This window comes from Bradyrhizobium sp. SZCCHNRI2009 (assembly GCF_032485115.1).
In the GTDB taxonomy this organism is placed as follows: Bacteria; Pseudomonadota; Alphaproteobacteria; order Rhizobiales; family Xanthobacteraceae; genus Bradyrhizobium.
In genome coordinates this window covers 1-57,671 of the sequence record NZ_JAUEUH010000009.1, presented here as the reverse complement: position 1 = coordinate 57,671, position 57,671 = coordinate 1, and the positions used below count along the sequence as shown (strand labels likewise).

Annotated in this window: 48 protein-coding genes and 1 pseudogene (1 of these 49 running past the window's edge); 31 read left to right on the top strand and 18 right to left on the bottom strand. The window is 64.5% G+C overall.

The annotated features are described in order from the left end of the window. A protein-coding gene (locus tag QX041_RS27825; protein WP_316167264.1) for an acyltransferase family protein crosses the window boundary here: on the top strand, nt 1-776 show its 3' portion. 277 nt of this gene lie to the left of the window's left edge; only the last 776 of its 1,053 coding nucleotides appear in the window; its start codon lies beyond the left edge, outside the window; its stop codon occupies nt 774-776. An 8-nt stretch (nt 777-784) separates the two neighbouring features. Here QX041_RS27825 and QX041_RS27820 read toward each other — a convergent pair whose 3' ends face one another. Continuing rightward, on the bottom strand, nt 785-1,753 hold the full coding sequence (locus QX041_RS27820) for a quinone oxidoreductase (RefSeq protein WP_315825858.1): 969 nt from the start codon (nt 1,751-1,753) through the stop codon (nt 785-787). Nucleotides 1,754-1,852: 99 nt separating this feature from the next. Between QX041_RS27820 and QX041_RS27815 the strand changes: the two genes are divergently transcribed. The 4 genes from QX041_RS27815 (at nt 1,853) to QX041_RS27800 (ending at nt 8,724) form a co-directional block, all read left to right on the top strand. After that, nucleotides 1,853-2,704 (top strand): LysR family transcriptional regulator, encoded by an 852-nt coding sequence (locus QX041_RS27815; RefSeq protein ID WP_315753825.1) that lies wholly within the window; start codon nt 1,853-1,855, stop codon nt 2,702-2,704. A 72-nt stretch (nt 2,705-2,776) separates the two neighbouring features. Next, complete coding sequence (gene polA / locus QX041_RS27810; protein ID WP_315825857.1) at nt 2,777-5,797, top strand: DNA polymerase I; 3,021 nt, start codon at nt 2,777-2,779, stop codon at nt 5,795-5,797. A 1,007-nt stretch (nt 5,798-6,804) separates the two neighbouring features. After that, nucleotides 6,805-8,004 carry a glycosyltransferase family 87 protein gene (locus QX041_RS27805; RefSeq protein WP_315825856.1) on the top strand — a complete coding sequence of 400 codons (1,200 nt, stop codon included), beginning with the start codon at nt 6,805-6,807 and terminating at the stop codon, nt 8,002-8,004. A gap of 84 nt (nt 8,005-8,088) precedes the next feature. Then, the gene (locus QX041_RS27800) at nt 8,089-8,724 is read left to right on the top strand and encodes a LysE family translocator (RefSeq protein WP_315715333.1); all 636 of its coding nucleotides are present in this window, start codon (nt 8,089-8,091) and stop codon (nt 8,722-8,724) included. Between the two features lie 129 nt (nt 8,725-8,853). Here QX041_RS27800 and QX041_RS27795 read toward each other — a convergent pair whose 3' ends face one another. After that, nucleotides 8,854-9,480, bottom strand: coding sequence for a glutathione S-transferase family protein (locus tag QX041_RS27795; protein ID WP_315715332.1), 627 nt, complete (start codon nt 9,478-9,480; stop codon nt 8,854-8,856). A gap of 167 nt (nt 9,481-9,647) precedes the next feature. Here QX041_RS27795 and pyrE point away from each other — a divergent pair, with 167 nt between their 5' ends. Next, the gene (gene pyrE / locus QX041_RS27790) at nt 9,648-10,205 is read left to right on the top strand and encodes an orotate phosphoribosyltransferase (protein ID WP_315752224.1); all 558 of its coding nucleotides are present in this window, start codon (nt 9,648-9,650) and stop codon (nt 10,203-10,205) included. A gap of 188 nt (nt 10,206-10,393) precedes the next feature. Next, nucleotides 10,394-11,218 (top strand): DUF2865 domain-containing protein, encoded by an 825-nt coding sequence (locus QX041_RS27785; RefSeq protein ID WP_315826184.1) that lies wholly within the window; start codon nt 10,394-10,396, stop codon nt 11,216-11,218. 95 nt (nt 11,219-11,313) lie between these two features. Here the strand turns inward: QX041_RS27785 and QX041_RS27780 are convergent, their stop codons facing one another. Next, complete coding sequence (locus QX041_RS27780; RefSeq protein ID WP_315825855.1) at nt 11,314-11,745, bottom strand: hypothetical protein; 432 nt, start codon at nt 11,743-11,745, stop codon at nt 11,314-11,316. 139 nt (nt 11,746-11,884) lie between these two features. Between QX041_RS27780 and QX041_RS27775 the strand changes: the two genes are divergently transcribed. From QX041_RS27775 to QX041_RS27760, 4 genes are all read left to right on the top strand, one after another. Further along, complete coding sequence (locus QX041_RS27775) at nt 11,885-12,133, top strand: hypothetical protein (RefSeq protein ID WP_316167262.1); 249 nt, start codon at nt 11,885-11,887, stop codon at nt 12,131-12,133. Between the two features lie 218 nt (nt 12,134-12,351). Beyond that, nucleotides 12,352-14,859 carry a glycogen/starch/alpha-glucan phosphorylase gene (locus tag QX041_RS27770; protein WP_316167260.1) on the top strand — a complete coding sequence of 836 codons (2,508 nt, stop codon included), beginning with the start codon at nt 12,352-12,354 and terminating at the stop codon, nt 14,857-14,859. Nucleotides 14,860-14,985: 126 nt separating this feature from the next. Further along, nucleotides 14,986-15,345, top strand: coding sequence for a hypothetical protein (locus QX041_RS27765; RefSeq protein WP_316167258.1), 360 nt, complete (start codon nt 14,986-14,988; stop codon nt 15,343-15,345). After that, a complete protein-coding gene (locus QX041_RS27760) occupies nt 15,335-16,156 on the top strand; it encodes a thioesterase family protein (RefSeq protein ID WP_316167257.1) in 822 nt (273 codons plus the stop codon). Before QX041_RS27765 ends, QX041_RS27760 begins: the two co-directional genes overlap by 11 nt. Nucleotides 16,157-16,410: 254 nt before the next feature. Here the strand turns inward: QX041_RS27760 and QX041_RS27755 are convergent, their stop codons facing one another. Together QX041_RS27755 and QX041_RS27750 are read right to left on the bottom strand one after the other, a co-directional pair. Continuing rightward, nucleotides 16,411-18,024, bottom strand: a complete 1,614-nt coding sequence (locus tag QX041_RS27755; protein WP_316167255.1) for a phosphoenolpyruvate carboxykinase — start codon at nt 18,022-18,024, stop codon at nt 16,411-16,413. Nucleotides 18,025-18,703: 679 nt separating this feature from the next. Then, nucleotides 18,704-19,429 carry a HugZ family protein gene (locus QX041_RS27750; RefSeq protein ID WP_316167253.1) on the bottom strand — a complete coding sequence of 242 codons (726 nt, stop codon included), beginning with the start codon at nt 19,427-19,429 and terminating at the stop codon, nt 18,704-18,706. Nucleotides 19,430-19,647: 218 nt separating this feature from the next. On the opposite strand from QX041_RS27750, the gene QX041_RS27745 reads away from it, so the two are divergent. From QX041_RS27745 to QX041_RS34425, 6 genes are all read left to right on the top strand, one after another. Beyond that, nucleotides 19,648-20,349 (top strand): response regulator transcription factor, encoded by a 702-nt coding sequence (locus tag QX041_RS27745; protein ID WP_006611449.1) that lies wholly within the window; start codon nt 19,648-19,650, stop codon nt 20,347-20,349. Between the two features lie 222 nt (nt 20,350-20,571). Further along, on the top strand, nt 20,572-22,377 hold the full coding sequence (locus QX041_RS27740; RefSeq protein WP_315825852.1) for a sensor histidine kinase: 1,806 nt from the start codon (nt 20,572-20,574) through the stop codon (nt 22,375-22,377). Further along, nucleotides 22,374-22,835: an HPr kinase/phosphatase C-terminal domain-containing protein gene (locus QX041_RS27735; RefSeq protein ID WP_315752232.1), complete on the top strand. Its 462-nt coding sequence runs from the start codon at nt 22,374-22,376 to the stop codon at nt 22,833-22,835. The genes QX041_RS27740 and QX041_RS27735 overlap by 4 nt, the downstream gene beginning before the upstream one ends. Nucleotides 22,836-23,030: 195 nt before the next feature. Beyond that, complete coding sequence (locus QX041_RS27730; protein ID WP_006611446.1) at nt 23,031-23,432, top strand: PTS sugar transporter subunit IIA; 402 nt, start codon at nt 23,031-23,033, stop codon at nt 23,430-23,432. Next, complete coding sequence (locus QX041_RS27725) at nt 23,429-23,758, top strand: HPr family phosphocarrier protein (protein ID WP_315715321.1); 330 nt, start codon at nt 23,429-23,431, stop codon at nt 23,756-23,758. Before QX041_RS27730 ends, QX041_RS27725 begins: the two co-directional genes overlap by 4 nt. Nucleotides 23,759-23,847: 89 nt before the next feature. Continuing rightward, a complete protein-coding gene (locus QX041_RS34425; protein WP_409998353.1) occupies nt 23,848-24,381 on the top strand; it encodes a putative immunity protein in 534 nt (177 codons plus the stop codon). Between the two features lie 47 nt (nt 24,382-24,428). Here QX041_RS34425 and QX041_RS27720 read toward each other — a convergent pair whose 3' ends face one another. Continuing rightward, entirely contained in the window at nt 24,429-26,033 is a 1,605-nt protein-coding gene (locus QX041_RS27720) for a glycosyltransferase family 39 protein (protein ID WP_315752233.1), read from the bottom strand. Nucleotides 26,034-26,149: 116 nt separating this feature from the next. Here QX041_RS27720 and lepA point away from each other — a divergent pair, with 116 nt between their 5' ends. Both lepA and QX041_RS27710 read left to right on the top strand, forming a co-directional pair. Next, a complete protein-coding gene (gene lepA, locus QX041_RS27715; protein ID WP_315715319.1) occupies nt 26,150-27,961 on the top strand; it encodes a translation elongation factor 4 in 1,812 nt (603 codons plus the stop codon). Between the two features lie 151 nt (nt 27,962-28,112). Continuing rightward, on the top strand, nt 28,113-30,080 hold the full coding sequence (locus QX041_RS27710) for a methyl-accepting chemotaxis protein (RefSeq protein ID WP_316167251.1): 1,968 nt from the start codon (nt 28,113-28,115) through the stop codon (nt 30,078-30,080). A 125-nt stretch (nt 30,081-30,205) separates the two neighbouring features. Here QX041_RS27710 and QX041_RS27705 read toward each other — a convergent pair whose 3' ends face one another. Then, nucleotides 30,206-30,604: a rhodanese-like domain-containing protein gene (locus tag QX041_RS27705; RefSeq protein ID WP_316167250.1), complete on the bottom strand. Its 399-nt coding sequence runs from the start codon at nt 30,602-30,604 to the stop codon at nt 30,206-30,208. 99 nt (nt 30,605-30,703) lie between these two features. Here QX041_RS27705 and ftrA point away from each other — a divergent pair, with 99 nt between their 5' ends. Further along, entirely contained in the window at nt 30,704-31,735 is a 1,032-nt protein-coding gene (gene ftrA / locus QX041_RS27700; RefSeq protein ID WP_316167249.1) for a transcriptional regulator FtrA, read from the top strand. On the opposite strand, the gene QX041_RS27695 is transcribed toward ftrA, so the two are convergent. Further along, nucleotides 31,709-33,928 carry a putative bifunctional diguanylate cyclase/phosphodiesterase gene (locus QX041_RS27695; protein WP_315752237.1) on the bottom strand — a complete coding sequence of 740 codons (2,220 nt, stop codon included), beginning with the start codon at nt 33,926-33,928 and terminating at the stop codon, nt 31,709-31,711. The two genes, ftrA and QX041_RS27695, sit on opposite strands and share 27 nt — an antisense overlap. A 394-nt stretch (nt 33,929-34,322) precedes the next feature. Here QX041_RS27695 and mepA point away from each other — a divergent pair, with 394 nt between their 5' ends. Beyond that, on the top strand, nt 34,323-35,264 hold the full coding sequence (gene mepA, locus QX041_RS27690; protein ID WP_315715314.1) for a penicillin-insensitive murein endopeptidase: 942 nt from the start codon (nt 34,323-34,325) through the stop codon (nt 35,262-35,264). Nucleotides 35,265-35,437: 173 nt separating this feature from the next. Further along, nucleotides 35,438-35,956, top strand: a complete 519-nt coding sequence (locus QX041_RS27685) for a hypothetical protein (protein ID WP_316167247.1) — start codon at nt 35,438-35,440, stop codon at nt 35,954-35,956. Nucleotides 35,957-35,959: 3 nt separating this feature from the next. On the opposite strand, the gene QX041_RS27680 is transcribed toward QX041_RS27685, so the two are convergent. After that, nucleotides 35,960-37,753 (bottom strand): potassium/proton antiporter, encoded by a 1,794-nt coding sequence (locus QX041_RS27680; protein WP_315715312.1) that lies wholly within the window; start codon nt 37,751-37,753, stop codon nt 35,960-35,962. Between the two features lie 209 nt (nt 37,754-37,962). On the opposite strand from QX041_RS27680, the gene QX041_RS27675 reads away from it, so the two are divergent. The 3 genes from QX041_RS27675 to QX041_RS27665 all read left to right on the top strand — a co-directional run bounded on the left by QX041_RS27675 (nt 37,963) and on the right by QX041_RS27665 (nt 41,104). Further along, nucleotides 37,963-39,282 carry a mechanosensitive ion channel family protein gene (locus QX041_RS27675; RefSeq protein ID WP_315715311.1) on the top strand — a complete coding sequence of 440 codons (1,320 nt, stop codon included), beginning with the start codon at nt 37,963-37,965 and terminating at the stop codon, nt 39,280-39,282. A 97-nt stretch (nt 39,283-39,379) separates the two neighbouring features. Then, complete coding sequence (map, locus tag QX041_RS27670) at nt 39,380-40,204, top strand: type I methionyl aminopeptidase (protein WP_315715310.1); 825 nt, start codon at nt 39,380-39,382, stop codon at nt 40,202-40,204. A gap of 96 nt (nt 40,205-40,300) precedes the next feature. Next, the gene (locus QX041_RS27665) at nt 40,301-41,104 is read left to right on the top strand and encodes an intradiol ring-cleavage dioxygenase (RefSeq protein ID WP_316167391.1); all 804 of its coding nucleotides are present in this window, start codon (nt 40,301-40,303) and stop codon (nt 41,102-41,104) included. On the opposite strand, the gene QX041_RS27660 is transcribed toward QX041_RS27665, so the two are convergent. Next, a complete protein-coding gene (locus tag QX041_RS27660) occupies nt 41,105-42,295 on the bottom strand; it encodes an MFS transporter (protein WP_315825845.1) in 1,191 nt (396 codons plus the stop codon). Between the two features lie 209 nt (nt 42,296-42,504). Further along, nucleotides 42,505-43,290, bottom strand: a complete 786-nt coding sequence (gene mddA, locus QX041_RS27655) for a methanethiol S-methyltransferase (RefSeq protein ID WP_315825844.1) — start codon at nt 43,288-43,290, stop codon at nt 42,505-42,507. 148 nt (nt 43,291-43,438) lie between these two features. Here mddA and QX041_RS27650 point away from each other — a divergent pair, with 148 nt between their 5' ends. From QX041_RS27650 to QX041_RS27635, 4 genes are all read left to right on the top strand, one after another. Then, nucleotides 43,439-44,989 (top strand): alpha/beta fold hydrolase, encoded by a 1,551-nt coding sequence (locus QX041_RS27650; RefSeq protein WP_315825843.1) that lies wholly within the window; start codon nt 43,439-43,441, stop codon nt 44,987-44,989. A gap of 36 nt (nt 44,990-45,025) precedes the next feature. After that, the gene (locus tag QX041_RS27645; RefSeq protein ID WP_315715306.1) at nt 45,026-45,193 is read left to right on the top strand and encodes a hypothetical protein; all 168 of its coding nucleotides are present in this window, start codon (nt 45,026-45,028) and stop codon (nt 45,191-45,193) included. A gap of 70 nt (nt 45,194-45,263) precedes the next feature. Continuing rightward, nucleotides 45,264-45,866 (top strand): RadC family protein, encoded by a 603-nt coding sequence (locus QX041_RS27640; RefSeq protein WP_316167390.1) that lies wholly within the window; start codon nt 45,264-45,266, stop codon nt 45,864-45,866. 119 nt (nt 45,867-45,985) lie between these two features. After that, complete coding sequence (locus tag QX041_RS27635) at nt 45,986-47,227, top strand: site-specific integrase (RefSeq protein WP_315825842.1); 1,242 nt, start codon at nt 45,986-45,988, stop codon at nt 47,225-47,227. Nucleotides 47,228-47,385: 158 nt separating this feature from the next. Here QX041_RS27635 and QX041_RS27630 read toward each other — a convergent pair whose 3' ends face one another. Further along, the gene (locus tag QX041_RS27630; protein WP_315825841.1) at nt 47,386-47,616 is read right to left on the bottom strand and encodes a helix-turn-helix transcriptional regulator; all 231 of its coding nucleotides are present in this window, start codon (nt 47,614-47,616) and stop codon (nt 47,386-47,388) included. Nucleotides 47,617-47,758: 142 nt separating this feature from the next. Between QX041_RS27630 and QX041_RS27625 the strand changes: the two genes are divergently transcribed. Next, nucleotides 47,759-48,280 (top strand): hypothetical protein, encoded by a 522-nt coding sequence (locus tag QX041_RS27625; RefSeq protein ID WP_315825840.1) that lies wholly within the window; start codon nt 47,759-47,761, stop codon nt 48,278-48,280. A gap of 590 nt (nt 48,281-48,870) precedes the next feature. Here QX041_RS27625 and QX041_RS27620 read toward each other — a convergent pair. The 3 genes and pseudogenes from QX041_RS27620 to QX041_RS27610 form a co-directional block, all read right to left on the bottom strand. Further along, a complete protein-coding gene (locus QX041_RS27620) occupies nt 48,871-50,865 on the bottom strand; it encodes an ATP-binding protein (RefSeq protein WP_315825839.1) in 1,995 nt (664 codons plus the stop codon). A gap of 1 nt (nt 50,866) precedes the next feature. Beyond that, nucleotides 50,867-52,255: an SIR2 family protein gene (locus tag QX041_RS27615; protein ID WP_315825838.1), complete on the bottom strand. Its 1,389-nt coding sequence runs from the start codon at nt 52,253-52,255 to the stop codon at nt 50,867-50,869. Nucleotides 52,256-52,295: 40 nt separating this feature from the next. After that, a pseudogene (locus QX041_RS27610) lies at nt 52,296-52,537 on the bottom strand (VapC toxin family PIN domain ribonuclease); the annotation flags it as partial. A 303-nt stretch (nt 52,538-52,840) separates the two neighbouring features. Between QX041_RS27610 and QX041_RS27605 the strand changes: the two are divergent. Next, nucleotides 52,841-53,938 carry a hypothetical protein gene (locus tag QX041_RS27605; RefSeq protein WP_315825837.1) on the top strand — a complete coding sequence of 366 codons (1,098 nt, stop codon included), beginning with the start codon at nt 52,841-52,843 and terminating at the stop codon, nt 53,936-53,938. Nucleotides 53,939-54,133: 195 nt separating this feature from the next. Here QX041_RS27605 and QX041_RS27600 read toward each other — a convergent pair whose 3' ends face one another. The 3 genes from QX041_RS27600 to QX041_RS27590 form a co-directional block, all read right to left on the bottom strand. After that, the gene (locus QX041_RS27600; protein WP_315825836.1) at nt 54,134-54,469 is read right to left on the bottom strand and encodes a hypothetical protein; all 336 of its coding nucleotides are present in this window, start codon (nt 54,467-54,469) and stop codon (nt 54,134-54,136) included. 7 nt (nt 54,470-54,476) lie between these two features. Next, a complete protein-coding gene (locus tag QX041_RS27595) occupies nt 54,477-54,899 on the bottom strand; it encodes a hypothetical protein (RefSeq protein WP_315825835.1) in 423 nt (140 codons plus the stop codon). 482 nt (nt 54,900-55,381) lie between these two features. Further along, nucleotides 55,382-56,428 carry a hypothetical protein gene (locus QX041_RS27590; RefSeq protein ID WP_315825834.1) on the bottom strand — a complete coding sequence of 349 codons (1,047 nt, stop codon included), beginning with the start codon at nt 56,426-56,428 and terminating at the stop codon, nt 55,382-55,384. Nucleotides 56,429-57,671: the final 1,243 nt, after the last annotated feature.

The following is a 57,671-nucleotide window of genomic DNA, read 5'->3' as shown; positions in this document are numbered from 1 at the left end:
ACTTCTACGTGCTGTGGGTGACCATCCAGTTCGGCTTCAAGGCGCCCGGCTTCGCCGCCGCGTCCGGCTGGCCGCACGCCGGTTACCTGTACCTGGAATCCTTCATCGAGCCGTTCGGCACGCTGTGGTTCATCTATCTGCTGCCGATCTTCTTCGTCGTCATCAAACTGACACGAAAGCTGCCGGCGCCGGTGATCTGGGGCATCGCGGCCGGCCTGGAAATGGCGCACATCGTCACCGGCTGGACCGTGGTCGACGAATTCTGCGCCCGCTTCGTCTACATCTATTCGGGCTACCTGTTCGCGCCCACCATCTTCGCGCTGTCGGATCGCGCGCGGGCGCAGCCGATGCTCGCCATCGTCGGCCTGCTCGCCTGGGCGGTGATCAACCAATCGCTGGTGAACCTCGGTGTCAGCGAATGGCCGGCTGTCTCCCTCATGCTCGGCTATGCCGGCGCCGTCGCCATCATCATCGCCGGCACGCTGCTGGCGCGCGCGCAGCTCCTCAACGCATTGCGGTTCTGCGGCGAGCATTCGATCGTGATCTATCTCGCCTTCTTCCTGCCGATGGCGGCGACCCGCACCTTGTTGCTGAAGACGGGCGCCATCGCCGACATCGGCACGATCTCCCTGCTCGTGACCGTCGCCGGCGTGCTCGGCGCGCTCGTGATCTGGCGCCTCGCGTTGCGCCTCGGCGCACGCTTCCTGTTCGAGCGCCCGATCGCGTTCTGGATCGCGCCGCCGAAGCCGAAAGCCGTGTTGCAGCCGGCGGAGTAGCGTCACCGTCAGGGCACCAGAAGCAGCGCGCCACGGCTGCGGCCGCTCTCCAGATCGATATGGGCCTCGACGGCCCGCGCCAGCGGATACGCGGTGCCGTGGCCGACGAGATCGCCATCGGCGAGCGCGGCGAGAACCGTCGCTGCATCCCTGCGATAGTCGGCGACATCGTTGATATGGGCCATCACGCTCGGGCGTGCCAGCGACAGGCTGCGGCGCGGCCCCAGCTCCTCGACGGTAAGGCTTGGAATTGGACCGCCGGACTGACCGATGCTGGCGACCGTCCCGAACGGCCTGACGCAGGCGAGCGTCCGCGCAAGCGTCTTGCCGCCGACGCCATCATAGGCGACATCGACGCCGCGCCCGTCGGTCAATCGCTTCACGGCATCGACAAAGTCAGCATCCCGGCCGACGATCAGATGGCGCGCGCCGGCGGCACGCGCGAGCTCCGCCTTGGCCTCCGAGCTCACCGTGCCGATGACGGTCGCGCCGCGCAGCCGAGCCAGTCGCGTCAGCACCTGGCCGAGCCCGCCGGCGGCACTGTGCACCAACAGCGTCGTTCCGGCTCCGACGGCATAGGTACGATTGAGCAGCATCGCCGCCGTGATGCCTTTCAGCAGGGTCGACGCAGCGCTCGCTTCAGACACGGCGTCGGGCAGCGGCATCGCGCGCCAGGCGGGCAGATTTCGCTCCGAGGCATAGGCGCCGACCGGGGCGCCGGCATAGGCGACGCGGTCGCCGACGGACAACTCTGTCACGTCCGCGCCTTTCGCCGTCACGACCCCCGCCCCTTCGACGCCAGGAATTCCGTCGGGCAGCGGATAGAGGCCGCTGCGCTGATAGATATCGATGAAGTTCACGCCGATCGCGGTGTGGCGCAACCGGATCTCGTTGGCGCCCGGCGCCGGCAGCTCAACATTCTCGAGCACCAGATTCTCCGCGCCGCCGGGTGACTTCAGTCGAACGATAGCAACCATGCCCGTCTCCACACATCTTGCCTTGATCCGGACAGTGTGGTCAGCGTTGGCATTCTGCGGAATTGCCCAATTTGGCTCCCCTGTTGTGAATATTCGAACATGCGGATCGACTGGACCGACCTTCACCACTTCGTGACGCTGGCCCGCGAGGGCACGCTGTCGGCCGCCGCACGTGGTCTCGGCGTCGATCATGTCACGGTGGCCCGCCGGGTCGCGGCCCTGGAACGGGCCACCGGGCTGAAGCTGGTCGACCGCCGAGCGCGGGCCTATGAGCTGACCGAGGACGGCCGCCGCCTCGCCGCGGCCGCCGGCCCGATGGAGCAGGCCGCGTTCGCGATCGAGCGCGCCGTGGTCGCATCGCGTCCCGGTCTGGCCGGTGAGGTCTCGGTCAGCGCGCCGCCGACGCTCGCCAACAGGCTGATCGCGCCACGGCTGGTCGAGCTGCGCCGACGGCATCCCGCCATCATCATCAAGCTGATCGGCGAGAAGCGCAGCGCCTCGCTCAACCGACGGGAAGCCGACATCGCTCTGCGACTGTCCCGTCCCGACGAGCCCGGCCTGATCGCACGCAAGATCGGCCGCTTCGGCTTCAACCTCTACGGCGCGCCGCACTATCTCAAGGAGACGCCGCAGCATGCGCTCGGATTCATCGCCTATGATGCCAGCATGGATTCGGCACCCCAGCAGCAATGGCTGAAGGCGGTCGCCGGGCAGCGCCCGATCGTGTTTCGGAGCAGCGATCTCGAGAGCCAGGCCGCAGCGGCGCGCGCAGGGCTGGGGCTCGCCGCCCTGCCGCATTTTCTCGGCGATCATGATCCCGACCTCACCCGCTTCGAAGCCGGCGCGGCCATCAGCAGGGACATCTGGCTCATCGTTCATCGCGACCTCAGGCGCACGCCCCTCATTCGCGCCGTCATGGAGTTCCTGACCCGCTGCGTCCGACCGGACTGAGGGGCGGAAAAATCCGGTGCGCATGGCGTCGTCACGGCTGTCAATGCGAGCGAAAATCCCTACATTGCGGCCATGCCCAAAGCTCCCCAGAAAGCCGCCGCCACGCCCGCCGCCCCTGTGCCTGCCGCCGCCAAGGGCGCGGCCAACGGCGACCATGTGTTCCTGGTCGACGGCTCGTCCTACATCTTCCGCGCCTATCACGCGCTGCCGCCGCTCAACCGCAAGTCCGACGGGCTGCAGGTCAATGCCGTGCTCGGCTTCTGCAACATGCTGTGGAAGCTGCTGCGCGACATGCCCGAGACCGACCGACCGACGCATCTGGCCATCGTGTTCGACAAGTCCGAGGTCACGTTCCGCAACAAGATCTACGCCGACTACAAGGCGCACCGGCCGCCGGCGCCCGACGACCTGATCCCGCAATTCGCGCTGATCCGCGAGGCCGTCCGCGCCTTCGACCTGCCGTGCCTGGAGCAATCGGGCTTCGAGGCGGACGACCTGATCGCGACTTATGCGCGGCTTGCCTGCGAGCGCGGCGCCACCACCACCATCGTGTCCTCGGACAAGGATTTGATGCAGCTCGTCAACGACTGCGTCACGATGTACGACACGATGAAGGACCGGCGCATCGGGGTCGCCGAGGTGATCGAGAAGTTCGGCGTGCCGCCGGAGAAGGTGGTCGAGGTGCAGGCGCTGGCCGGCGATTCCACCGACAACGTGCCGGGCGTGCCCGGCATCGGCATCAAGACCGCCGCGCAGTTGATCACCGACTATGGCGATCTCGAAGGCCTGCTGACGCGCGCAAGCGAGATCAAGCAGCCGAAGCGGCGCGAGGCTCTGATCGAGAACGCCGAGAAGGCGCGGATCTCGCGCCAGTTGGTGCTGCTCGACGACAAGGTCGTGCTCGATGTGCCACTCGACGACCTCGCGGTGCACGAGCCCGATCCGCGCAAGCTGATCGCCTTCCTCAAGGCGATGGAGTTCACCACGCTGACGCGCCGCGTCGCCGAGTATTCGCAGATCGATCCGGCCGACGTGTCGGCGGATGAACAGTTGAAGGTGGGATCGAGTCCGGCCGCAGCCCCCACCCCGCCCTCCCCCGCAAGCGGGGGAGGGAGCACACTGAGCAAGCCAGCCGCCGCTCCTCGCAGCGGTGACCCGCGCACCGACAAGTCGGCGATGAGCAAAGGCACACCCGCCAGCCTCGCCGAGTCCAGGGCCGAGGCGGCCAAGAGCGCGCGGATCGATCGCGATAAATATCAGACCGTGCGCACCGTACCGGAGCTGAATGCGTGGCTCGCCCGCGTCCATGACTTCGGTCGGGTCACCATCGATGTCAAAGCCAGCTCGATCGATCCGATGCAGGCCAGCCTGTGCGGCATCGCGTTGGCGCTGGCGCCGAACGACGCCTGCTACATCCCACTGGCTCATCGCCAGGCCGGCGATGGCGGCGGCCTGTTCGATGCCGGGCTCGCACCTGGCCAGATCAGGGACAGCGAGGCGCTCGCTGCCCTGACGCCCATCCTGGAATCGGCCGGCCTGCTCAAGATCGGCTTCAACATCAAGTTCACGGCCGTGATGCTGGCGCAGGCCGGCATCACCCTGACCAACACCGACGACGTGCAGCTGATGAGCTACGCGCTGGACGCCGGACGTGGATCGCAGAAGCTCGACTCGCTGTCCGAGCACGTGCTCGGACACGCCATGATCAGTGAAGGTGAGCTGATCGGGAGCGGCCGGAACAAGCTGACCTTCGAGCAGGTCGCCATCGATCGCGCGACCGCGCATTCCGCGGAAGCCGCCGATGTCATCCATCGGGTCTGGCGCGTGCTGAAGCCGCGCCTCACGGCGGAGCGCATGACCGCGGTCTACGAGACCCTGGAGCGGCCGCTGGTGTCGGTGCTGGCGCGCATGGAGCGGCGCGGCATCTCGATCGACCGCCAGGTGCTGTCGCGCCTGTCCGGCGACTTCGCCCAGACCGCGGCGCGCGTCGAGGCCGAGTTGCAGGAGCTGGCCGGCGAGCCGATCAATGTCGGCAGCCCGAAGCAGATCGGCGACATCCTGTTCGGCAAGATGGGCCTGTCGGGCGGCACCAAGACCAAGACCGGCGCCTGGTCGACCTCTGCCTCCATCCTCGATGATCTCGCCGAGCAGGGCAACGATTTCGCGCGCAAGATCCTGGAATGGCGCCAGGTCTCGAAGCTGAAATCGACCTATACCGATGCGCTGCCGACCTATGTCAACCCGCAGACGCATCGCGTGCACACCACTTACGCGCTGGCGGCGACCACCACCGGCCGGCTGTCGTCGAACGAGCCGAATCTGCAGAACATCCCGGTGCGGACCGAAGATGGCCGCAAGATCCGCCGCGCCTTCATCGCGACGCCGGGCCATAAGCTGGTGTCGGCCGACTACTCGCAGATCGAGTTGCGGCTGCTCGCGGAGATCGCCGACATCCCCGTGCTGAAACAGGCGTTCAAGGACGGGCTCGACATCCACGCGATGACGGCATCCGAGATGTTCGGCGTGCCGATCAAGGACATGCCGAGCGAGGTGCGCCGCCGCGCCAAGGCGATCAATTTCGGCATCATCTACGGCATCTCCGCGTTCGGCCTCGCCAACCAGCTCGGCATCGCCCGCGAGGAGGCCTCGGCCTACATCAAGCGCTATTTCGAGCGCTTCCCCGGCATTCGCGACTACATGGACGCGACCAAGGAGTTCTGCCGCAAGCACGGCTATGTCACCACGCTGTTCGGCCGCAAGTGCCATTACCCCGAGATCAAGGCCTCCAACGCCTCGGTGCGCGCCTTCAACGAGCGCGCCGCGATCAACGCGCGGCTGCAGGGCACCGCGGCCGACATCATCCGGCGCGCCATGATCCGCGTCGAGGAGGCCCTGGCGCAAAAGAAGCTGTCGGCTCAGATGCTGCTGCAGGTGCATGACGAACTGATCTTCGAGGTGCCGAACGGCGAGGTCGCCGCGACCTTGCCGGTGGTGCAGCACGTCATGCAGGACGCCCCCTTCCCGGCGGTGCTGCTGTCGGTGCCGCTGCATGTCGATGCGCGGGCCGCCGACAATTGGGACGAGGCGCATTGAGCTGATCGCGGTGATCTCTGCTTCGTCATCGCGTGCGCCGAAATCCGTCCACGAGCGAGATGCCACCCTCCCCTGGAGGGGGAGGGTCGATCGCACGCGAAGCGGGCGAGCGGGGTGGGGTGAGCCGCGGGCGCTGGCGCCTGTGGAGAGATCACCCCACCCCGCCTCACGTTTCGCTGCGCTCATGAGAGGCGACCCTCCCCCTCCAGGGGAGGGTGGGCAGCGTGCCTCGCAACGCAGCCCTCATACGCATCCGTTTGATGCTCCCCGATACGATGATCATTGGCTGCAACGCGAGCCGTAGACATGCCTCAGCCTTCTCGCAGCATGATTTGCTCGAGGGATGCATGTCGTTCGCCCTCTGAATTTTGCAGAGGGCGCAGGGAAGGCCGGGCCCCGACTGAGGCCCGTGGCCCGCCTGCTCAAAAGAATGCAGGCGGCAGGTACCACAGGTTCAGCCGGACAGGCCCGGCCCTCCCTGCGCGATGGGCTTAACGTCTGCTCCGAGCTCTCCCCGGGGACCGGCTTGTTTGCCCCCGTCACCAGCGCGACACGTGATGTCACGCAGGCTTGGCGCCAGCTTCGGGGCGCCAGGACCACACGGCTTGAACGTCCGCGAACTGCCAATCGTCCAGCGCAAAAGCACCTGACAGGCCCGCGGCCACCGCTCCCCGCCTCAACGTATCGTGACGACGCGTACGCCCCTCTGCATGAGGACGGGATGCGCTGAATAGAGCATGACTTCGGAAAAATAGCAATATAAATCTTGACGATCGCGTTGCCCGATGCGGAGAGATGACGCCGTCCCCTGTTCACGGTCACTCGGAACGCGGCGATTTTACCCCCCGTTAGGCACGATGAGATCGCGCCTGGCCGGATGGACGGACGGTAACACGACGTGCAGCGCACCCTGGCAAGGTTGGAGAGGCACCGCACGCGAGCGATCGCTGACAGCTCCGATCATCCCCATGCCACGACTGCGCCGAGGGCGCAGAACGAAGAGCTCCATGACCGCGACCTCATCCGCAGCTCACCCCAAGACGCGCGACCGGCGCGCGGTGCTGATCCTGCTGGTCGCGATGGCGCTCTACAACGGCGCCTATCTCGTCAGCTGGACGCTGTCGTCGCCGCAGCCGGCGTTCGGTGACTTCTTCGGCCTGTGGTCGTTCGGCAAATATGCCGCGCTGTCCGGCGCCGGCATCTACGATCCTGTCGCGCTCGCGCGCTACCAGCAGACGCTGGATCCCGCCCTCGGCGGCGGCGGATTTCCCTATCCTTACCCGCCGACCTTCCTGCTGGCCTTGATCCCGCTGGGGATGCTGGCGCTGCCTGTCGCCTATGTCTGTTGGATCTCGCTGACGTTCGCGCTGTATGGCCTGGCGACGCTCGGCCGCGACTGGCGCACACTGTCGGGCCTTGCGCTGCTCGCCGCGCCGACGACGCTCATCAACGCGATTACCGGCCAGAACGGATTTCTCTCGGCGGCCTTGCTGATCGGCGGATTGCGCCTGCTCGCGCGCCACCCGATCGTTGCCGGCACGCTGCTCGGCCTGCTCGCCTACAAGCCACAATTCGTGCTGCTGATGCCGGTCGTGCTGCTGGCGTCACGCAACTGGCGCGCCATCCTCTCGGCCATCGCCACGACCGTGATCGTCGCGGTCGTCACCAGCGCTGCGCTCGATCCGTGGATCTGGCTCGAATGGATCGTGAAGTTTCCGAGCTATCAGGCGCAATTGCAGGCCAACCAGGTCAGCCTCGATCACATGATGCCGACGGTCATCGCTGGCTTGCACGCGCTCGGCGCGCCGCCGCCGATCGGCTACCTGGTTCAGCTCCTGTTGTCCTGCTCCGTCGTCGTGATGGTCTGGGATGCCTGGCGACGCGGCTCAACGCAGCAGGCGATCGCGCTGGTCGCGGTCGGCAGCATCATCGCCACGCCCTATGCGATGATCTACGACATGCCGATGGTGGCGGCGGGGATCGCGCTCCACTGGAAGGCGCGGAGCGACGCCGGCGAGCCGATCGCGCCGCTGGAGATCGGCCTCGTGATCGCGCTGGGAGCCTGCCTGCTCGCCATGATCGGGCACTCCGTGCCGTTCGCGGCGGCCATTCTGCTGGTCCTGCTGGCGTTGAGCATCGCCGGTGTGTTCGACCGCTCCGGCAGACCGCTGCCTGCGCTGGACGTCGCGCCGCCGGCGGCGGGCTGATTGCTCTCGGTGCAATTGACCGGATGACGATGCGTGATCGTCCGCGCTAAAGCAGCGGCAGAGATCCCGATCATCGAACCAGTGATGCCGCACACATCATCCTTGCTCGCCTTCGCCCTCGTCTCGCTCGGCATGGTGCTGACACCAGGGCCGAACATGATCTATCTGATCTCGCGCGCGATCACGCAGGGTCACGTCGCGGGCCTGGTCTCGCTCGGCGGCGTTGCCGTCGGCTTTCTGGTCTACATGCTGGCCGCGGCGTTCGGCATCACGGCGCTGCTGTTTGCCGTGCCGTTCGCCTATGACGCGCTGCGCCTCGCCGGCGCTGCCTACCTGCTCTATCTGGCGTGGCAGGCGGTGAAGCCGGGTGGACGCTCGCCCTTCCAGGTGAGGACGCTCGCCATCGACAGCCCACGCAGGCTGTTCCTGATGGGGCTCGCCACCAATCTGCTGAACCCGAAGATCGCGATGCTGTATCTGGCGCTGCTGCCGCAGTTCATCGATCCCGCTGTCGGCAGCGTACTGACGCAGTCGGTGGTGCTCGGCGCGATCCAGATCGTGATCAGCGTCAGCGTCAACGCCATGATCGCCATGGCGGCAGGATCGATTGCCCTGTTCCTGGCGACACGGCCGAGCTGGGCGCTCGTGCAGCGCTATCTGATGGGCACGGTGCTCGCGGGACTTGCGGTGCGCATGGCGCTGGAGGCGCGGCGGGGGTGATTTCCATCGGCTCCCCCGCCTTGTCCGCCGAAGCCTCTCGGCAAAGGCGGACGAGAGCGGGAGAGGGGGCACCGCGCGTGCCGAAAGATCTCGGAAGTCATCGTCGGCAAGGAACGGCCGATGAGCTTCTCAGTCCAGCTTCGCTTCCATGCCGCGCTTCACGGCGGGGCGGGCCATCAGGGTATCGTACCAGCGCTTGACGTTCGGGAAGTCGGCGAGATCCACCTTGTGGCGCGGGTGGCGCCAGGCCCAGCCGACGATGGCGAAGTCGGCGATCGAGAGAGCGCCTGCGACGAACTCGTGCTGCGCCAGCCGGCGGTCGAGCACGCCATAGAGCCGGACCGTCTCGGCCATGTAGCGCTTGAGCCCGTAGGCACGGTCCTGTTCGTTGGTCAGCGCGATGAAATGGTGCACCTGGCCGGGCATCGGGCCGAAACCGCCCATCTGCCACATCAGCCATTCATAGACCGGGATCCGCTCGGCGAGGGATTTCGGCAGGAACTGGCCGGTCTTCTCAGCCAGGTAGAGCAGGATGGCGCCGGATTCGAACACGCTGACCGGCTTGCCGTCGGGGCCGTCGGGATCGACGATCGCCGGGATCTTGTTGTTGGGGCTGATCGCCAGGAATTCCGGCGCCATCTGGGCGCCCTTGGTGATGTCGACCGGAACGACGCGGTAGGGCAGCCCCATCTCCTCCAGCGCGACCGAGATTTTGCGCCCGTTTGGGGTGTTCCAGGTGTACAGCTCGATCGTCATGCGGGGCATCCTTCCCAACCGTCCTTGCTTGGTCGCGGGCTCCATTAGCTCGAAACTGCATCCGGCTTCAAACGTACCGTTGTTGATGGGACATCGTGGCGGCTGGTCTCCGCCGCCCGCCCCCGATAGATTGCGCCACCCAAGAATCCACCCTCAGGGGAAACGCCGTGTCCAAATCCGCCTCCCGCGCCCGCCTCCTCGAGATCATCCGCAGGCGCTCGTTCGGCCGTGGCGAGGTCACGCTGGCCTCCGGCCGCAAGAGCGATTTCTATTTCAACCTGAAGCCGACCATGATGGACCCGGAGGGCGCCACCTTGCTCGCCGAGCTCACCTATGAGGCGCTGAAGGACGAGGGCTTCGATTATATCGGCGGCCTGGAGATGGGCGCGGTGCCGCTCGCCGGCGCGATCGCCCAGATCTCCTGGATCAAGGGCCATCCGATCGCGGCCTTCTTCGTCCGCAAGAAGCCGAAGGAGCACGGCGCCAGGCTCGCGATCGAAGGCCTGACCCGCGACGAGACCCTGGCGGGAAAACGCATCGTCGTGGTCGAGGACGTCACCACCACCGGCGGCTCGGCGATGAAGGCGGTGGAAACCCTGCGCGAGGCCGGCGCCGAGGTGGCGCTGGTGTTCACCATGGTCGACCGCGAGGAAGGCGCCGCCGAGACCTTCGCCCAGGCCGGCCTGCCGTTCCGGGCGCTCTACAAGGCGCACGAATTCCTCTGAGGCGCCTGGCGCGCGGCGCAATTCGCCGCCCGCGCATACCGCTCATTTACCAACGCCCGTTAAGGTTACCGCAAAGCTGATGGCGCCATGCCTTGGGCAAGGCACGTTCGATCGCACATGATCGAGCGACGCGGGTTGCCGCGTCACGGCGTGGCTTTGCGGTGAAGATCCTGGCGATGGAGCGGGCGTTGCGTAGCGTGTTGTCGTTTCGGCGGAGGTCCCGCCACGTCGCTGTCGCGGCGACGGTCGGCCTCGTCGCGGCTGGCGCGCTGGCGCCGCGAATGGCGTCGGCCCAGGGCCTGTTCGACTTCCTGTTCGGCGGCTTCACCAAGCCGCAATCGCAGCGGCCGGCGGCGCAAGGCAGCTTCTTCGCCGATCCGTTCGGCACCAACCCGCAGGCCCCCGCCCAGCCGCGCGCCGCGAGCGGCGGATCCGGCGCGGCGTTCTGCGTGCGCGTCTGCGACGGCCGCTATTTTCCGCTGACCCGCGGCCTCGCCTCGCCGGCGCAGATGTGCCAGGCGTTCTGCCCGGCCAGCCCGACCAAGATCTATTTCGGCTCCAACATCGACTACGCCACGGCGGCGAACGGCGAGCGCTATGCCGACAGCGAGAACGCGTTCGCCTATCGCCAGGCGCTGCGCGCCGACTGCACCTGCAACGGCCGCGATCCGGCCGGGCTGGCGCCGGTCGATCTGTCGCTCGACACCTCGCTGCGGCCCGGCGACGTGGTCGCGACCAGCGACGGGCTCGTCGCCTATTCCGGCCCGCGCGGCGGCGGCAGCCAGCCGGCCGACTTCAAGCCGGTCGCCTCCTATCCCGGGCTGAACTCGGACATGCGGGCCAAGCTGAGCGAGATGAAGGTCGCACCGGTGCGCGCCGAGATGCTGGCGGCCGATGCGCTCGCCGCGATGCCGCCGCCGGAGGCCAGCGCCAGCAATGTCAGCGTCGCGCCGCCGCTGACGATCGCGCCGAAGCCGGCCACCGGCCGCGCCAAGCGCGCGGATGTGGATTGAGCCCGGACTCGTCATTGCGAGCGCAGCGAAGCAATCCAGAGTCCCGCACACCACCCTGGATTGCTTCGCTGCGCTCGCAATGACGGAATGCTGACCTAGCGCGCGACGATCACGCCGATGACGTTCGGCGCTTCCAGATATTTCTCCTCGATCGCCGCCCGCGCGGCGGCGCGGTTGTCCGGCGTCAGCAGGCCGCGTTTCTCGGCCAGGATCATCCAGCAGAAGCCCCACCAATCGGTCAGCATGCCCTCGTCGTCGACCAGGTCGTAGCCCTGCTCGGCGGCGAAGATGCGCGCCCGCGCCTCGTCGAGGCCATCGAGGAAGGTGTGGTCGGTGGCCGAGAACAGATCGTCGGAAATGTCGTCGGTGGTGTAGCCCCAGACCGACATGCAGACGGCGTTGAAGGCGCGGTCGATCTGGTCGTCGTCGATGGCCCGCCGCCGCGCGGCCTTGTGCAGCCGCGTCAGGCTGCGCGCGAAGTCGGCAATGCGGGTCAGGGCCAGGGGATCGAAGGCGATATTGGACATGGGTGTCCTCGCGGGATGCACTGATGCCGGGGGGCTGGCGGATCGAATCGCTGTCAGGATAAACGATCGCTTGCTAAGTTGTTCTTAATTTGTTCCTAGCCGATTGTCCATCCCTTCTCAAAGGAGGCGCGCCGCTCTCATGGAGAATTCCAACACCGAAACCGATGCAGCCCTGCGCAAGCGTCTCGACTGGCTGCTGCGCGGCCTATGCGTGGACTGGGGCTTTTGCAGCCGCCTCACCGCGGACGACCTGATGCTGGACGGCCAACCGCCCTCTCCGCAGGCGTTCGCCGCGGCCGTGCTGCGGGCCGAAGGCATGAACGCGGAATACGAGCCGGATTGGCGCCGTCGGATCGAGCAGATGTTCGTCGCTCGCCTCACAAGGTGAGTCTGGATCCCGGCTTTCGCCGGGATGACGATGGGGAGAGCCCTCAACTCCACGACGCACCTGCACCATCCTAGCGCGTTCCGCCCCCGGAACTCCGGCCCCGTTTTTGCATCATTTTCCATCACCTTGCTGTGCGGACCAGCCTTTCCCCGGGTTTCGGACCGCGCGCAACCATCGTATGCTTTTACCGGTTCCTCGTAGCATCACAGGTTTCCAAGGTGACAGATCAGCCGTCCCAGCGCAGCTTCGTAAGCACCGGCCAGCCCGTCGACGAATTGGCGGTCGCGGAGATCAAGAGCGACATCCTGGCCAAGCTTCGCCTCGCCATCGGCAAGGAGGCGAGCCAGGCGACGCAGCAGGACTGGTACCACGCCGCGGCGCTGACCTTGCGCGACCGCATCGTGCATCGCTGGCTGACCGCGGACAAGGAGAGCTACGACGCCGGGCGCAAGCGGGTCTATTATCTCAGCCTCGAATTCCTGATCGGCCGTCTGTTCACCGACGCGCTCAACAACATGGGCCTGATGAAGGTGTTCGAGACCGCGCTCGGCGATCTGGGCGTCGGCCTGATGGACCTGCGCAAATGCGAGCCCGATGCCGCGCTCGGCAATGGCGGCCTCGGACGGCTCGCGGCGTGCTTCATGGAGAGCATGTCGACCTTGCAGATCCCTGCGATCGGCTACGGCATCCGCTATGATTTCGGCCTGTTCCGCCAGGTCATCGTCGACGGCTGGCAGCACGAATATCCCGACGTCTGGCTGTCGTTCGGCAATCCCTGGGAGTTCCAGCGCCCCGAGGTGGTCTATCACGTTCATTTCGGCGGCGGCGTCGAGCACATCGACGACAAGGGCCGGGCTCGCGCGATCTGGCATCCAGGCGAGACCGTGCAGGCGGTGGCCTATGACACGCCGATCGTCGGCTGGCGCGGCCAGCACGTGAATGCGCTCAGGCTATGGTCGGCGCGCTCGCCCGATCCGCTGAAGCTCGACGTGTTCAACTCCGGCGACTATCTCGGCGCCTCGGCAGAAGAAGCGCGCGCCGAGGCGATCTGCAAATTCCTGTATCCGAACGACGAGAGCCCGGCGGGACGCGAGCTGCGGCTGCGCCAGGAATATTTCTTCGTCTCGGCTTCGCTGCAAGATCTCGTCAAGCGCCATCTCGGCTCCGACGGCCAGTTGCGCAGCCTGGCGCAGAAGGCCGCGGTGCAGCTCAACGACACGCACCCCTCGCTCGCCGTGGCCGAGCTGATGCGGATCCTGGTCGACCTGCACAATTTCCGCTGGGACGAGGCGTGGAAGATCACCATCGCGACCTTGTCCTATACCAACCACACGCTGCTGCCCGAAGCGCTCGAGACCTGGCCGGTCGAGCTGTTCGAGCGGCTGCTGCCGCGCCATCTCGAGATCATCTATCGCATCAATGCGCAGCATCTCGCGCTCGCCGAGCAGCGCGCACCGGGTGACATCGACTACCGCGCCTCGGTGTCACTGATTGACGAGAAGAGCGGCCGCCGCGTGCGCATGGGCCAGCTCGCCTTCGTCGGCTCGCACCGCATCAACGGCGTCTCGGCGATGCATTCCGACCTGATGAAGGAGACCGTGTTCCACGATCTCAACCATCTCTATCCCGGCCGCATCACCAACAAGACCAACGGCATCACTTTCCGCCGCTGGCTGACCCTCGCCAATCCCAAGCTGACGAACCTCTTGCGCGAGGCCTGCGGCGACGCCGTCGTCGACGATCCGACCTTGCTCTCGAGTCTCGAGAGCTACGTCGCCGACGCCGGCTTCCACCAGAAGTTCCGCGCCGTGAAGCACCACAACAAGGTGCAGCTGGCGCGTCTGATCGGCGAGCGCATGAACGTGCGCCTCGACCCGGGCGCGCTGTTCGACGTGCAGATCAAGCGCATTCACGAATACAAGCGCCAGCTCCTGAACATCCTCGAAGCGGTCGCGCTGTATCTGGACATCAAGGACGACCCGCAAGCTAACTGGGTGCCGCGGGTGAAGATCTTCGCCGGCAAGGCGGCGGCGAGCTACCGCTATGCCAAGCTGATCATCAAGCTGATCAACGACGTCGCGGAGGTCGTCAATAACGATCCCGCGATCGGCGGCAAGCTGAAGGTCGTGTTCATGGCCGACTACAATGTCAGCCTGGCGGAAACGATCATTCCCGCAGCCGACCTGTCCGAGCAGATCTCGACCGCCGGCATGGAGGCGTCCGGCACCGGCAACATGAAGCTGGCGCTGAACGGCGCCCTTACCATCGGCACGCTGGACGGCGCCAATATCGAGATCCGCGACAATGTCGGCGCCGACAACATCGCGATCTTCGGCATGGAGGCCGACGAGGTCATGCTCCGCCGCAAGCAGGGACTGGACGCGTCCGACGTGATCCACCGGTCACCGCGGCTGGCGCGCGCGATCGATGCGATCGCGTCCGGCGCGTTCTCGCCGGACGAACCCGGCCGGTTCGAGCCGATCGCCCATGCGCTGCGCCATCTCGACCACTACATGGTTTCGGCCGATTTCGATTCCTACTACGAGGCCCAGCGCGGCATCGATGCGCGCTGGCAGACCGTGCCGGCCTGGACCCGCGCCTCGATCCTCAACGTCGCGCGCATGGCCTGGTTCTCCTCCGACCGCACCATCCGCGAATATGCCGACGACATCTGGAACGTGCCGGTCGGGCTGGCGATGGCGCCGGTGCAAGCGCAGCGGGCGTGAGCGGTGAGACCTACCCGTCGTCATTGCGAGCGAAGCGAAGCAATCCAGGGCCGAACAAGAACACTGGATTGCTTCGTCGCAAGGGCTCCTCGCAATGACGGCAGAGATCGAGAGTAGTCACTGTAGATGCAAGAGCGCGAATATGTCAGCCCCGACGGCCAGCTGAAGTTTCTGGTCATCTGCCCCGACGGCGATCTGACCATGGGGTTCGATGGCTACCCCTGGCATACCCACGGCAGCATCCTGGCGGACCTGTCCGGATTGAGTGAGGCCGAAGCCACCGAGCGCCTGGTGACCGACCTCATGACGAATATCAGCGTCATCACGGTCCGGCGTATCGGCGGCAACATCACAGACGCCTGGATCTCGGATGATCCATCCGATGATCTTGCAAGCTATCAGCAATACGGCGAACCGACCGAAACGATTGAATTTCGGCGGTGGGACGGCACGCCAGTCGAGGTGCAGACGAACCATGCCTCCTGAAAGCACGAGCCACCTGTTCGACGAGGCCACCGGCGTCACCGCCGGCGACAGCCGCTGGCAGGGAAGGACCAGCCCGGATTACTGGGCGTTCGTCGGCCCGTTTGGCGGCGTCACGGCGGCGACCGTGCTGCGCGCGTTGATCCAGCATCCGCAAATTCAGGGCGATCCGCTGGCGATGACGGTGAACTATTGCGCGCCGATCGCGGAAGGGCCGTTCGATCTCGACGTGCGGCTGGTGAAGGCCAACCGCTCCTCGCAGCATTGGTGCGTCGAGCTGAGCCAGGGCGACTCTGACGCGGCGACGCTCGCCACCGCCGTGTTCGCCGAGCGCCGGCCGTCCTGGTCGCATCAGCCGGCCACAAAGCCCGAGGCGCCGCCGTTCGATCAGGTCAAGCGACATCCCGACACGAACATGTCCTGGACCAAGCAGTACGATTTCCGCTTCATCGAGGGCCGTCCAGCGTTTGGTGCATCGTCGTCGGGGGAGCCGCACAGCAGCTATTCCCGGCTGTGGATCTCCGACCGCAAGCCGCGCAAGCTCGACTGCCTATCGGTGCTGTCGATGTCGGACGCCTTCTTCGGCCGCGTCTTCCACGCCCGCGGCGAGCTGGTGCCGTTCGGCACGGTGTCGCTGACGACCTATTTCCACGTCAGCCGGGACGAGCTCGCGGCCGAGGACATCACGCACGTGCTCGCGACCGCCGACGCCAAGATTTTCAACCGCAGCTATCAGGACCAGCATGGCGAGCTATGGTCGCCGTCCGGCCGGCTGCTCGCGACGACGACGCAGATCGCGTATTTCAAGGCGTGAAAGCCGGGACGCAAGCCAAGAAAACGGCGTCGTCCCGGCCTTGAGCCGGGACCCATAGCCACCGTCGCCAGTTTTGGAAGGCTGGAGCGACCAACACGCCTCAACCACGCCGTCCTGTGGTTATGGGTCCCGGCGTTCGCCGGGACGACAGCTGTGGGTATGGCTTGAGCTCGCGCCTCTCGTGCATTGAACGGGGCGGAGCGGGAAAATGTGGGGTCAGCCGCAATGCGACCGCCCCCTTGACGTTTGCAGCCCTACTCCGCCGCCAGCTTCAGATCCGGCGCGGCGTTACGGACCTCGGCATCGACCTGGGCTTCGAACTTGGCAAAATTCTTCTGGAACATGCCGACCAGCGCGCGCGCAGTCTTGTCGAACTCGGCCTTGTCCTTCCAGGTGTTGACCGGGTCGAGGATCTCGGTCGGCACGCCCGGCAGCGCGGTCGGCACCGCGAAGCCGAAATATTTGTCGGTGCGGAACTCGACGTTGCGCAAGCTGCCGTCGAGCGCCGCCGTCAGCAGCGCGCGCGTCACCTTGATCGGCATGCGCGAGCCCGTGCCATACTTGCCGCCGGTCCAGCCGGTGTTGACCAGCCAGCAGTCGACATTGTGCTCGGCGATCAGCTGCCGCAGCATGTTGCCGTAGACGGACGGATCGAGCGGCAGGAACGGCGAGCCGAAGCAGGTCGAGAATTCCGGCTGCGGCTCGGAGCCCAAGCCGCGCTCGGTGCCCGCGACCTTGGCGGTGTAGCCGGACAGGAAATGGTACATCGCCTGCGCCGGCGAGAGCTTTGCGATCGGCGGCAGCACGCCGAAGGCGTCGGCGGCGAGCATCACGACGTTCTTCGGATGCGGCGCGCGGCCGGTGCGCGAGGCGTTCGGGATGTAGTCGAGCGGATAGGCCGAGCGGGTGTTCTCCGTCTTGGAGCCGTCGTCGAAATCGGGAACGCGCGTATCCTCATCGAGCACGACGTTCTCGAGCACCGCACCAAACCGGGTCGACGCCGCATAGATCTGCGGCTCGGCTTCCTGCGACAGCTTGATGCACTTGGCGTAGCAGCCGCCCTCGAAGTTGAACACGCCGGACGGTCCCCAACCATGCTCGTCGTCGCCGATCAAGGTGCGGTTCGGATCGGCCGACAGCGTCGTCTTGCCGGTGCCGGACAGGCCGAAGAAGACAGCGGTGTCGCCGTTCGAACCGACATTGGCCGAGCAGTGCATCGGCATCACGCCGCGTTCGGGCAGGTAGTAGTTGAGCGTGGTGAACACGCTCTTCTTCATCTCGCCGGCATAATAGGACCCGCCGATCAGGACGATCTTGCGGGCGAAATCGATCGCGACGACGTTCTGCGAGCGCACGCCGTGGCGTTTCGGGTCGGCACGGAAGCTCGGCATGTCGATGATCGTGAGCTCCGGCACGAAGGTGTCGAGCTCGATCTTCTCGGGGCGGATCAGAAGCGTGCGGATGAACAGCGAATGCCAGGCGAGTTCGGTGAAGACGCGCGTCTTGATGCGGAAGCTCGGATCGGCGCCGCCATAGAGATCCTGCGCAAACAGGGTCTTGCCTTCGGCGTGCTTGATGAAGTCCTGATGCAGCGCCTCGAACTGCGCGGGCGTGATCGCCTGGTTGCCCGCCCACCACATCTTTTCGGTGGAGGCGTCGCGCACCGTGAACTTGTCCTTCGGGCTGCGGCCGGTGAACTCGCCAGTATCCGCGCACAGCGCCCCGTCGGCCGACAGCACCGCCTCGCCTGCCGCCAGCGAATACTGATAGAGCTGGGGAGCGCCGAGATTCCAGTGCACCTGCTTGAGGTTCTTTAAGCCGAACTTGTCGGCACCGAAGGCGCCGTTGCGAATACCCGTCTCTTGCACGAAGATCCCTCCTGAGAGCCCGCATCTGTTGCGCGCAGTCGCGCGCGTTGCGCGGTGACCGTTGCCGTTACATCGCCTTATCGAAGCGCGGTCGCCGACCTAATACTGATCAACGCTGGTCTTGCCAAGACGATCCGGCCCAATTGGTTATTGGCAAACCGTGATGTACGTAGCTCATGTTTTGCCGCGCCATGCACATTCCAGCAGCAGCCGCCTGCGCCCCGCGGAGTTGCTGCAACGCAACAGATATATCAGCGCGTTTGGGTTTCACGAGAACGACGAACGACGCTCAAATCGACGAATTCGCGCCGGCAAGCGAAGACCAAAACGAAGACCGAGCATCCGGCCAACGCCCGTCGCAGCGCATCGCTGCAACCGATCAAGGGACGCCGCCCGAGCCGACGGAATGCGTCGGTGATCAGCCGTGTCGTCGCCCACCCGATCAGCCAGCTTCCATTCACGATTGCCTCGCGCTTGCGGGATCACTTAATCCGATTCTCCCGGCCGCGACGTCAATGAGCTCACTCGCGCCCACGCCATGGGTTTGCGCGGCGCTCACCTTCTGCTGGACGGGGAGCGTGCACATCGAGCTTCACCGCAACTGCGTTCATGCGTGAACTTTGTCGTCTTTCGTCACGAGAGGATGAACACAGCCATCAAAGCGGGCTCGAACTACACCTCACTTCGCGCGTGCCTCGTCAGCAAGCCGCACAAGCATCTTGCGCAACGCCCCGGGCGTGGTTACGCGCTCGGGAAACCCGAGCCGTAGCGTCTTGCCGTCGGCCATCAGATCCAATCCTTCCGGGTCACAGCCGCTACACCGCCACTCCGCGGCTTCGGCGCCGAGCAGCTTCGTCGCGTAGAGGGCGAGCGCCTCGCGGTGATCTTCGTTCATGTGATCGACAGCGCCCTGCTCTGCCAGAATCAGTTCATCAGCATCGGAGATATCCGTGTGAAACTGCTCGGGCTTGAGATCGACGATGCGGCCGAATCCGGCGACGAGATGCGCGCCTGACGGACGAATCACGAAGAACGAGAAGTCGGCGAAATCCGCATAGTCCGCAGCGGACGGATGCGCATTGAGATACCGACGGCGCATCATCTCGCGATTGTCGTCGGTGGCCTGCTCGGCCTTGCCCGACAGCATGATGCGAGTTCCCTCCAGCGGATCGCCCGGCGCCCGTTCATCGAGCATCAGCGATACGCGCGAATCGGCAAGTACATTCCTGGTGTGTACAGCTAATCGCGAGATCAGGATGATCGGAGCACCATCGGACGCGGTGGCGACGTTGACGAGGGAGCAGTAGGGATCGCCCGTACCAACCATCAAGGTCGCAAGTGCGCCCTGCCGGCTTCGGCGCAGCAGGGATTGCGTCACGCGGTTAGGGTTAAAGCTCGCAGACATCGTCTTTTCCCTCGTCCATCCAGTTGCAATGAAGGCCTTTTTTCGGCTAAACGGGCCACAAACCTGGGCGCGGCACAAGACTTTGCCATGGTATTTGTGGAACTCGGTCACACTTCAGCCCAGCTTGCATTGCTCGTTGACCATGTTCGAAGCCCAAATATGCGGCCCTTATCTTGATTCTCGAAGTCTCGGCGTAACCAGACTCTGAAAGCAGGCTCATGCCCACAATCGCCTTGGTCGATGACGACCGCAACATTCTGACATCCGTCTCCATCGCGCTCGAGGCCGAGGGTTATCGGATCATGACCTATACCGATGGTGCGTCGGCGCTCGACGGTTTTCGGACCAGCCAGCCTGACCTCGCCATCCTCGACATCAAGATGCCGCGCATGGACGGCATGGAGACGTTGCGGCGGCTTCGCCAGAAGTCCGACCTGCCGGTGATCTTCCTCACCTCCAAGGACGAGGAGATCGACGAGCTGTTCGGCCTGAAGATGGGCGCGGACGACTTCATCCGCAAACCGTTCTCGCAGCGCCTGCTGGTGGAGCGCGTCAAGGCCGTGCTGCGCCGCTCGCAGCCGAAGGATCCGACGGCTCTGCCGAAGGAGAACGACGCCAAGGCGCTCGATCGCGGCCTGCTGCGCATGGATCCGGAGCGTCACACCTGCACCTGGAAGAACGAGCCGGTCACGCTGACCGTCACCGAGTTCCTGATCCTGCAGGCGCTGGCGCAACGTCCGGGCGTGGTCAAGAGCCGCAATGCGCTGATGGACGCGGCCTATGACGACCAAGTCTATGTCGACGACCGCACCATCGACAGCCACATCAAGCGGCTGCGCAAGAAGTTCAAGATGGTCGACGAGGAGTTCGAGATGATCGAGACCCTCTACGGCGTCGGATATCGCTTCAAGGAAACCTGAAGCCCTGCGGCAAGGGACCTGAAGCATTGCCTTGCGCGACGTCATGCGAAATTGCGCGCTGACGTCGCGGTCTCGATTGGATAGGCTACGCCTCCTGCGCGTTTGTCCGAGCGCAGATGCCGGAACGGGGCCATTGTTGCGGCGAATTCGGGTGCGGCAAGTCGAGTTCTCGCGGGAATTCGCCGCACAACCCCTACGAAATTCGGAATCGGAGCACTCACATTGCTCGATCGCACGCAGCTTGACCCAGCCGTGAATGCCCACGACGCCGCCGCCGCGATCGCGTCCGAGGCGGCGGAGGAGACCCCGCAGGTCTCCGGCTGGCAGCGTCCGCTGAGCTGGCTGCGCCGCGCCGGACAGTTCCTGTTCGCGCTGTCGTTCTCGAGCCTCACCCGCCGCATCGTCTCGCTGAACATCGCCGGCCTGCTCGCACTGGTTGCAAGCATCCTGTACCTGTCGCAGTTCCGCGCCGGCCTGATCGACGCGCGCGCGCAGAGCCTCCTGGTGCAGGCCGAGATCATCGCCGGCGCCATCGCCGCCTCGGCCACGGTGCAGACCAACACCATCACCATCGATCCCGAGCGCCTGCTCGATCTCAAGCCCGGCGAGAGCTACGGCGCGCCGGACGAATATTCGCCGCTCGACTTCCCGATCAATCCGGAACGCGTCGCGCCGGTGCTGCGCACGCTGATCTCGCCGACCAAGACGCGCGCGCGCATCTATGATCCGAATGGCGGGCTCCTGCTCGACAGCCGCAACCTGGAGAACGTGCTGCGCTTCGACCTGCCGCCGCCGTCGAGCGAGAAGCCCGGCTTCGTCGAGCGTGCGCTGATCTCGGTCCGCACCTGGCTCAATCGCGGCGACCTGCCGCTGTACCGCGAATATGGCCCCGAGAACGGCAACGGCTACGAGGAAGTCGCGGACGCGCTGAAGGGCCAGAAGCGCAGCATGGTGAGGGTCAATTCGCGCGGCGAAGTGATCGTTTCGGTCGCGGTGTCGGTGCAGCGCTCGCGCACCATCCACGGCGCCCTGATGCTGTCGACACAGGGCGACGACATCGACCAGATGGTCACCGCCGAGCGTCTTGCCATTCTGAAGGTCGGCGGCGTCGCCTCCGCCGTCATGATCGTGCTGTCGCTGCTGCTCGCCAGCACCATCGCCGGTCCGGTGCGCCGGCTCGCCGACAGTGCCGAGCGGGTCCGCCGCCGCATCAAGACCCGCGTCGAGATCCCCGACTTCACCCGCCGCCGCGACGAGATCGGCCATCTCTCCGGGGCGCTGCGCGACATGACGGACGCGCTCTACAACCGCATCGAGGCGATCGAGATGTTCGCCGCCGATGTTGCCCACGAGCTCAAGAACCCGCTGACCTCGCTGCGCTCGGCGGTCGAGACGCTGCCGCTGGCGCGCAACGACAACAGCCGCGCCCGCCTGCTCGCCGTGATCGAGCACGACGTGAAGCGGCTCGACCGGCTGATCTCCGACATTTCCGACGCCAGCCGGCTCGATGCCGAGCTGCAGCGCCAGGACATGACCCTGGTCGATCTGCGCCGGCTGCTGAACACGCTGACCTCGGTCGCCAACGAGACCAAGCTCGGAACCGACGTCACCGTCGAGGTCCGCTTCGAGGGCCGCGGCGCCAACGACACCTTCTCGGTGCCCGGTCATGATTCGCGGCTCGGCCAGGTGATCTCCAACCTTCTCTCGAACGCGCAATCGTTCTCCGCGGCCGGCGGCAAGGTGCGCATCACCTGCCGGCGCGTGCGCTCGGAGATCGAGATCACCGTCGATGATGACGGTCCCGGCATTCGCGAGGACGCCCTGCAGCGCATCTTCGAGCGGTTCTATACCGACCGGCCGCACCAGGGCTTTGGCCAGAATTCCGGGCTCGGCCTGTCGATCTCCAAGCAGATCATCGACGCCCATGGCGGGCGGATCTGGGCCGAGAACCGGCCCGGCCCTGTTGACGCCGACGGACATCCGACCTCGGCCGGGGCTCGCTTCGTCGTCCGGCTGCCGGCGTCGTGACGAACGAAACGGCGAGCATCCATGCGTCTGCCGTCCAGGTGGGGGAGCAGGCCGTCCTGATCCGGGGCCCCTCCGGTTCCGGTAAATCCCGACTCGCCTTCGATCTGATCCTCGCCGGACGCGCGGGACAGCTGCCGCCAACGGTTCTGGTGGGCGACGACCGTGTTCATCTCGCCACACGCGGCGGGGAAATGTGGGTGAGCCCCGCGCCCGCTCTGGCCGGGCTGATCGAGATCCGCGGCCTTGGAATCCGCGCCTGCGACCATGTGTCGGAGGCGAAACTTGGGCTTGTGGTTGACCTGATGGCCGAGGACGCTGCCCGCCTGCCGAACGCCGAATCGCTTCGGATTCATCTCAACGGTATCGAATTGCCACGGATACCTGTCGGCCCGGGCTTCTCACCCCTCCCGCTGGTTGCAGCGGAACTAATTACCACTCAAGCTTTCATGTTCCGGTAATCTTTCGGCCGATTGTGTGGGGCAAATTGGTAACCATATCAGCCCCACTATCGCGACCGAGTAGACCGCCGCCCCCTCCCATTCTGTATGCCAGAATCCGGGAGACTCGCGAATATGCCCTCTTGCGCGAGGGCTCCGGATGGTCAAAGTGGCGCGTTCGTGCGGTGCACCCAAGGCGCCCGCGAGGAGTATCCGATGATTGGCCTGGTACTGGTGACCCATGGGCGCCTCGCCGACGAGTTCAGGGCGGCGCTGGAACACGTCATGGGTCCTCAAAAACAAATCGAAGCGGTCACGATTGGCGCCGACGATGATTCCGATCTCTGTCGCAGCGACATCATCGAAGCCGTGAACCGCGTCGACACCGGCGACGGTGTCGCCATTCTCACCGACATGTTCGGCGGCACGCCGTCGAACCTCGCCATCTCCTGCATGAGCCGGCCCAAGGTCGAGGTGCTCGCGGGCATCAACCTGCCCATGCTGGTGAAGCTCGCCAAGGTGCGCGAGGAGCGCTCGCTGCCCGACGCCATCGCCATGGCGCAGGAGGCGGGACGCAAATACGTCACCATCGCCAGCCGGGTGCTCGCCGGCAAATGAGCGACGAGGATGCTCAGCAGGACAACGTCGCCGGCCCGGCTGTCCCTGCCGGAGCCATCTCGCGAGAGCTGCTGATCACCAACAAGCGCGGCCTGCATGCGCGGGCCTCGGCGAAATTCGTGCAGATGGTCGAGAAGTTCCAGGCCGAGGTCTGGGTGACGCGCGGCGGCGAGACCGTCGGCGGCCGCTCGATCATGGGCCTGATGATGCTGGCGGCGGCGCCGGGAACCAAGATCCTGGTCTCCGCCACCGGGCCCGAGGCGGAGGCCGCGCTGCAGGCGATCACCGACCTGGTGAACGACAAGTTCCACGAAGAAGGCGTGTAAGGGCCTCCCGAAACGCGTTTCGCCATGCCGCAATGGGGCATTCTACCCGATTTGCGCCTATCCTCGCATAGCGACGCGGTAAGGATGGCATGTCCAGTAGCACTATTCGGCTGAGCGAGGCAGACCTGCGAGCCGTGGCTGAATACGCGGCCCTCTCTGCACATCCGGCGCTGGCGATCTTCGAACGCGACCGACCGGATGATCTTCGTGCACGAGCCGCAATACAGGCCGCCCGAAGCTTTGCGAGCGGCGGGAGTCGGAGCAAATCCCTACGGGATAGCGCGTGGGCGGCGCAGCGGGCGGCAATCGAAGCCCGCGATGAAGGGTTGCGCGCGGCCTATGAGGCCGCTCGCGCCGCCCTTGCCGCGGCGGGCGCGGGCTTCCTTCATCCCCTCGCGAACCCTTCCCAGGTCAAGCACATCCTCGGAGCTGCCGGCCACGCGGCGCGAGCTTTCGAAATCTCGGCCGGAGACGTTCCCGCCGTCGGCGCTGACTACCTCGCGCGATCACGGCTCCTTGCTTCTCGAGAGGTCGTGGACGTCCTCAGGCGTTATCCTGGTCCGCCGCCCGGAGGAGGCCGGGTCGGAGAGCTGATCCGCCAGCTCGATTCCCTGCTCCGGTGATCGGGAGGCCTCGCGCGCAGGAGCGCTTGGCCGGGACGACCGCGGAGCTATCCCCCCGATGCCTGAATATACACCTTCCAAACGATTGCAGGGCCCGCCTGGCCGTGGAAGAAGCGCTGCGTGGTCATAACCAGCGGCTCGGCTGTCGGGGCCTCCTTGGCCATCCAGGCCTCGCAGGCCGCGATCCGGTTGTCGGTGGTGTCGCAGATGCCGATGAACCCCTCGCGCTTGAGGTCCTCCAGCGCGCTCAGGCCGGAACTCCAGGTCTCCTCGGGCGTGGTGGGCACCGTGAACGGCCTTGGGTGGTCCGGGCTGTAGAAGGTCATCGGCGTGTTCATCTCGGCAAAGCCGGCCACCAGCGGCCAGGGCGAGCCGAATCGGGCATGCCAGGCCTTGGTCAGCTCCCGCGCCAGCTCCGAACGGGCGCCATAGCCGGTGGCGCCGTTCGGATTGGCGGCCATCTCGCGCCGGGCGATCCAGGGCGAGGCGATCAGCGTGAGCAGCGACAGGACGAGCCAGACGGCGGCGAGCCGCGGCAGCATGACCGATCGCAGCCGCAGCGCGGGAATTGCGACCAGCGCCAGCGGCACCAGGAAGAACAGCGAGATGCCCCAATCGGTCTTCATGTAGATCGTGAAGGCGAGGCCGCCGAGCGGCGGCCCGACGGCAACGATCGCCTGCACCAGCCAAACATTGATCGCCTGGCTTACATTCACGCCAGGATTGGGACCGCCGCGCCAGTTGCGGAAGGCGAATCGCGGCGGCCAGGCCATCACCAGCGCCGCCAGCGCCACCGGCAAAGCCAGCAGCGCCAGATTGTGGCCGACATAGCCGAGCACGAGCTCGGCGGCGCGGCCGCGATCCGACAGCGTATAGACATCCCCGGCATAGGTGATGGCGACGAAATCGACCCGCCACAGCCACACCAGATGCGGGATCATCGCCACCAGCATGGTGACGATCGCGACCCACGGCGCGGGCGACGCCAGGAAGCGCAACCGTTCCGGGTGCAGCAGCGCCGCAAGGCCGATGGCGCCGATCATGGTCAGCACCCAGTATTTGGTCATCAGCGCCGCCGCGCCGGCGAGGCCGAGCCACAGGCCGGAGGCGGCGCTGCGCTTTTCGAACGCGTTGAGATAGGCCAGCACCAGCAGCGGCAGGGTCAGCAGCTGGACCAGGTCGGCGTTGTACTTGAAGCCCTTGAAATTGAAGATCGGGTACAGCGCAACCATCACCACGACGAAGAAGGCGCGGCGGCGGTCGACCACCTTGAGGCTCGCGAGCCAGACGATGACGAGGCCGCTGCCGTTCACGGCCATCGCCAGCGCATAGGTCGCCCAGTCCTTGACCGGAAACACCGCGAACCACAGCCCCGCGATCCAGCCCGACAGCGGCGGATGCTTGCCGTAGCCGAGCAGGAAGCGGCTGCCCCAGGCATAGGCCTCGGCGACGTCCATATGGACGTCCTGCGCCGCCTTCAGATTGGTCAGGATCGCCGTCCACAGCACGGCATGGACGACCGCGAAGGTGACGACGACCCAGAGCGACGTTGCCGGCGCCGTGGCGCGCGCCACCAGCCAGGCGGAGATTCGCCGCGGTCCGAGACGGCCGCGCATGCGCGCCGCGAGAGGCGGAAGAGAGGTACTCGACATCCGCCCTCGGTAGCCTGTTTTGGCGGCGCGGGGAATCAGCTTGCCGTGAAGAAAGCCCCTGGAAATTCAGCAATATGGTTGCTGGTGAGGGGCTTGGGGTGCTATCTGCGCGACCCATGACGACCGCCCCCATTCCCAACATCCGCAACTTCTCCATCGTCGCCCATATCGACCATGGAAAGTCCACTTTGGCCGACCGCCTGATCCAGATGACGGGCGGGCTGTCGGACCGCGAGATGGCGGGCAAGGAGCAGGTGCTCGATTCGATGGACATCGAGCGCGAGCGCGGCATCACCATCAAGGCGCAGACCGTGCGCCTGCGTTACCATGCCAAGGACGGCAAGGATTACATCTTCAACCTGATGGACACGCCCGGCCACGTCGACTTCGCCTACGAAGTCTCCCGGTCGCTGGCGGCCTGCGAAGGCTCGCTGCTGGTGGTCGACGCCAGCCAGGGCGTCGAGGCGCAGACGCTCGCCAACGTCTACCAGGCGCTCGACAACAATCACGAGATCGTCCCGGTCCTCAACAAGATCGACCTGCCGGCGGCCGAGCCCGAGAAGATCAAGCAGCAGATCGAGGACGTGATCGGTATCGACGCCTCCGACGCGGTGATGATCTCCGCCAAGACCGGCCTTGGCATTCCCGACGTGCTGGAGGCGATCGTCACCCGCCTGCCGCCGCCCAAGGGCGACCGCGAGGCGACCCTGAAGGCGCTGCTGGTCGACAGCTGGTACGACGTCTATCTCGGCGTCGTCGTGCTGGTGCGCATCGTCGACGGCGTGATGAAGAAGGGCCAGCGCGTCCGGATGATGGGCACCGGGGCCGCCTATGACGTCGAGCGCGTCGGCTTCTTCACGCCGAAGATGACGCAGGTCGACGAGCTCGGGCCCGGCGAGATCGGCTTCATCACCGCCGCGATCAAGGAGGTGGCCGACACCCGCGTCGGCGACACCATCACCGACGACCGCAAGCCGGTCTCGGAGATGCTGCCGGGCTTCAAGCCGGCCATCCCGGTCGTGTTCTGCGGCCTGTTCCCGGTCGATGCCGATGATTTCGAAACATTGCGCGCCGCAATGGGCAAGCTCCGGCTCAACGACGCCAGCTTCTCGTTCGAGATGGAAACCTCGGCCGCGCTCGGCTTCGGCTTCCGCTGCGGCTTCCTCGGCCTCTTGCATCTGGAGATCATCCAGGAGCGTCTCTCCCGCGAGTTCGATCTCAACCTCATCGCGACCGCGCCGAGCGTCATCTACAAGATGAAGCTGACCGACGGCGAGGAGATCGAGATCCACAACCCGGTCGACATGCCCGACGTGGTCAAGATCGCCGAGATCCAGGAGCCCTGGATCGAGGCGACGATCCTGACGCCGGACGAATATCTCGGCAGCGTGCTCAAGCTCTGCCAGGACCGCCGCGGCAATCAGAAGGAGCTGACCTACGTCGGCAGCCGCGCGATGGTCAAATACGACCTGCCGCTCAACGAGGTGGTGTTCGACTTCTACGACCGGCTGAAATCGGTCTCCAAGGGCTACGCCTCGTTCGACTATCATTTGACCGACTACAAGCCGGCCGATCTCGTGAAGATGCAGATCCTCGTCAACAACGAGCCGGTCGATGCGCTGTCGATGCTGGTGCACCGGACCCGCGCCGAAGGCCGGGGACGCGCCATGGTCGAGAAGATGAAGGACCTGATTCCGCCGCACATGTTCCAGATCCCGATCCAGGCGGCGATCGGCGGCAAGGTGATCGCGCGCGAGACCGTGCGCGCGCTGCGCAAGGACGTCACCGCGAAGTGCTACGGCGGCGACATCACCCGCAAGCGCAAGCTTCTGGAGAAGCAGAAGGAAGGCAAGAAGAAGATGCGGCAGTTCGGCAAGGTCGACATCCCGCAGGAAGCCTTCATCGCCGCCCTCAAGGTGGATAGCTGAGGCGCGGGCCCGCCCCCCTCTCTGGTTTCATCAGCATGATAGGCTGAAGAAAATCCGGATTCCAAAGCGGAACCAGCGCTCCCGTGCAACTACGGTATCTGTTCCTTAATGGTATCCTGAGACCCTTGCCGCAAAGCAAGGAATGCCCCGAATGTCCCGCCTCCGGTCGATCTCCGCCCGCCTGATCATCGCGCTCTCGCTGACCGTCGCCATCGCCTGTGCCGTGCTCGGCACCTTCTCCGTCATCCAGCAGCGCGCTCTGACCCGACTGGCGCTGGAGCAGCAACTCAAGCTGCAGTTCGACAGCGTGTCGGCCGGCATCGACTATGAAGGCCGCGCCGCGCTGGCGGTCAGCTCCACCCTGGCGGCGCTGCCCCCGATCGCCGACGCCTACCTCAAGGGCGACCGCGACGCGCTTGGCGCCCTGCTCGGCGGCGCCATGACGTCGCTGAAGGCGCAGGGCATTCCGCTGGTGAACGTATGGGCGCCGCCGGCCACCAATTTCTATCGCGTGCATGAGCCCAAGGTGTTCGGCGACGACACCTCGAAGCGCCGCATCACCGTGGTGCAGGCCAACCAGACCGGCCGCCTGATCGCCGGCGTCGAGCAGAGCCGGCTGTCGCTCGGCATCTTCGGCATGACCCCGATCGTGCGCGACGGCAAGGTGATCGCGACCGTCGACGTCGGCGCCGCCTTCGGCAAGGAATTCGTCGAGCGCGCCAAGCAGCGCTTCGGCATCGATCTCGCCGTCTACTGGATCAACGACGGCCAGCCGAAGCGGCTGTCCTCGACGTTCGGCGACGAGACCGTCGCCACCCCGGACGAGGTGCTCGCGGTGTTCAAGGGCACGGCGCTGCTGCGCGATGCCACCCTGGCCGGCAAGCCCGCCGCGGTCTATGCCGGGCAGATCAGGAACTACGCCGGCGACCCGATCGCCGTGCTGGAGCTGATCAAGGACACAACCGCCTATGAGGCCGCCGCCGCCAGCGCGCAGCAGCAGCTGATCATCGGCACGGTCGTAATCCTGCTGCTCGCCGTCATCGTCGCGCTGTTCGTCGCCCGCGGCATCTCGCGCCCGCTGGTCGCCATCACCGCCGTCATGCACCGGCTGTCGAGCGGCGACACCGAGGTCGCGATCCCCGGCGGCCAGCGCAAGGACGAGCTCGGCACGATGGCGCAGGCGGTCGACGTGTTCCGCCGCAACATGATCGAGACGGCCAGCCTGCGCGAGGCGCAGGAGGCGACGCAACACCGCGCCGAGCAGGAGAAGCAGGCGCTGCAGCGGCAGATGGCCGACCGGTTCGAGGCCGACGTCAAGGGCGTGGTGTCCTCGGTTGCCAAGGCCACGGCGGACATGGAGCGCGTCGTCCACGAGATCACGGTCAGCGTCAACGGCACCTCGCAGCGCGCAGCGGCCGCCGCTGCCGCGTCCGAGGAAGCCTCGAGCGGCGTGTCGACCGTCGCTGCGGCCTCCGAGGAGCTCGCCTCCTCGGTGACCGAGATCGGTCGCCAGGTCGCGCATTCCAGCAAGGTGGCCGATGCCGCGGTCGTCAAGGCGCGCCAGACCACCGAGATGGTCGGCAGCCTCGCCGCAGCCGCCGAGAGGATCGGCGATGTGTTGCGCCTGATCGACGCGATCGCGAGCCAGACCAACCTGCTGGCGCTCAACGCGACCATCGAGGCGGCGCGTGCCGGCGAGGCGGGCCGCGGCTTCGCGGTCGTGGCAGCCGAGGTCAAGGAGCTGGCCGGACAGACCGCCAAGGCGACGGAGGAGATCGCCGGCCAGGTCACCTCGATCCAGGCCGCGACGTCCGACTGCGTGACCGCCATCGGCGGCATCAGCACAACGATCCAGGAGATCAGTGGCATTGCCGCGACCATCGCCGCCGCCGTCGAGCAGCAAGACTCGGCGACGCGCGAGATCGCGCGCAGCGTCCAACAGGCGGCGTCCGGGACCAACGAGGTATCGCAGAACGTCGTCGGCGCCAGTGACGCCGCCGAGCAGTCACGCGAGCTCGCCGACCACGTCATGGTCGCCACGCGCGACCTCGGCAAGCGTGCGAACGACCTGTTCAAGAGCGTCGACACCTTCCTCGCCGGCCTGTGCAAGGCGGCGTAGCGAGCGACTTTCGCCATCCCGCCCTCTTGGCTCGCAGCCTTCCAAGGCGGCGAGCTCCAAAATCGGTGTCGTCCCCGCGTTCGCGGGGACGACGCTGGTGATGAGGTAACAGCCGGGCCTCCGCTTCAATCGCCGGTCGCGAGTGCAAAGCCCTCGTCGAGCCAGCCGGTGATGCCGCCGATCATCATCTTCACGGGCCGTCCCAGCCGCGCAAGCCGGATCGCGGCGCGGTTGGCGCCGTTGCAGTGCGGACCGGCGCAGTAGACCACGAACAGCATGTCCCTCGCGTACTCGGCCATCCGCTCCGCGGTCATGGTCCGGTGCGGGATATTGATGGCGCCGGTGATGTGCCCCTTGGCAAACGAGGCCGGGCCCCTGACATCCACCAGGATGAAGTCCGGAGCTGCTGCATGCAGACTCTCGTGCACGTCCCAGCAATCGGTCTCGAATGAGAGCATCGCCTCGAAATGGGCGAGCGCCTGGGCTGACGGGGCTGCGGGCACCTCGGTGACATGGGTCGTCATCGTCTCTCTCCTGCGACGTTGCGTGAGCTCCTCCAATCTCGCGCGCTACCCGGGGCGACCCAAGTGACGGATCGGACAAAGTTCGGTAAGTTTCCGCCAATGCCCCGCGCCGCAACCCATGCTCCACACCCGAATCCGGGATTGGTCGCCGTCATCACCTATGACGGGCTGTGCACGTTCGAGTTCGGCATCGCGGTCGAAGTCTTCGGGCTGCCGCGGCCGGAGTTCGACTTCCCTTGGTATCAGTTCACGGTGGTCTCTGCCGAAGCGCGGCGTGCCCGCGCGACCGGCGGCATCGTGGTCGAGGCCGGCGCGCCCCTGTCACGCCTGAAGCAGGCCAGCACGATCATCGTTCCAGGATGGCGCGATCGCACCGAGCGGCCGCCCGAGCGCCTGCTGCGCGCCATCGCGCAGGCGGCCGCGCGCGGCGCGCGGTGCTTGTCGATCTGCTCCGGCGTGTTCGTTCTGGCCGCCGCTGGCCTGCTCGACGGCAGGCGCGCCACCACGCATTGGCGGCACATTCCCGACCTGAAGCGGCTCTATCCGAATATTCGCGTCGAAGAGGACACGCTCTATGTCGACGAGGGCAATGTTATCACCTCGGCCGGCAGCGCGGCGGGCATCGACGCCTGCCTGCATCTGGTCCGGCGCGATTTCGGCAGCAAGGTTGCGAACAGCGTTGCCCGGCGGCTGGTGATGCCGCCGCACCGGGACGGCGGGCAGGCGCAATACGTCGTCGCACCGGTCCAGGCCCGCCCGGGACGGACGATCGGCGACGTCATGGATTGGGCACGGGGGCGACTGGCGCAGCCGATTGCGGTCAGCGCGATGGCAAAACGCGCCGGGATGAGCGAGCGGACCTTGCTGCGGGCGTTCCAGGACAGCACGGGCGCGAGCCCTGCGGCCTGGCTGCAGCAGGAGCGCATGACGCGGGCGCGGGAGCTGCTGGAGAATGCGACGCTCTCCCTGGCGGACATCTCGGCGCAGTGCGGCTACCGGTCGCTCGAAACGTTTCGCGTCGCTTTCCGGCGCATCGTCGGAACGTCGCCCGCGGCCTATCGGCGGCGCTTCGAGGCGCGTCCAACAGCGGCCAACGTCGCTCGCTCAAGCCACCAGCGCGTTGCCGGGTGAGGTACCGTCCATGGCATCCCGCTGCGCCTGCAAGAGCCGGACGATGTCGACATTGGGCCGGGGCCGGCTGAACAGATAGCCCTGCCCTTCATGGCAGCCCTCGGCGCGCAGACAGCGCAGCTCCGCCTCGGTCTCGACGCCCTCGGCCGTGATGATGACGCCGAGCCCCTTGCCCAGGCTGACGATCGAGCGGACGATCGCCTGCGCCTCGCGATTGGCCGCGAGACCGCGGATGAAGGACTGATCGACCTTGATCTTGTCGAACGGAAAGCTGCGCAGATAGCTCAGGCTGGAATAGCCAGTGCCGAAATCGTCCATCGAGATGCGCACGCCCAGCGCGCGCAGCGCATGCAGGGTGGCCAGCACCTGGCCGCTCTTCTCCAGCACCAGCGTCTCGGTGATCTCGAGCTCGAGCCGGCTCGGCGGCAGGCCCGACTGCTTCAGCACGTCCATCACCAGCGACAGCACGTTGCCGACGCGGAACTGCAGCGGCGACATGTTCACGGCGACACGGACGTCGTCCGGCCATTTCGCGGCGTCGTTGCAGGCGTGCCGCAACATCGCGCGGCCGAGCGCCGAGATCAGGCCGGTCTCCTCGGCGACCGGGATGAACTCCGACGGCGGGATCATGCCGCGCTCTGGATGCGGCCAGCGCGCCAGCGCCTCGAAACCGGTGATGCGTCCGGTCGAGAGGTCGATCAGCGGCTGATAATGCGGCTGCAGCACGTCGCGCTGGATGGCCTCGCGCAGCTCGGATTCGATCTTGCGCCGGCTCTGCGCCCGCGCATCCATGCCGGATTCGAAATAGCTGAAGGAGCCGCGCGTCTCGTTCTTCGCGCGCGACAGCGCCATGTCGGCATTCTTGAGCAGCTTCTCGGCGTCGTCGCCATCGTTCGGCGCCATGGCGATTCCAATCGTGGCACCGATCGTCACCGAACTGCCGTCGATGAGATAGGGATCGGCGATCGCCTCCAGCAGCCGGCGGCAGAGCTGGGCCGCATCCTCCGGCCGCGCCTGCCCGCCCTGCACCACCGCGAACTCGTCGGAGTTCAGTCGCGCGACGATGTCCTCCTGACGCAGGACCGAGCGCAGCCGCTTGCCGACCCCGCGCAACAGCCGGTCGCCGACCGCGTGGCCGAGGGTATCGTTGATCGACTTGAAATTATCGAGGCCGAGCACCAGCACGGCGATCTTCTCGGAGCCGCGCCGCATCTGGGTGAGCTTGTCATCGATCTTCTGGCGCAGCAGGTTGCGGCTCGGCAGGCCGGTCAGTGCGTCGTGCTGGGCCAGGAAGGCGAGCCGCGCCTCGGCGCGCTTGCGTTCGGTGATGTCCATCAGCGCCAGCAGCACCGCGGGCTGGGCGTTGTGGACGAGATGGCGCGAATAGATCGCGAGATCGATCAGGGCGCCATCGGCGCGGACATGCTTCCAGGTGCGCGCCGCCTGCTCCTCGCTGGACTGCTCGCCTGCCCAGGGCGGCTCGCTATCATAGGCCTGCAGGCTGCGGATGCTGAGCCGCTCGAAGGCGTCCCGGCTGTAGCCGTAATGCTGGGCCGCCGCTTCGTTGACGCCGAGCACGCGCCCGTCATCCGTCGCGCAGACGATCATCGGCACCGGATTGCCGTCGAACAGCAGGCGGAACGACTCCTCGCGCTGCTTCAATTCGGTGATGTCGACGCGCAGGCCAACGATGCCGCCATCGCCGGTCAGACGCTCCTCGATCAGGATGGTACGGCCGTCCGACAGCTTCTGCTCATGGCGACCGCTCGGATGAAACAGCTTTTCGAGCCGCTCGGCGATCCACTCCTCCTCGCGGCCCGCGGCTTCCGGATAGTCGCCGCGGGCAACGCCGATCCGGATCGTATCCTGCAGCCGGGCGCCGGATTCGAACAGGTCCGAGCTGCGGTTGTAGATTTCGGCGTATTTCTTGTTCCAGAGAATGTAGCGGCCGTCGGCGTCGAGGAACACGATCCCCTCGGGAAGAATGTCGATCGCTTCGATGAGCCGATCATGCGCCTTCTTCGCCTCAGCCATCGCCACTTCGGCGCACTTGCCGCCGATCTCATCGACGGGGGCGAGCTTGCGCAAATTGTGCCAACGCAATCTCGGGCTTGGCTTGACCGGGTGAACTGCATCGCGGGCGCTTGGCACGCGATTGCGCTTTTTTGCCGTGGGTGGCCGAACGGGCCGCATCGCGTGCCTCACTCTCCTTCTCGAACGGCAGTTTTCGGCCACGTTTCTGAAAAAATGGTATCTTGATGCAGGGCGCGACAGCCACTGGTTACGGGAACAGGTGGATGCACTCGCGCATTTGGAGAGTTGAGACTTGCGCGGAGGATCAACCAAGGGCTGCTGTACAACCAGCGATAAGTGACGTCGGTTGCCACGGGCCAGAAAAGACCCGCATACCGTGCAATGGCCCTGCGCTTATTGTTCATTTACCGAACGAAGTCACGCAATTGAGCCGTGTTCAGCCGGTTCCGCCAATCCGGCAGCAGGGTTAGAGCCAGGTTAAAACGGCCCGAATGACCCGCTGTTGACGTAGAATTGGGCAACTCGGCCGGTCGGCAGACGCTACACTGGCGCCATGCATGTCCGCCTGATTCTGGTCGCCATCATCAGTTCGGCCGTCATTGCCGTGGCGGCCCCGGCCCATGCCCAGGACAAGGGCAGCGTCGAGCCAAAGGCCCTGCCGCCATTGGCGCATCCGGACGATCCGAATACGCCGGCCAAGGAGCTGTTCGCCCGGAGGATCCTGCCGTCGGCGCAACCGACCAGGGTGATCGGCACCTATAATCGCGGCTGCATCGCCGGAGCCGAGCGAATGCCGGTCAACGGCGAGGGCTGGCAGGTGATGCGGCTGTCGCGCAACCGCAATTTCGGCCATCCCAACCTGATCGCGCTGCTGAAGCGGCTGGCGACCCGCGCGCACAAGGATGCCGGCTGGCCCGGCATCCTGGTCGGCGACATCGGCCAGCCGCGCGGCGGACCAGCGCTGTCCGGCCATGCCAGCCATCAAATCGGGCTCGACGCCGACATCTGGCTGACGCCGATGCCTGACCACAGGCTGTCGCGCAACGAGCGCGAGGAGATGTCGGCGGTCATGATGGTTCGGCCTGATCGCCTCGATGTCGATCCGCGGGTGTTCACGAAGGGCCACGTCGCCGTGATCCGCGCCGCGGCCCAGGAGCCGTCGGTGCAGCGCATCTTCGTCAACGCCGCGATCAAGAAGGCGCTGTGCCGGGACGCGAGGGGGGACCGTAGCTGGCTCACCAAGGTGCGGCCGTGGTGGGGCCACGACTATCACTTCCACATCCGCATGGTGTGCCCGCCGGGCAATCCGGACTGCCACGGCCAGACCAACCAGGAGGGCGGCGATGGCTGCGGCGACCTCGACTATTGGTTCTCGGATGCGGTGCTGCATCCGCTGCCGCCGAAAGAGCCCCCTAAGCCGCCGCAACCGCTGACGATGGCGCAACTGCCGCCTGGCTGCCGAGCGGTGCTGCATGCGCCGGACGCCAAGAATTGATTCGGCCGACGCTGCCGTGATTGGGAGTCGCAGCGGCGGGACGATTGCCATAGGATGATATTGCTCGCGCCGTCAGCGCGGCGATCGAAGGGGATGACGGTCCCTCCACCTCCTGTTATCGCGGTATCAAGATGCCGCGCGCCGCTGCGCGGCGTAACAGTCGCGAGTCCGTCATGATCCTGATCCGTCCCGCCACGACCGCCTTCCTCGTTACGGTGGCCGCGAGCTCGGCTGCGGTTGCCGCCGAACCGAGCGGCTGCGACAAGTTCAAATGGGACATCGCGCGCGAGCGCGCCGCGCTGACCGCAGCCGACCGCGAGAAGCTCGTATCTGGCGCCGAGATGGCCGCTATTCCCGCGACCGGGATTGTGCTGGAGCTGCGTCCGACGGCTGACGCCAAGCTGGCGATGCCGCCGGAGCGCGCGCCCAGGGACGGCAGCTTCGCCGGCCTCACGCGGATCGCCGGAGCGCCCAAGGCCGGCGTCTACACCATCAGCCTGTCGGCCGCGGCCTGGATCGACGTGGTGCAGGACGGCAAGATCCTCAAGCCGGCCGGCTTCAGCGGCGCCACCGATTGCGACGGCATTCGCAAGACCATGAAGTACGAGCTGGGATCAAAGCCTTTCGTGCTGCAGGTCAGCGGCGCGCCGGAGAATGCGATCTCGATCGCCGTCCTGCCGGCGGCAGAATGACGCTCAAACCCCCGCGACCGACGACCAGACACTGGCCAGCTTGCGCTTCATCCGCTCCTTGCGCGTCAGCACCGGCACATCCTCCTCGTCCTCCGGCAGACGCAGTCCGACCACGTTGACCCGGCCGCCGGAGATCGAGCGGGCGACCAGCACGATGGTGTCGAGCGCCACGGTCGCGCCTTCCTTCGGCGCGTTGTCGAGATGGATGTCGAAATAGTCGGCGAGCGTCAGCTTGTCCTCGCCCTCGCCGAGCTTGACGCCATAGATGCCGGCGACCTCGTCGAGCGTATGCTCGGCCGAGACCATGAAGTCGCCGAGCAGATGCGGGTCGGGCGCGGCCGACGGCGGCATGTCGACGAAGAAGCGGTCGAGCGACTCGGCCTTTTCCGGCGGCGCCAGCAGATAGAGATAGTCCCCCGGCGCGATCGGCTCGGCCTCGGGCGGCGACAGAATCTGCTCGTTACGGATCACCAGGGTCGGCTTCGACCAGGACGGGATCAGGCCGCGGCGGAAGTACAGGCTCTTGGAGCGGATCGAATAGCCGACCAGCTGCTGCTCGAGCTGGCCGGGCAGATCGAGCTCGATGCGGCGCGGGCCCCGATCGGTGCGCGGCAGCGCCACGTGCAGCTTGCGCGCGGCCACGCCGAGCGTCCAGCCCTGCGCCAGCAGCGAGATGATCACGACCACGAACGCGACGTCGAAATAGAGATAGGCGCTGGACAGGCCGACCAGCAGCGGGATCGAGGCGAGGAAGATCGCGACCGCGCCGCGCAGGCCGGTCCAGGCGATGAACGCCTTCTCCCGCCAGTTGAAGCGGAACGGATAGAGGCAGACGAACACCGCAACGGGTCGCGCCACCAGCATCAGCATCAGCGCAACAGCAATCGCCGGCAGCAGGCTGTCGAGCAGCCGCTGCGGCGACACCAGCAGCCCGAGCAGCACGAACATCACGATCTGGGCGAGCCACGTCGCGGCATCGAGGAAGGTGACGACAGAGTTGTGCGCGCGGGTCGGCCGGTTGCCGACGATGAGGCCGGCGAGATAGACCGCGAGGAAGCCGGAGCCGTGGGCGATCTGCGCCATGCCGAAGATCACCAGCGCGGCGGTGGTCACGAATGGCGCGTGGAGGCCCTGCGGCAGCGCGACCTTGTTGAGGCCGATGACGACGAGGCGGCCGCCGACGATGCCGAACAGCGTGCCGAGCACCGCCTCGCGGATCAGCTCAAACACGAAATGTCCGAACGACCCGTGACCGACCGAGATCAGCTCGACCAGCATCAGGGTGAGGAACACCGCGAACGGATCGTTGCTGCCGGACTCCGCCTCCAGCGTGGCACCGACACGCGGGCGCAGCCGCAGGCCCTGGGCGTGGACCAGCAGGAACACGGCCGCCGCATCCGTCGAGGCGATGACGGCGCCGACCAGCATCGCCTCGGTCCAGCCGAGGTCGAGGGCATATTTCGCCACCGGCGCGGTGATGAAGGCGGTCATGAGCACGCCGACGGTCGCAAGCACCATCGAGGGCGCCAGCACAGTACGGATGCTCTGGAAGCGCGTACGCAGACCGCCGTCGAACAGGATCAGCGCCAGCGCGACGGAGCCCACCAGATAGGTGGTACGGACGTCCTGAAATTCGATATGACCAGGGCCGGAATCGCCCGCCAGCATGCCGATCACCAGGAACACCAGCAGCAGCGGCGCGCCGAAGCGCAACGCCAGCAGGCTCGACAGGATGCCGGCCATCACGAGGACCGCACCGAGGAGGATCGCAATGCTGACGGCGTCGAGGGATGACATGAAAAAACGTTGATGGATCCGAGTTTTACATCCTTATCGTCGCCACACTTGCACGCCAACCGGATTTGCTCTTATCGCGGCGATATGCCCATTTTTCCATCCTTGCCCGCGTTCGGGGTATATTTCGCGGCAATCGCCTGTGACGAAAACGAACTAAATTCCGCTGATCCGGCCAACCCGCGCCACTGTTCCCCTCCGAGACCCCGCTGATGGACCTCGACCTGAAAGACGTTCTCGACTTCCTGCAGACCGTTGGCCGCTCGATCGGCGCCGAGGTCACCTCGCCGTGGTTCTATCTTCAGCTCGGGCTGGTGCTGAGCGGCGCCGGCATCGCCTTTGCGGCGAGCGCCGCCGTGCGTGCGCGCATCGACCTGACTTCGCTGGCGATGGGCTGGCCTGGCCCGCTGCGGCAGCTGCTACGGGTGCTGCTGGAGAGCGTCACCACGGTCGTGTTCGTGATCCTGATGCGGATCGCCCGCACCGGCATGTTGCTGTGGACCTGGCCGAGCCGCAGCTACCTGCTCGCCGTCGCGCTCAAGCTGGCGCTCGCCTGGCTCGTGATCCGGCTGATCACCTCGGTGATCCGCAGCACCTTCATCGTGCAGATCGTGTCGATCTCGGCCTGGCTGGTGGCCGCGCTCAGCATCATCGGCCAGCTCGACAACGTCGTCGACGCGCTCGATTCCATCTCGGTCGTGCTCGGCGGCCTCAGGCTGACGCCGCTGCTGGTGATCAAGCTCGGCGTGCTGCTGCTCGCGGTGCTGTGGCTGACCAACATCGCCAGCAATTTCGTCGAGAGCCGCATCACGCGCTCGACCGACCTGACGCCGTCGATCCAGGTGCTCCTGATCAAGATGGTCCGCATGGGCCTGATGATCCTCGGCGTCGCGATTGCGATCAGCGCGGTCGGCATCAACCTGTCGGCGCTCGCGATCTTCTCCGGCGCCGCCGGTGTCGGTATCGGCCTCGGCCTGCAGCGCATCGTCGCCAATTTCGTCGCCGGCATCATCCTGCTGGCCGACAAATCGGTGAAGCCGGGCGATCTCGTGACCATCGGCGACAGCTCGGGGCGCATCAGCGCGATGAACACGCGCTACATCTCGGTCGCCGCCGGCGACGGCCGCGAGTTCCTGATCCCGAACGAGGACCTCGTCACCCAGAAGGTGACCAACTGGACCTACACCGACAAGAACACGCTGGTGAAGGTCAATTTCGGCACCAACTACGACGCCGATCCCCGGGTCGTCTGCAAGCTCGCCACCGAGATCGCGGCCGAGACGCCGCGCACCTTGAAATCGAAGGCGCCGAACTGCCTGCTGACCGAGTTCACCGAGGCCGGCATGAAGTTCTCGCTGACCACATGGATCGCCGACCCCAGCTACATGGACAGCGTCAAGAGCGAGGTGATGCTGGCGCTGTGGGAGGCCTTCAAGCGCGAGGGCATCAGGGTGCCGTATCCGGTGCGAGAGCTTCGCGTTCGCGGAGGTGCGCTGCCGGTGGAGACCACGCTGGAGGTGCCGACCGGCTAGGCGGCAGATCCGGCCGTGCACACCCGGCTTGCACCGGCCGGCACGATCATTAAATTAGGCGATCACCCCGCGACACCCCTGAGAACGAAACAGGCCCATGAACTATATCGAAGCGACCGACACCGCTGCGCGCAAGAACGGCCAGATCAAGCTGCACGGCCCGAGCGGCTTTGCCGGCATGCGCAAGGCCGGCGCGCTGGTGTCGAAGTGCCTCGATGCGCTCACCGACATCGTCAAGCCGGGCGTGCCGACCTCGCGGATCGACGATTTCGTCCGGGACTTCGCCTTCAGCCACGGCGCCTATCCGGCGACGCTGATGTATCGCGGCTATCGCTACTCGACCTGCACGTCGATCAACCACGTGGTCTGCCACGGCATGCCGAACGACCGGCCGCTGAAGGAAGGCGACATCATCAATGTCGACGTCACCTTCATCGTCGACGGCTGGTACGGCGATTCCAGCCGCATGTATGCGATCGGCCCGATCGCGCGCAAGGCCGAGCGGCTGATCGAGGTCACCTACGAATCGATGATGCGCGGCATCGCCGCGGTGAAGCCCGGCGCCACCACCGGCGACATCGGCCATGCGATCCAGAGCTTCGTCGAGCCGCAGGGCATGAGCGTGGTGCGCGACTTCTGCGGCCATGGTCTCGGCCGGCTGTTCCATGACGAGCCGAACATCATCCATGTCGGCCGTCCCGGCGAGGGCGTGCTGCTCAAGCCCGGCATGTTCTTCACCATCGAGCCGATGATCAATCTTGGCAAGCCGCATGTGAAGATCCTGTCCGACGGCTGGACCGCGGTGACGCGGGACCGCTCACTGTCGGCGCAGTTCGAGCATTCGGTCGGCGTCACCGCCGACGGCGTCGAGATCTTCACGCTCTCGGAGCGCCATGGAGAGAAGCCGCTGACGCAGGTGTGAGCGGGCTCCTGGCCGAATGGCCGCCGGGCGTCCGATTGTTGCCATGCCCGGCTGATCGACTGCCGCTTCCGTCGCATTCGACTGCGGGAGGCTGCTCTGACCAACGCAACACGCCGTGGCGTTCTCGGCCTGCTCTCGGCGGGCGCAGCGCTGCTGACGCCGCCGGCGCGCGCCGCGTCGGAGACAGCTCCCGCATCGGCGAATGCCGACGACGCCTGCATCCTGACGCCGCAGTCGGAATCCGGTCCCTATTATCTCGATCCCAAGCTGGTGCGCGCCGAGATCGCCGAGGACCGGCCGGGCGTGCCGCTCAGGCTGCGCCTTCGCGTCATCGAGGCCGGCTCCTGCGCGCCACTCCCCGGCGCGCGCGTCGACATCTGGCACTGCGATGCCCGCGGCATCTATTCGGGCTATCCCGGCCAGAGCGACACTCACAAGCTCGACCAGAGCGGAAAGACGTTCCTGCGCGGCACGCAGATGGCCGACGCCGCCGGCTGGGCCGGCTTCAGGACCATCTATCCCGGCTGGTATGCCGGCCGCGCCACCCACATCCACTTCAGGGTGTTTGTCGACGAGGCCACGGTGCTGACCGGACAAACCTTCTTTCCCGAGGCGCTGAACGAGTTCATCTACACCAACGTGCCCGACTACACGGGACGGCCGAAGCAACGGCTCGTCATCAATGCCAACGACCGCGTCGCGACCGAGGCCGATCCCGAACACCGCGCGCATTGCGCGGTGAAGGAGGAGCGCGATCACTATCTGGCGACCCTCAGGTTGGCCGTAAGCCGCAACCCGGCCGCCGCGGTCGAGATGCCCACTGGCAAGTTGCCGCCCGCACCCTGGATCAAGGACCGGCTGGCGGCGCTGGTGCCCGGGCTCAAGCGCAGCCCGTTCTGATCATTTCGGCTCGGTGAACTGATAGGCCAGCGCCGCGAGCGGCAGCGCCGTGCCGAGCGCGGCGGCGGCCGTCCAGCCGCCATGCGCATATGCCCAGGCACCGATCCCGGAGCCCGCCGCCCCGGCGACGAAGAAGGTGGTCATATAGAGCCCGTTCAGCCGGCTGCGCTGGCCGGCGCCGAGCACGAACAGCACGCGATAGCCGAGGATGAGACTGAGCTGCGCGCCGCAATCGATGGCGATGGCGGCGATCACCAGCGTGGCCAGCGACCCGTTCGTTCCGAGTGGAACCGAAAGCGTCAACGCGAAGCCGATCGCGCACATCAGCATCGATGCGACGGTCGCCGGTCGCGTCCAGCCGCGATCGGCGATGCGGCCGGCGACCGGCGCCATGATCGCGCCGGCGACGCCGGCCAGCGCGAACAGGGCGATGCCGGTCTGCGACATCCGGAAATCGGACCCGGCCAGCAGCAGCGGGGACGTGGTCCAGAACACGCTGAAGCCGCCGAACAGCGCGGCCTGGTAGAGCGCGCGGCGGCGCAGCGCCGGCGTGTCGCGATAGAGCTCGACCATCGAGCCGAGCAGCTGGCCGTAGCTCAGCCGCGCCTGCGGCTCACGCGGCGGCAGGGCGAGGCGCAACACCCCGGCCAGGATCACCATGGCAAGCGCCGAGGCCGCATAGATCACGTGCCAGGAGGCATGCGCCGCGACGAAACTCGCAAGCGGCCGTGCCAGCATGATGCCGAGCATCAGGCCGGTGGTGACGTTGCCGACGGTGCGGCCGCGGATCGCCTCCGGCGCCATATGCCCGGCATAGGGGATCAGGATCTGCACCGCGACCGAGCCGAAGCCGATCAGCAGCGCCGAGAGCAGGAATGTCGACGGGCTCGTCGCCAGGGCCGCACAACCGAGCGCGGCCGCGCCGACGATGATGGTCATGATGACGAGCTTGCGGTTCTCGATGAGATCGCCGAGCGGCACCACGAACAAGAGACCTGCGCCGTATCCGATCTGGCTCATCGTCACCAGCAGTCCCGCGAGCGCCGGCCGCAGCCCGAGGTCGGCGCTGATCGGCCCGATCAGCGGCTGCGCGTAATAGATGTTGGCGACGATCAGCCCGCAGGAAAAGGCCAATAACAGCGTGATCCAGGCCGACAGCGAGTCGCCGGAATCGGACGTGATGGTGGTCAACGCGGATCTCTCTCGGACTGAACAGGCAGGCCATAGGGCCTTATGAGAACGGAGGCTGTCGAGCTGTGATTTTGCATCGCAGCATTCAAGCCCGACATAGGTGCTGAGGTCCCCGCACCAATTCACGTCTGCGTGGGCGCGGCACCGGGCAAGCCGTGATCAAAAGCGAGCGTGCCCGACGAGCCCTGCGGACGTCGAGCCGGCGCCGGCTACTGCGCGCCGCGCGCCTCCGCCTCCGTCTCCGTCTCGGCGGTCCGCCGGCCGCCGATCAGTCGCGGCAGCAGCATCGGCACCCGCCGGCGGTAGCGCTGGTAGGTGTCGCCGAACTGGGCGATCAGATCGCGCTCCTCGAGCTGCAGCCCGACCAGGATGTAGGCTGTGCTGAGGGCGGCGAACAGCAGGTGGCCGACCGACATCTCCGGCGTGGCCCAGAAGGCGAGCAGGAAGCCCAGCATCAGCGGGTGGCGCACCAGCCGATACAGCAGCGGCGTTCTGAAAGGCTGCGCCGTCCCGGCGCTGCCGCGGAGGGCGAGCACGGCCTGGCGGAGGCCGAACAGATCGAAATGATCGATCATGTAGGTCGAGGAGAGCGCGATCAGCCAGCCGAGCCAATGCACGCCGGTCAGCACGCCCGCTGCGACACCCTCGACGTGCCAGACCGGACTCGGGATCGGACGCCATTGCCAGAACAGCAGCAGCAGGATCAGGCTGGACAGCAGCACATAGGTGCTGCGCTCGGCCGCCGCCGGAATGATGCGCGTCAACGCGCGCTTGAACGCCGGCCGCGCCATCACGCTGTGCTGGATCGCGAACAGCGCCAGCAGCAGCGCGTCGACGACGACGGCCTCGGTCACGGCGCTGGACACGCCCACGTCGATCGACTTGGCCGTGAGATAGTTGTAATTGCCGACGAAACCGACCGCCCACACGAACGACCCAAGAAAGACGGCATAGCTCGCGACGGCGTAGAGCATGATGAGGAGACGCCCGGACATGAAGGTTTCCTTGTTGCTGCGAGGACGGCGTGGCCGTGATCGAGACGCCAGATCCTGGGATCGGTCGCGTCTCGCGCGAGCCTGAGCCCTTACCAATCGACCGTCCCCCGAGCGTCCCCCGGACGCAGCCACCCAGGTCGCACCCCCGATGGTTCAGTTCCGCGTCCGGACATTAGGCTTTCCCGAGCTGCATCGCGACGGCCAGCCGTGCCCGCTGGCGCTGCGCAAGGGCCTCGCTCTGCTGGTCTATCTGGCGGAGGCCAAAGGCCCTGTCGCGCGGGACGTCCTGGCGACGATGCTCTGGCCGGAGTGTTCCGAGGAGGTCGCGCGGGCGCGGCTGCGCCGCCTGCTGCACCGGCTCCAGCTCACACTCGGCGACGGCTGCCTCACCATCGATCGCGCGACGATTCGGTGGGCGGAAGCGGTCGAGCTGGAGGTCCAATCGGCGCTGTTCGAAACGGCGTGCGACCACGGCGAATTCGAGCTGGCCTGCCGCCTCTATTCCAGTGACTTCCTGGACGGCTTCGCGCCCGGCGACTGTCCGCAGTTCGAGGAATGGGCGTTCTTCCGGCGTGAAGCCTTGCGCGGCCGGGCGGTCCAGGCGCTGGAGCGCGTGGTGCGGGATCGCAGCGCGGCCGGCGACCATGCCGCGGCTGCGGTCCACGCCGGACGCCTCGTCGCGTTCGACCCGCTCAGCGAGGTCTATGGCCGCGCCCTGATCCGCAGCCTGATGCTGGCCGGCGACCGCGCCGCCGCCCAGCGCCATCTCGACGCCCTGACGCAGCGCCTGCGCGACGAGCTCGGTGTCGCTCCCGAAGCGGAGACGCTGGCGCTGCTGGCGCAGGGCGTTGCGGCGCAAGGCGACAGCGCACCGCCGACGCGCTATGTCCTGGGCGGCGGCGTTCATCTCGCCTATCAGACCTACGGCACAGGTTCGCAGGACATTCTGCTGCTGCCCGGCTTCGTCTCGCATGTCGAGCGGATCTGGGAGGAGCCGCACTGCCGGGCCTTGCTGTCCGCGCTCGCCAGAATCGGCCGCCTGATCCTGTTCGATCGCCGCGGCATCGGGCTCTCCGACCGGGTCGGTTTCAGCCCCAGCGTGGAGGCGACGGCGCGCGACATCGCGACCGTGCTCGACGCCGCCGGCAGCCGGCGCACGGTGCTGCTCGGCGCCTCCGAGGGCGGACCGGCCTGCATCACCTTCGCGGCCGACCATCCCGAACGTGTCGCCGGGCTGATCCTGTTCGCCTCGCTCGCCAAGGGCAGCGCCGCGCCCGGCTATCCGCATGCGCTGCAGGCCAGCCAGTACGGCATCTGGCTGCGGCAGCTGGTGGCCGAATGGGGCGGCCCCGCCGGCATCGAAACATTCGCACCGAGTCTGGCTGGCGATCCCCAGGCGCGCGCCTGGTGGGCCGGACTGCTTCGCGCGGCATCCAGCCCCGGCGCCATCAAGGGCCTGCTCGAAGCCTTCAGGGATACGGACGTCCGCCACCTGCTCGCCCGGGTCGCTGCACCAACCCTGGTGCTGCACCGTCGCCACGATCGCGCCGTGCTCGTCGGGGCCGGGCGGCATCTCGCCAGCCATATCCGTCACGCGCGCTTCGTCGAGCTCGACGGCGCCGACCATTGGATGTTCGCCGGCGACCAGAGGCCGGCCCTCGCCAGCATCGACGCCTTCATCGGCAGTCTGCAGCCATAAGCAGGATCGCCCGACGGACGAGAAGGACGTCGTCCGGTGCTGCTCACGCTCGTGATCCTGTTCGGCCTCGGGCGGGTGCTGTTCTGGCTCGGCTATGCCAGCGGCGGCGCGGGCCGCGCCTTCGGCTTTGCGCTCACCTTCTACCCCACCGCGTTTTCTCTCATCGTCGGCCTCGCCATCGTGCTGACCGGACGCGCGGCCTAGCAAGGCGCGCCCTGCGGGGCGCGAGCACTTCGAGGTTGCAAAAATGCGGCGTCACGGCATGCTGACGCCGATGCCCGAGAAAGCCCCTCCTCCCAACGATACGCCGCCGGACACGCCGCACTATCACGGCCACCGTCAGCGGCTGCGCGAGCGCTTTCACAGCGCCGGTCCCGACGCGCTCAACGACTACGAGCTGCTGGAGATGGTGCTGTTCGCCGCGCTGCCGCGGCGCGACGTCAAGCCGCTGGCGAAGGCGCTGCTCAAGACGTTCGGATCGTTCGCCGAGGTGATCCACGCGCCGGAGCCGCGGCTGCGCGAGATCGACGGCGTCGGCGACGCCTCGATCACCCAGCTCAAGCTGATCGCCGCCGCCGCGCACCGCATCGCCAAGGGCGAGGTGCGGCAGAAGCACGCGCTGGCGTCATGGCAGGACGTCATCACCTATTGCCGCACCAGCATGGCGTTCGCCGACAAGGAGCAGTTCAGGCTGTTATTTCTCGACAAGCGCAACCAGCTGATCGCCGACGAGGTGCAGCAGACCGGCACCGTCGATCACACGCCGGTCTATCCGCGCGAGGTGATCAAGCGCGCGCTCGAATTGTCGGCCACTGCGATCATCCTGGTGCACAACCACCCCACTCACGTTTCCACGTGCATGTTCGGTCACGCTTAATCACCTAAAATCATTGTGTATTTCTTGATTGCGGGGTCTGGGCCGAAGTACCTTCGGAGAAAGGAACGGGAACGTAACCGTCCCCACTTACCGTCCCCAGTCGGAGCGTGCGGCGCGAGATGGCGAACATCACCGAGAGCATCATTCGGCGTGCGCTGAAGGAAGTACGGAGCGCGGGCAAGCAGCGGCTGCTAGTCGATGGCGAGGGCCACGGCACTGGCCGCCTGGCTCTCATCCTCAAGCCAATGCCTACCCGCGTCACAGCAACCTGGATGGCACAACAGTGGCGCAATGGCCGCAGGATCAAAACGACGCTTGGACGGTACCCGGCAATGTCTCTCGCCGATGCAAGAGCAATCTTCGATCGTGACTATGCTCAACTCATCCTTGACGGGCGTAGCGTCAAGGTCGCGAGAGATAAACGCCCCGGTACCGTTGCCGATCTTTTCGCTGGCTACGTTTCGTATCTGAAGAGCGAGAACAAACCATCGTGGTCCGACGTGGAGCAGCAGCTCAATAAGGCGGCCGATGTTATTGGGCGCCATGTGCCGGCCCGCGAGGTGACGCCCGACGACGTGCTCACCGTACTCCGCCCGATTTACGCGCGCGGCAAGCGATCGATGGCTGATCACGTCCGCTGCTATATTCGGGCCTCGTTCTCCTGGGCGCTCAAGTCGGAGCACGACTATCGGAGTTCGTCTCCGCGCCGGTTCAATCTCGTGTCAAATCCTGCCGTCGCCATACCGACTGAGCGAAAGGTCGCCGGAACGCGCTGGCTCGACGAAGATGAATTTTTGCGGCTCTACCGCTGGCTCGAATGTCCTGACGCGCCAGTACACCCGCCGTACACGCAGGCAGTCCGCATCATAATGCTTACCGGACAGCGCGTCGAGGAGATAGCGCGCTTGCATGTCCATCAGTGGGACGCACAGGAACACATCATCGATTGGTCCAGAACGAAAAACGGAAAGTCACACGCTATCCCCGTTCCTTCGGTGGCTGCTGATCTTATCGAGAGCATTGAACCGAATGAACACGGTTGGTTTTTCCCGTCCGCGACGGATCCAACAAGACCCGTGAGTGCGGGTACACTGTACTCGTTCATGTGGAGGCAGCGGGAGCGGGAGGTAATCCCGATCGTCACCAATCGCGACTTGAGGCGCACCTGGAAGACGCTAGCCGGCAAGGCCGGAGTGTCCAAAGAGATCCGCGATCGCATTCAGAATCATGCGCTTCACGATGTTAGCTCAAAGAGCTATGACCGCTGGAACTATATGCGCGAGAAGCGTGCCGGTATGGCCACATGGGACCGCTTCATCCGCTCGCTGCTCGCGAGAAAAGCGCACCGCCCGGCAGCCTAGAGGTTGAGAGACATGGGCCTGCCGCGACCGCTCGAGGCAGCCTACGCCATCAGCCCCACGTAGGCTTCCGCGGGCTAGGCAAGAACTCCTGTTGATTGTTGCCGGACTTCTAGACTCGCGACGTCAATCGGATGCAGCGGTTTTCTTGGTCGGCCGGATTAGCCCCTGCGCGGTCTCCGCGAAGGAACTCGTAGGAAGTCTGCAGGCTCGACTTCAAGCACTTTGGCGAGCTTCACCATAAGTTCGAGACCCACGAAACTACCGCCCGTTTCCAACTTGCTCATATAGGTCCGGTTTACGCCCGCCTCATGTGCCAACGCTTCCTGAGAGTATCCTTTCTCAGTCCTGAATCGACGGAGATTCGTGGCGAAGACATGGCGGTAATCCATGTCTAAGAAGACATTGATGTCTGTTATTGACCCACCGCTTTAAACAGACAAAAATGGCCGGCAGAATGGTCCGAAACGTGAACGGACTTAACCACGATGCCGGTACGCCAGCCTTCGCGGCGTTATCGAACCAGGGGGCAAGATGCAGGACAAGCAGTTCTCTCAAGATGGCATTATCTTCAGTTCGCCGCATTCCGAACGTTCGCTCCACCCGCCGACGGACAGCGACGCAGTTCTCCTCGCCCTTGAGGCTCAATTCGACAGCCTTGTCGCAGAATTGCTCGCTGCACAGAACGCAAGCGACACAACAGCAATTGATCCCGACGGCCGGTCGCGCGGTGGATCCGATGCTCAAGTGGGAATCGTGTCTTACACGAATGACGAAGACCGAACGGAAAAGACGGAGGCCGTCTTAGCTCGTCTTTACCCGATTGAGAGAGCAATCATGACTACCCCAGCGGGCACAATCAAGGGACTGGGCGTCAAGGCCCGTCATGCGGCCTATGTGATGTCCCACTACTGGGAGGCACCTATCGAGCAGATCGAATGGGACGCGCGAGCTATGCGTTCGCTAATTGAAGCAGTCTGCGGGCTTGCTGAGGTACTTGTGCCGGGCTGCGAGGCTAAGGGTGACGCCTCGCCTGATGCTGTGAGCATCCCGTAATGCAGGAGTAGCTTGTCGAACCGCCCACTTCCAATGGCACGCCGGACTCCGATCGAAACGGGTCGACCAACCGCGAGGCGCTCCTGCGGAAGCCGGAGGAGCTTGAAATCAGCAAGGGCGCCAGAGGCTAATGGCCCGCGCGGAGGGCAACGAGACACACCCAAAGCGTTGGTCTGCGCCGCCGAAGCGCTGGACCAGTTCCCTGCGGACCATTTTCGCAGCGAATTCTTGGAACTGTGCGGTACGACATTTGGACCGCCGTCGACGACGCTCACGCCACCGAGGATCTGGTCGAGGCTCGTGTTAGCGGGTCAAAAGGACGTCGAAATGACCGCGCTAGATTTGCAGCTCAAGGACGCGAGACTTCGACAGCAAGTGAGATCAGTCGACCTACTTGACCCACGCGCTCCAATCTGGGCCGCCCGCTTGTTGACCCAATAGAACACTTTCGCCACTGATTGACAGGTGTTGCTTTTAAGATCCAACGGAAAGCGCGTCGAACACGTTACTTCAACTATCACTGCTACGGAGAACAGATCTGCATAGTCGATATGTGACAAGCTCCGTAAACGGGATCCAGAAACGTTGATCTAGGCTCCCCAAGCATCGATAACTTGTGCGAGCGGAAACGGGGCTTTCTCCTTCGACCACTCATGGAAAGGCGCCGCGGTCTGGCTGTAAGGGCTAGGATCGGGCCTATCGAATTGCACTCGCGTCGGGATGTGGAACGCGCTGCCGAAGACTATCGCTTCGCCTGACGACAATATCGTTACCTGATCAAGCAAGCGCCTGGCCTGCATCGGGATGATGCGACGGAAGTGATCGATGTCGTCCGGATTTTGCAGACGATGGCTGATGAAATTGGCACACTGACTGATAATGGTCTGGCTAATCTCGCTCGGACGTTGGCTGGCGACGATGAGCGACAGGCCGAATTTGCGCCCTTCCTTTGCGATACGCTCAAAGGTCAGTCGCGCCAGCCGATGACCTCGATCCTCGTCCGCACGAGCCGGTCGAGCATAGTTATGCGCTTCTTCGAGGACGAGAACCCACGGATGTTTGTAGCGTGACCCAGCGGGCAAGCGTTCCCGCGCCTCCAGCAACACACGCCCGATTACGGCACACGCATAGGGCAACACTTCGTTGCTCAGCATCGAAAGATCAAGAACCGACACCTTTGGACCCGTCGCGCCCCCCAATCCGAAACGAGCGAACCAGGCGAACAAACTATCAATAGCAGTGTCAGCGTCTTCATAGTTGAGAAACGCACGCCACCTTTGGTCATCAAGGCGCGTCTTCAAACGCAGCTTAAGCGTGGTGAGATGGGCCTCCACACGGAAGGTGTCCTCCTTCGATACGGCGCGGTTAATTAGTGATGGATCAGTTAATGTCGAGCGCGCAATCGGAAGTGGAGAGTCCGCAGTGCGAGCGCCAGCCTCCGCTGTATCGCGCCCGCCAACAATCTTGGATCGGATGGCGTCCTTTAGCCTCTCTGCTTCGGCCGCGATCGCAGCCTGATTGTTCATGACCTCGGTGTTATAGTCGTTGGCGGACCGGTGTGAGGTAAACAGCCTGTCGAACGCCGTGACATCGATATCGGTGTTCGCGAGATGGCCAGAAATGGCGTCGCAATAAGAGCCGGCCGCCTTCTTCTTGATCTTTGTAAGTTCGCTGAGAAGTTGATCGAGCGCACTCATTGCATTCTGCAATGAACCGAGACTGGCCGCAGCTGTGGCATTGCCGCCCTTCGCAATCGCCCACCAGTCCTTCAACACGGGTTCCTGTGTCTGTTCCGCCGCGCTTAGCCAAGCACAAATCTCCTCCGCGTTCAGGAACCAGAGCGGGAGACCGAACTCTGTGCCATTGAGATAGATGCGATCCGGCATGCGAACCGCCGCTTTTCCGGCAGGAAAGGCTTTGGCATATTCGCCATTGATGTCGAGAATGAAGACATGCGGCTCTTCTGAGGTGCCGTCGAGCACCTTCATGGCCTTCTGAATAAGGCTAGACACCGAGAATGACTTGCCTGACCCGGTGTTGCCTACAATTGCCAAGGGCCTTGAGAACAGGTCATTGTAGGACGCTCGGACGACGTTACGCGCTTGGCCGGTCGGAAATCCTATCTTCAAGTCGCAGTCAAAGTCCCTCGAATCATAGCCCTCCGGCCTATTGCGACGGGGCGGGATTTCGAACACGGCGCGCAAGATGGCAGGCGAGCCAATTTCTGCCGGTGTATCGAGTGTTGGCAGGATGGATATACCCGGACTGAAAGACGGGTCATCGTCGGCATGCTCAATGGTGCCCAGCAACTGCACGCTGGCGGTCCGGCGCGGCTTCATGAGCTCCAGGTTGAGTTCATCGCCACTGGTGGGGTCGAAGCTCTCACGTGCCTCAAGATCGGTAATGATGCCGATGACGGTTTGGCCCGCCCCCAATGAAAAGGTCAGATACGCGTTGATCGCAATCGCAGCCTGAACCCCGTCAAGAGTCGCGCGCAGAGCCGATCTGGTTTCAGGCAGCAATTCCACCTTCACCCGGAAGCCTTGAACCGAAACAATATGGCCGATGAGACGTGGATTATCCATCTTACGCCCCCGAAGCTGGCTCAGCGGGCGATGCGGACGAAGCTATTTGCTTTTCGAATCGCCGCAGGCGCAGGAAGTCGTCCAGCCATTGCACGTCGGGCATTATCGAGCGGGCGAAATCGTCAAACGTCGCGTGTTTGAACTTGCTAGCAGCAAAAGCGGCATCCGTCGGGCACAACACGAAGGCGCGCTTGCCGAGGTCCTTATAGCGGCGCACCCGCTCGATGACCGGGCTGGCAGGATTGGGTTCGACCACGAGCATCACAAGCGACGGATTCATGAGTGCATTCTCAATAATACGGCTAACGTGATCATCGCCAAAACCGTACCCGAGAACGAGCAGGAACGTCTGGGGCACACTGAGGCGCACCTGAAAAGACCGGAAGAGATGAGCATAGGGCATCGTCAGAGTCTGCGCGAACTTGTTGGCAGTCGGCAGGATTCCAACCGATGGCGTTCCGTCGGTCAATTTGACCAGCACAGCTGCCTTCTCGTCCGGCTTCAAACCTGCATAGGTTCGGAACGGGACAAGGTTTGGGTGCCGCGCGCGCATCTCACCATCCTGTTCAAACCAATGAATTGATCCATGTAGTTTGTAAAAGTGCAGAAACTTGTCGAATCGCCGCACCCGTCCTTCGGCAACTTCACCTGGATAATAGACATCGAGCCCATAAACCGATGGATCGAAGCGAGCGTTTGCTCGGCCGGTGAAGCCGTCGAAATATTGGATGCCTAGCAACTCCAACGCCTGCTCGAACAGAGTGTCATAATTCAGCGTGAAGAGATGGGTTCGGCCAAGATTGCTGTCACGCGCGACGAGCTTGGACAAAAAAGCTAGTTGCGGCGCGATCTCGCTTGCCGACTTCGCTTTGGCGGTGTCAGGCAAGGACAGGGCGCACTCCGAGAAGATGGACATGCGCAATCGATCAACAAACCATTGGAGGTCATCAAGACTTGGAGCTGGCGTGCCCGGCCAGGTGACGCCAGAAAAAGGTGCGTCTTTTGAGTTACCAATAACAAGGGAATTGGCAACAAATGATAGCCACTGCTCGAACCCCATACTGGGCTCATCGAGCAAGTCGGCCAATGATATGGCATCCCGACGCGCCTTGATGATAGGCTCGATAGAAGCCGGCGCGTCGAAGAGAGCCTCAATCGTCTCGAAAACAGCGGTTTCAAGGTTCACCATGGTCTTCCCGCCAGCCGAAACCGACGTGCCGGATCCCGTCAGAACGATTAGGTTCTCCATACGCAACCACTCGGAGATCAGGGCCTGGAGGCGAATGCGCCCTTGCTTCTGATCAAGCCCAAGCAGCAGGTCGCCTGCATTGCCGTCCTCAGTCAGACCGATGAGCTGATACTCGATGGGTTCAGGCGCCCCTCCAGTCATGCATTTTCCCCTAAAAGCCTGCTCGCAATGGATTGATGATCTAAAGCCCAGCAAAGACTGTTTCGTTGTTCGTCACCACCACGCAGCCATTGGCACCGACGGCGGCGATGACCTTATCGAGACCGCTACAAGAGCGTCCGATAGCCTTCCTTTCCGCCATCGGCCGCACCCAGACCAAGCCGGCTTTTTCGTCGAAGGACAAAATGCGCCCGAAAACAGCGCCTACGGTCCTTCTTGACCCGCAAATCGGGCATCGAGAGGATCGAGCTTCTTACCGCGTGGCTAGACGGTCGCGTCGCCGGCTGCACGGCAAGTCCGACGCGGCTGAGTGTGGGCATGATGTCTCTCCCAGCAGGCTAAGAGGGCTTCGAGACTTGTTCGAGGACGTCCACATTGTACTGCTCTTCCATCCAGACCCACTTGAGGTTCTCACCTCGTCACGGATTCATGGAATGTCGGGGACAACCTGCAATATATTACCGCATTCAGATCAGCTTCCCGCTCCCCGACCTTGAAATACATACCAGCTATACCGATACAGGAACTACTGGGAACTGATTCGGGCAGCTTACCGACGGGACTCCGATGAACCTGCACGTTGCAGACGCGCCAGAGAGCGCGCCGATCAATGAAAAGGACCAAACTAGGCTTTGGGCATCGTTTAGCGTCGCCGTAGGCACGGAATTGCGGCCGGCAAAATCGATTCGCGGCATCTCGGGCCTCGAACATCCTGTTCAAGCCATTGCGGTGGATGACAAACGCAAGCGTGTCCTCATCGTCTCTGCCGAACAGAACGCTAGAGTCGCAGCTCTTATGCAGGTCGACGTCCAAAGTACCATGCCTGATGTGCGGGTACTGGTCGCACGCCCTGTGGTCTTAGACCTTGGTGTGATCGCGAGAAACGTCTTCAGAAACGTTGAAGACGCCCGGATCAACATCAATGAGTTCAAATCGCGGATGGAACGCTTCCAAAAGCTCGAGCCGGCCCGCAGTCAGCGCTACGTTAACCGTCAACTCAACAGAGTTGTGCAGCCCGCCGTCCTGGCATTCAAGCATGTAACATTGCCGACGCTCAACCAGATCATGGATGTTATTCAGCAAGCCGCCAACCTCGATTGGTCAGGCATCTTTGAAAATTTGACGAACGGTAACGACGATCCAACGATCTCCTTCGAACGACTACTACAAATCGACAATACGGCGATCGACCGCGAATACGGGGTCTGCCCCGTCCCTCTTTATGAGTTCAGCCCTGTGGATTGGGAGCTGTTTTTGCGGGGCGACCGACCAGACGAGATACGGCGGCGCTTGCGCGAATTGGATATTTACCAGTATTTCTTCCCTGCCCCTGACCAAGTCGCCCTAGGTGTCACGGATAAAGGGCTGACTGTCCGCGAAGACATCATTCGTGCCGTCACCGAGTGCCAGAGAATGGGACATCCTCTAGGCGACTCCGAAATAGTGCCAGCTATCACCTCGATTCCCGACTTGCTGGGTGCCTTAGGCGAAATGGGATACCTCGCCGAGGGAGAACACGGCGTCGAGATTTCTCCCATCGGCCATACCACTCGCATGGTCCTGAAGTATAGGCCCCGCGAGAGCCTGATCTCTAAGCTCATAAATCGCTTCACCGTGAATGCAAACTTAAGCGCCAGTATAAAAGACCTCTTGCCTCCGACCTGAGGGACGACCATCGTCTTGGGAAATCAACTCTCCCAGATGATTAAACACCGACGTTGGGAAATGGTAAAACATCGTCTCGTTCAAAGGCCAAGACACTCAGATAGATAGGCCGAGACGCTTGCGCTGAGAGCGCTATGGAGCCCCCGAGTGCAGCGCTGTGTCGAGCCGCGAGCGCGACAACGTTTATTTGCCTGTCTAGTTGCACTTCGCAATAAGACCCGGCCAGCTTCCGATCACCTGCCCGACGATGCCCAGAGTGAAGCAAGTGGCGCCGATAACGAACATCTTTCGGCGCCACGCCCACTCTTTTAAAAACAGTGGCTGGTAAATACGCCAGTTCTCTTTATCCGAATCAGGGTCAAAATATTCTCTACCATCCAATTCTGCAATCTGCTGTTCGTAAGCTTTTTGCAGATCGCCTATGCGCCGGTCATGTTCGCGCCTGAGTTGGTGATACCACTCCCAGGCAATGATATAGAAACCGATCAAATCGAGGATCTGCCCGACGACAGAGAACCAATCCTGGCACATGTGGAGCCTATCTCTTGAAAAATGCTAGAACGCCGAAGATGCTTCCGATAAGCGCCAGACCCAGAGTTACCCGAGATGCCCAATAATCCCAATCAGCCTTCTGCTCGGCCCGAATGTCGGCGCGCAGCTTCTGTGCGGCAGCCGCAGTCAAAACGGTCTCATCCGTTCGAGCGCCCTGCTCCCAGCTATCCTCGTCCTTCGGGACCGGCACGTGATATCTATGCGCCTGTTCGATTAGCCATTTGGATCTAAACCGGGCGATCGCAAACTCCTGCCATTGAAGCTCGCGGCCCGTCGCCCACTTGTATCGAGGCTCCTCACCGAGCTTTGCAGGGTCGTCCTCAGGCATTTCTTCGAACGCTCTGCTCGTTGCTTTATACTGCTGAAGATACTTCTTCAGTTCCCAGCGATAGCGCAGTTCCTCGATCATCCCTACCCCTGTGGAAAATGTCCTCGTCACAATCCAAGCTGGGCGACGGAGCAACTTAGCATAAATATCCTGGTCTACTGACCGATTTCTGCCTGATGCCTGCATCACCGTTCGTGTGCGGACGTCTTCCGTTACTCGAGAAGCCCCACCGAGACCATGAACAGAACGCTATAGCAGCGGGCCTTGCTCGGACCCCTCGGGCGCATTGGCTAATCCCCATGCTTACTTCAGGTATTGGCGAATTGAGATGGCGTCTTCTAGCCAGCTGGAGCGTGGCCGAGCGTTGTTATAACCGGCTTGGCTACCATCGGACGCGATGGCGGGGCTGGGCGGCGATAGCGCCTCTTTCAGCATTGCATCCGTCACCCGGCCGTTGAAGCTCGATGAAGTGATTATGCATGGGCTCGCCCGGCGCGATGCGTTATGGGGCGGCCGGATTATATTGACCTGCCGAGCTTGCTCCAACACGGCCCGGGATTTGGTCAAGATGACCCCACACGCCTAGCGTGAACGCCGGCAGCGAGAAGGAGCGCCACGGCCATCGGATCGAGCACAGCGACGAGCGCCAGCGTGAGCAGCCGGACCGCTCGCTCAAAGTCCGTTGCAGGTATACCGAGCAGCTCGGCGAGATACCGTATCGGTCCGACTTCAGCCTCGGCACGCCTGCGCTGCGCGTCAATTTTGGCCTTTTCGATCTGTAGACTAGCGAGTGCTTGGGACTCGCGCTGGCGTTCAGCCACGATATCCGCACGTTCACGGCGTTTCTGGTCGGCAAGCGTCATCGCTCCGACTGGCCGACCACTGCGCGTTGCCTCGTCGACGGCCGCGTCAATCTGGGCAATGCGTCGGTCAATGTCGGCAACCATTCGGCTCTGCATCCCGAAGCGGGCCTCGACATCTGCGGTTCTGTCGGCGAGGGCAAGATCTACTGATGCCATATGATCGAGGTGGGCACGGGTGAGAAAGCCGAACACACCGATGGCGTTCAGACCCATTAGCAGGCCAATCATCGAAACGAGAACGAACCTAAGGAGGGGCGGCGCGGAGCTCCAGTGTTCGGTGAGCCAGGCCGCAGCTACCAGCTTTCCTGCCTCCAGTACGGCACCCATAATGATGACGGGCCAGAAGGCGCCGGCAAAAATCGCCGTCAGCCCGTCAATGGAAAAGGCAGCCGAGACACACGCCAGGGCGAGAGCCACAACGAATGCAGCGAGCTTGACCCGTGTCGTGGGATGATGAGCTCCCTGCGCTTCGGACCTCTCCGTGAAGCCGGCCAACTCCGTAACGGCGCCCGGACCTGTAACGGTCTGTGTTACTGCCCCCGTTACGATGATCGCTTCAGCGTTACGGCGAATAAGGCCGGCGCGCTCCCAGGCTTTTAGGCGACGACTGGTCCGCATCCTATTCCAGCCCCATTGGCGTCCAAGCTCAGCGGCGCTTACCGTCACGTGTCCGTCGGGCTGCGAGCGTAGCCAGGCGAGTGCCTCCATATCATCGAAGGGATGAGGCGGAATGGACCCGGTCATCATAGGCATTGCTCCATGCGTTCCCGCCGCTCAAGCACGGGCGACCGAAAGGCCGGTCATTCTTCCTAAGTGGCCGGAAGGAGGAGTTTTCTACCCGGACTGGAATCGCGCATCCTGCCTACTCCTACCTGGAGAGAAACAGCGAGATGCCCGGAGGCGGTGGTGCCGACAGGAGGGCATTCTGCCGTTGCCCCGCGAAAACGGATTAAGCCCCGCGGCCACGGACTGCGCACTGTGCCGCGAAGGTGGCATGCCCGAGACCAAAGTGGAACGGCCGAATAGTGCGATGTTGCACGCGGCAGCCCGCCCTGTCACAGCCGCAATGCGCACAGTTGCAGAGCACCTGGCGCCGACCGCCACTTGGCTCAGCCTTTCGTATTGCAAACTTGCATTAACCTGAGCATTGGCTCTGCTCAATTTTCGCTTGATCCATGTTGAACTGATGCTGGCCGGCCGTCCGACCTTCTGCATCGAATTTGCGGACGAATGAGCATCGCCGATGCTGTTCGACTGTTCCGATGTATGCAGATTGATCGCCAGGAGGCCGCGCGCGAATGCCGACGGCTCCATCTAAAATCTCGCAACGATGCTGCCTGACAAGCGCTGCTCGCGTTGCTATCGGGCGTTGTGTAAGCGCGGTTCAGGATGGGATTGCAGATGGCCGAGCAGAGGCGGGTTGGATGGCAAGATAAAAGCGCCTCTCCGCGGCGTAGACTCGGCGGTCGTAAGTTTTTGAGGTTACTTATCGCAGCACGGCACTGCTCCAACACTCATAGTGTTGCTAGAGGAAGAAAGACCTGAGAGATCAATGTCCCGAATGGCACTAATCGCAGCTTAGCGAACTAGGTCGCAGAATTGGGACATACCTAGCCATGCGCGCATGGAAGGCTGCTACAGGGCTAACGGAGCCCGTCAAGGCTCGCCCTAAGCGCGCGGCGAAGCCGCTGACGGGCATTGACCGGATTGCGGCTGGCCCGGACCTTTTCCTTCGAGGCGCCAATGGCTTCTTGTGAGCGGGGCTGCACTGATCACAACGCGAAGCAGTCCCGCGGGTCAGCTTTCCCATGAAGAACAGAAACGATCCAGGTCGATCCGAGGCGACACGATTAACCCAAAGCCGACGTTTGCGGCCGCATCAGCGGATTATCCGCTTTTGACCGATTCTGTTGAAAAGTCAGCAGTTGCGACGCAGAGATATCGGTGATTCAGTCTGTCTAGTGGGCAGGACTGAAGGTCATGATGGGGC

Coding starts and splice junctions, on each gene's coding strand:
- QX041_RS27685 (WP_316167247.1), top strand. CDS start 35,438: ATGATCCTGATCCGTCCCGCCACGACCGCCTTCCTCGTTACGGTGGCC.
- QX041_RS27595 (WP_315825835.1), bottom strand. CDS start 54,899: ATGATCGAGGAACTGCGCTATCGCTGGGAACTGAAGAAGTATCTTCAG.
- QX041_RS27605 (WP_315825837.1), top strand. CDS start 52,841: ATGAACCTGCACGTTGCAGACGCGCCAGAGAGCGCGCCGATCAATGAA.
- QX041_RS27640 (WP_316167390.1), top strand. CDS start 45,264: ATGCCCGAGAAAGCCCCTCCTCCCAACGATACGCCGCCGGACACGCCG.
- QX041_RS27815 (WP_315753825.1), top strand. CDS start 1,853: ATGCGGATCGACTGGACCGACCTTCACCACTTCGTGACGCTGGCCCGC.
- QX041_RS27730 (WP_006611446.1), top strand. CDS start 23,031: ATGATTGGCCTGGTACTGGTGACCCATGGGCGCCTCGCCGACGAGTTC.
- QX041_RS27675 (WP_315715311.1), top strand. CDS start 37,963: ATGGACCTCGACCTGAAAGACGTTCTCGACTTCCTGCAGACCGTTGGC.
- polA (WP_315825857.1), top strand. CDS start 2,777: ATGCCCAAAGCTCCCCAGAAAGCCGCCGCCACGCCCGCCGCCCCTGTG.
- QX041_RS27710 (WP_316167251.1), top strand. CDS start 28,113: ATGTCCCGCCTCCGGTCGATCTCCGCCCGCCTGATCATCGCGCTCTCG.
- QX041_RS27820 (WP_315825858.1), bottom strand. CDS start 1,753: ATGGTTGCTATCGTTCGACTGAAGTCACCCGGCGGCGCGGAGAATCTG.
- QX041_RS27795 (WP_315715332.1), bottom strand. CDS start 9,480: ATGACGATCGAGCTGTACACCTGGAACACCCCAAACGGGCGCAAAATC.
- lepA (WP_315715319.1), top strand. CDS start 26,150: ATGACGACCGCCCCCATTCCCAACATCCGCAACTTCTCCATCGTCGCC.
- QX041_RS27745 (WP_006611449.1), top strand. CDS start 19,648: ATGCCCACAATCGCCTTGGTCGATGACGACCGCAACATTCTGACATCC.
- QX041_RS27600 (WP_315825836.1), bottom strand. CDS start 54,469: ATGTGCCAGGATTGGTTCTCTGTCGTCGGGCAGATCCTCGATTTGATC.
- QX041_RS27800 (WP_315715333.1), top strand. CDS start 8,089: ATGCCGCACACATCATCCTTGCTCGCCTTCGCCCTCGTCTCGCTCGGC.
- QX041_RS27750 (WP_316167253.1), bottom strand. CDS start 19,429: ATGTCTGCGAGCTTTAACCCTAACCGCGTGACGCAATCCCTGCTGCGC.
- QX041_RS27615 (WP_315825838.1), bottom strand. CDS start 52,255: ATGACTGGAGGGGCGCCTGAACCCATCGAGTATCAGCTCATCGGTCTG.
- QX041_RS34425 (WP_409998353.1), top strand. CDS start 23,848: ATGTCCAGTAGCACTATTCGGCTGAGCGAGGCAGACCTGCGAGCCGTG.
- QX041_RS27725 (WP_315715321.1), top strand. CDS start 23,429: ATGAGCGACGAGGATGCTCAGCAGGACAACGTCGCCGGCCCGGCTGTC.
- QX041_RS27620 (WP_315825839.1), bottom strand. CDS start 50,865: ATGGATAATCCACGTCTCATCGGCCATATTGTTTCGGTTCAAGGCTTC.
- QX041_RS27625 (WP_315825840.1), top strand. CDS start 47,759: ATGCAGGACAAGCAGTTCTCTCAAGATGGCATTATCTTCAGTTCGCCG.
- mepA (WP_315715314.1), top strand. CDS start 34,323: ATGCATGTCCGCCTGATTCTGGTCGCCATCATCAGTTCGGCCGTCATT.
- QX041_RS27635 (WP_315825842.1), top strand. CDS start 45,986: ATGGCGAACATCACCGAGAGCATCATTCGGCGTGCGCTGAAGGAAGTA.
- QX041_RS27760 (WP_316167257.1), top strand. CDS start 15,335: ATGCCTCCTGAAAGCACGAGCCACCTGTTCGACGAGGCCACCGGCGTC.
- QX041_RS27765 (WP_316167258.1), top strand. CDS start 14,986: ATGCAAGAGCGCGAATATGTCAGCCCCGACGGCCAGCTGAAGTTTCTG.
- QX041_RS27720 (WP_315752233.1), bottom strand. CDS start 26,033: ATGTCGAGTACCTCTCTTCCGCCTCTCGCGGCGCGCATGCGCGGCCGT.
- QX041_RS27680 (WP_315715312.1), bottom strand. CDS start 37,753: ATGTCATCCCTCGACGCCGTCAGCATTGCGATCCTCCTCGGTGCGGTC.
- QX041_RS27780 (WP_315825855.1), bottom strand. CDS start 11,745: ATGTCCAATATCGCCTTCGATCCCCTGGCCCTGACCCGCATTGCCGAC.
- map (WP_315715310.1), top strand. CDS start 39,380: ATGAACTATATCGAAGCGACCGACACCGCTGCGCGCAAGAACGGCCAG.
- ftrA (WP_316167249.1), top strand. CDS start 30,704: ATGCCCCGCGCCGCAACCCATGCTCCACACCCGAATCCGGGATTGGTC.
- QX041_RS27805 (WP_315825856.1), top strand. CDS start 6,805: ATGACCGCGACCTCATCCGCAGCTCACCCCAAGACGCGCGACCGGCGC.
- QX041_RS27705 (WP_316167250.1), bottom strand. CDS start 30,604: ATGACGACCCATGTCACCGAGGTGCCCGCAGCCCCGTCAGCCCAGGCG.
- QX041_RS27775 (WP_316167262.1), top strand. CDS start 11,885: ATGGAGAATTCCAACACCGAAACCGATGCAGCCCTGCGCAAGCGTCTC.
- QX041_RS27650 (WP_315825843.1), top strand. CDS start 43,439: ATGGTTCAGTTCCGCGTCCGGACATTAGGCTTTCCCGAGCTGCATCGC.
- mddA (WP_315825844.1), bottom strand. CDS start 43,290: ATGTCCGGGCGTCTCCTCATCATGCTCTACGCCGTCGCGAGCTATGCC.
- QX041_RS27630 (WP_315825841.1), bottom strand. CDS start 47,616: ATGGATTACCGCCATGTCTTCGCCACGAATCTCCGTCGATTCAGGACT.
- QX041_RS27695 (WP_315752237.1), bottom strand. CDS start 33,928: ATGCGGCCCGTTCGGCCACCCACGGCAAAAAAGCGCAATCGCGTGCCA.
- QX041_RS27590 (WP_315825834.1), bottom strand. CDS start 56,428: ATGATGACCGGGTCCATTCCGCCTCATCCCTTCGATGATATGGAGGCA.